General features: G+C 69.0%; 50 protein-coding genes and 1 pseudogene (2 of these 51 cut by a window edge). 24 read left to right on the forward strand and 27 right to left on the reverse strand.

The genetic code is table 11. From position 1 onward, the window contains the following. The 3 genes in view from NHL60_RS14345 to NHL60_RS14355 are tightly spaced (at most 21 nt apart) and all read left to right on the forward strand, a layout consistent with a single transcriptional unit that may run on beyond the window. Nucleotides 1–1128 carry the 3' portion of an ABC transporter substrate-binding protein gene (locus NHL60_RS14345; RefSeq protein WP_253444780.1) on the forward strand. The gene continues 144 nt to the left of window position 1, outside the view, so only the last 1128 of its 1272 coding nucleotides appear in the window; the start codon falls outside the window, past its left edge; it ends in the stop codon at nucleotides 1126–1128. A gap of 21 nt (nucleotides 1129–1149) precedes the next feature. Next, the gene (locus NHL60_RS14350; RefSeq protein WP_253444783.1) at nucleotides 1150–2844 is read left to right on the forward strand and encodes an ABC transporter permease; all 1695 of its coding nucleotides are present in this window, start codon (nucleotides 1150–1152) and stop codon (nucleotides 2842–2844) included. Then, entirely contained in the window at nucleotides 2841–3473 is a 633-nt protein-coding gene (locus tag NHL60_RS14355; RefSeq protein WP_253444786.1) for an ATP-binding cassette domain-containing protein, read from the forward strand. The genes NHL60_RS14350 and NHL60_RS14355 overlap by 4 nt, the downstream gene beginning before the upstream one ends. Here NHL60_RS14355 and NHL60_RS14360 read toward each other — a convergent pair. Together NHL60_RS14360 and NHL60_RS14365 are read right to left on the reverse strand one after the other, a co-directional pair. Beyond that, nucleotides 3460–4302, reverse strand: a complete 843-nt coding sequence (locus tag NHL60_RS14360) for a sterol desaturase family protein (protein ID WP_253444790.1) — start codon at nucleotides 4300–4302, stop codon at nucleotides 3460–3462. The two genes, NHL60_RS14355 and NHL60_RS14360, sit on opposite strands and share 14 nt — an antisense overlap. A gap of 4 nt (nucleotides 4303–4306) precedes the next feature. Continuing rightward, nucleotides 4307–6478 carry an FAD-dependent oxidoreductase gene (locus tag NHL60_RS14365; RefSeq protein ID WP_253444793.1) on the reverse strand — a complete coding sequence of 724 codons (2172 nt, stop codon included), beginning with the start codon at nucleotides 6476–6478 and terminating at the stop codon, nucleotides 4307–4309. Between the two features lie 119 nt (nucleotides 6479–6597). Between NHL60_RS14365 and NHL60_RS14370 the strand changes: the two genes are divergently transcribed. The 4 genes from NHL60_RS14370 to NHL60_RS14385 are packed head-to-tail and all read left to right on the forward strand — an operon-like array spanning nucleotide 6598 to nucleotide 8771. Beyond that, entirely contained in the window at nucleotides 6598–7287 is a 690-nt protein-coding gene (locus tag NHL60_RS14370) for a TIGR04283 family arsenosugar biosynthesis glycosyltransferase (protein WP_253444796.1), read from the forward strand. Beyond that, nucleotides 7277–7933 (forward strand): TIGR04282 family arsenosugar biosynthesis glycosyltransferase, encoded by a 657-nt coding sequence (locus NHL60_RS14375; RefSeq protein WP_253444799.1) that lies wholly within the window; start codon nucleotides 7277–7279, stop codon nucleotides 7931–7933. The genes NHL60_RS14370 and NHL60_RS14375 overlap by 11 nt, the downstream gene beginning before the upstream one ends. Then, on the forward strand, nucleotides 7930–8544 hold the full coding sequence (locus tag NHL60_RS14380; RefSeq protein ID WP_253444804.1) for a sigma-70 family RNA polymerase sigma factor: 615 nt from the start codon (nucleotides 7930–7932) through the stop codon (nucleotides 8542–8544). The genes NHL60_RS14375 and NHL60_RS14380 overlap by 4 nt, the downstream gene beginning before the upstream one ends. Then, entirely contained in the window at nucleotides 8541–8771 is a 231-nt protein-coding gene (locus tag NHL60_RS14385) for a zf-HC2 domain-containing protein (RefSeq protein ID WP_253444806.1), read from the forward strand. The genes NHL60_RS14380 and NHL60_RS14385 overlap by 4 nt, the downstream gene beginning before the upstream one ends. 85 nt (nucleotides 8772–8856) lie before the next feature. On the opposite strand, the gene NHL60_RS14390 is transcribed toward NHL60_RS14385, so the two are convergent. The 5 genes from NHL60_RS14390 to doeA form a co-directional block, all read right to left on the reverse strand. After that, entirely contained in the window at nucleotides 8857–10275 is a 1419-nt protein-coding gene (locus tag NHL60_RS14390) for an aminotransferase (protein WP_253444808.1), read from the reverse strand. 198 nt (nucleotides 10276–10473) lie between these two features. Beyond that, the gene (locus tag NHL60_RS14395; RefSeq protein WP_253444811.1) at nucleotides 10474–11973 is read right to left on the reverse strand and encodes an NAD-dependent succinate-semialdehyde dehydrogenase; all 1500 of its coding nucleotides are present in this window, start codon (nucleotides 11971–11973) and stop codon (nucleotides 10474–10476) included. A gap of 230 nt (nucleotides 11974–12203) precedes the next feature. Then, on the reverse strand, nucleotides 12204–12680 hold the full coding sequence (locus tag NHL60_RS14400) for an Lrp/AsnC family transcriptional regulator (protein WP_253444813.1): 477 nt from the start codon (nucleotides 12678–12680) through the stop codon (nucleotides 12204–12206). Between the two features lie 15 nt (nucleotides 12681–12695). After that, nucleotides 12696–13709, reverse strand: coding sequence for a N(2)-acetyl-L-2,4-diaminobutanoate deacetylase DoeB (gene doeB, locus NHL60_RS14405; protein ID WP_253444816.1), 1014 nt, complete (start codon nucleotides 13707–13709; stop codon nucleotides 12696–12698). A gap of 30 nt (nucleotides 13710–13739) precedes the next feature. Continuing rightward, nucleotides 13740–14939 carry an ectoine hydrolase DoeA gene (doeA, locus tag NHL60_RS14410; RefSeq protein WP_253444819.1) on the reverse strand — a complete coding sequence of 400 codons (1200 nt, stop codon included), beginning with the start codon at nucleotides 14937–14939 and terminating at the stop codon, nucleotides 13740–13742. A 270-nt stretch (nucleotides 14940–15209) separates the two neighbouring features. Between doeA and NHL60_RS14415 the strand changes: the two genes are divergently transcribed. From NHL60_RS14415 to NHL60_RS14425, 3 genes are read left to right on the forward strand one after another with little or no spacing between them, the layout of a single operon-like run. After that, nucleotides 15210–16154, forward strand: a complete 945-nt coding sequence (locus NHL60_RS14415; RefSeq protein WP_253444822.1) for a glyoxylate/hydroxypyruvate reductase A — start codon at nucleotides 15210–15212, stop codon at nucleotides 16152–16154. Nucleotides 16155–16177: 23 nt separating this feature from the next. Beyond that, nucleotides 16178–16756 carry an isochorismatase family protein gene (locus tag NHL60_RS14420; RefSeq protein WP_253444825.1) on the forward strand — a complete coding sequence of 193 codons (579 nt, stop codon included), beginning with the start codon at nucleotides 16178–16180 and terminating at the stop codon, nucleotides 16754–16756. After that, nucleotides 16753–18102: a nicotinate phosphoribosyltransferase gene (locus tag NHL60_RS14425; protein ID WP_253444828.1), complete on the forward strand. Its 1350-nt coding sequence runs from the start codon at nucleotides 16753–16755 to the stop codon at nucleotides 18100–18102. Before NHL60_RS14420 ends, NHL60_RS14425 begins: the two co-directional genes overlap by 4 nt. Here the strand turns inward: NHL60_RS14425 and NHL60_RS14430 are convergent. Beyond that, entirely contained in the window at nucleotides 18090–18824 is a 735-nt protein-coding gene (locus NHL60_RS14430; protein WP_253444831.1) for an SDR family oxidoreductase, read from the reverse strand. The genes NHL60_RS14425 and NHL60_RS14430 overlap by 13 nt on opposite strands. A gap of 141 nt (nucleotides 18825–18965) precedes the next feature. Between NHL60_RS14430 and NHL60_RS14435 the strand changes: the two genes are divergently transcribed. From NHL60_RS14435 to NHL60_RS19610, 9 genes are all read left to right on the forward strand, one after another. After that, nucleotides 18966–19676 (forward strand): hypothetical protein, encoded by a 711-nt coding sequence (locus NHL60_RS14435; RefSeq protein ID WP_253444834.1) that lies wholly within the window; start codon nucleotides 18966–18968, stop codon nucleotides 19674–19676. A 114-nt stretch (nucleotides 19677–19790) separates the two neighbouring features. Then, on the forward strand, nucleotides 19791–20711 hold the full coding sequence (locus tag NHL60_RS14440) for a lysine exporter LysO family protein (protein WP_253444837.1): 921 nt from the start codon (nucleotides 19791–19793) through the stop codon (nucleotides 20709–20711). Between the two features lie 102 nt (nucleotides 20712–20813). After that, on the forward strand, nucleotides 20814–22082 hold the full coding sequence (locus NHL60_RS14445; protein ID WP_253444840.1) for an efflux RND transporter periplasmic adaptor subunit: 1269 nt from the start codon (nucleotides 20814–20816) through the stop codon (nucleotides 22080–22082). After that, the gene (locus tag NHL60_RS14450) at nucleotides 22079–25177 is read left to right on the forward strand and encodes an efflux RND transporter permease subunit (RefSeq protein WP_253444843.1); all 3099 of its coding nucleotides are present in this window, start codon (nucleotides 22079–22081) and stop codon (nucleotides 25175–25177) included. Before NHL60_RS14445 ends, NHL60_RS14450 begins: the two co-directional genes overlap by 4 nt. Further along, nucleotides 25174–26610 carry an ATP-binding protein gene (locus NHL60_RS14455; RefSeq protein WP_253444846.1) on the forward strand — a complete coding sequence of 479 codons (1437 nt, stop codon included), beginning with the start codon at nucleotides 25174–25176 and terminating at the stop codon, nucleotides 26608–26610. Before NHL60_RS14450 ends, NHL60_RS14455 begins: the two co-directional genes overlap by 4 nt. Further along, entirely contained in the window at nucleotides 26607–27326 is a 720-nt protein-coding gene (locus NHL60_RS14460; RefSeq protein WP_253444849.1) for a response regulator, read from the forward strand. Before NHL60_RS14455 ends, NHL60_RS14460 begins: the two co-directional genes overlap by 4 nt. Nucleotides 27327–27427: 101 nt before the next feature. Further along, a complete protein-coding gene (locus NHL60_RS14465; RefSeq protein ID WP_253444853.1) occupies nucleotides 27428–28126 on the forward strand; it encodes a hypothetical protein in 699 nt (232 codons plus the stop codon). A 201-nt stretch (nucleotides 28127–28327) separates the two neighbouring features. Beyond that, the gene (gene dauA / locus NHL60_RS14470) at nucleotides 28328–30082 is read left to right on the forward strand and encodes a C4-dicarboxylic acid transporter DauA (protein ID WP_253444856.1); all 1755 of its coding nucleotides are present in this window, start codon (nucleotides 28328–28330) and stop codon (nucleotides 30080–30082) included. Continuing rightward, nucleotides 30075–30206: a hypothetical protein gene (locus NHL60_RS19610; protein WP_301271067.1), complete on the forward strand. Its 132-nt coding sequence runs from the start codon at nucleotides 30075–30077 to the stop codon at nucleotides 30204–30206. Before dauA ends, NHL60_RS19610 begins: the two co-directional genes overlap by 8 nt. 2 nt (nucleotides 30207–30208) lie before the next feature. On the opposite strand, the gene adhP is transcribed toward NHL60_RS19610, so the two are convergent. The 6 genes from adhP to NHL60_RS14500 form a co-directional block, all read right to left on the reverse strand. After that, the gene (adhP, locus tag NHL60_RS14475) at nucleotides 30209–31237 is read right to left on the reverse strand and encodes an alcohol dehydrogenase AdhP (protein WP_253444860.1); all 1029 of its coding nucleotides are present in this window, start codon (nucleotides 31235–31237) and stop codon (nucleotides 30209–30211) included. Nucleotides 31238–31366: 129 nt separating this feature from the next. Beyond that, nucleotides 31367–32887, reverse strand: a complete 1521-nt coding sequence (locus tag NHL60_RS14480; RefSeq protein WP_253444863.1) for an aldehyde dehydrogenase family protein — start codon at nucleotides 32885–32887, stop codon at nucleotides 31367–31369. A 51-nt stretch (nucleotides 32888–32938) separates the two neighbouring features. Beyond that, the gene (locus NHL60_RS14485) at nucleotides 32939–35131 is read right to left on the reverse strand and encodes an ATP-binding protein (protein WP_253444866.1); all 2193 of its coding nucleotides are present in this window, start codon (nucleotides 35129–35131) and stop codon (nucleotides 32939–32941) included. Nucleotides 35132–35154: 23 nt separating this feature from the next. Next, nucleotides 35155–35664: a molybdopterin-dependent oxidoreductase gene (locus tag NHL60_RS14490; RefSeq protein ID WP_253444868.1), complete on the reverse strand. Its 510-nt coding sequence runs from the start codon at nucleotides 35662–35664 to the stop codon at nucleotides 35155–35157. A 59-nt stretch (nucleotides 35665–35723) separates the two neighbouring features. Further along, the gene (locus tag NHL60_RS14495) at nucleotides 35724–36242 is read right to left on the reverse strand and encodes a hypothetical protein (RefSeq protein WP_253444870.1); all 519 of its coding nucleotides are present in this window, start codon (nucleotides 36240–36242) and stop codon (nucleotides 35724–35726) included. A 106-nt stretch (nucleotides 36243–36348) separates the two neighbouring features. Continuing rightward, a complete protein-coding gene (locus tag NHL60_RS14500) occupies nucleotides 36349–37176 on the reverse strand; it encodes a DUF2189 domain-containing protein (protein WP_253444873.1) in 828 nt (275 codons plus the stop codon). A 294-nt stretch (nucleotides 37177–37470) separates the two neighbouring features. Between NHL60_RS14500 and NHL60_RS14505 the strand changes: the two genes are divergently transcribed. The 4 genes from NHL60_RS14505 to soxZ all read left to right on the forward strand — a co-directional run bounded on the left by NHL60_RS14505 (nucleotide 37471) and on the right by soxZ (nucleotide 41083). Beyond that, a complete protein-coding gene (locus tag NHL60_RS14505) occupies nucleotides 37471–37803 on the forward strand; it encodes a cytochrome c, class I (RefSeq protein WP_253444876.1) in 333 nt (110 codons plus the stop codon). 10 nt (nucleotides 37804–37813) lie between these two features. After that, complete coding sequence (locus tag NHL60_RS14510) at nucleotides 37814–39130, forward strand: FCSD flavin-binding domain-containing protein (RefSeq protein WP_253444878.1); 1317 nt, start codon at nucleotides 37814–37816, stop codon at nucleotides 39128–39130. A gap of 76 nt (nucleotides 39131–39206) precedes the next feature. Beyond that, nucleotides 39207–40241 (forward strand): YeeE/YedE family protein, encoded by a 1035-nt coding sequence (locus NHL60_RS14515; RefSeq protein ID WP_253444881.1) that lies wholly within the window; start codon nucleotides 39207–39209, stop codon nucleotides 40239–40241. Between the two features lie 23 nt (nucleotides 40242–40264). Further along, nucleotides 40265–41083: a thiosulfate oxidation carrier complex protein SoxZ gene (soxZ, locus tag NHL60_RS14520; RefSeq protein WP_253444884.1), complete on the forward strand. Its 819-nt coding sequence runs from the start codon at nucleotides 40265–40267 to the stop codon at nucleotides 41081–41083. A 93-nt stretch (nucleotides 41084–41176) separates the two neighbouring features. Here soxZ and NHL60_RS14525 read toward each other — a convergent pair whose 3' ends face one another. From NHL60_RS14525 to NHL60_RS14535, 3 genes are all read right to left on the reverse strand, one after another. Beyond that, nucleotides 41177–41605, reverse strand: coding sequence for a universal stress protein (locus NHL60_RS14525; RefSeq protein WP_253444887.1), 429 nt, complete (start codon nucleotides 41603–41605; stop codon nucleotides 41177–41179). Nucleotides 41606–41619: 14 nt separating this feature from the next. After that, on the reverse strand, nucleotides 41620–44214 hold the full coding sequence (locus NHL60_RS14530; protein WP_253444890.1) for a TRAP transporter permease: 2595 nt from the start codon (nucleotides 44212–44214) through the stop codon (nucleotides 41620–41622). A gap of 142 nt (nucleotides 44215–44356) precedes the next feature. Beyond that, entirely contained in the window at nucleotides 44357–45337 is a 981-nt protein-coding gene (locus NHL60_RS14535; RefSeq protein ID WP_253444893.1) for a TAXI family TRAP transporter solute-binding subunit, read from the reverse strand. Nucleotides 45338–45524: 187 nt separating this feature from the next. On the opposite strand from NHL60_RS14535, the gene NHL60_RS14540 reads away from it, so the two are divergent. Beyond that, a complete protein-coding gene (locus NHL60_RS14540; protein WP_218314611.1) occupies nucleotides 45525–46964 on the forward strand; it encodes an IS66 family transposase in 1440 nt (479 codons plus the stop codon). Nucleotides 46965–47083: 119 nt separating this feature from the next. Here NHL60_RS14540 and NHL60_RS14545 read toward each other — a convergent pair whose 3' ends face one another. The 10 genes and pseudogenes from NHL60_RS14545 to modA all read right to left on the reverse strand — a co-directional run. After that, nucleotides 47084–48304: a transposase gene (locus NHL60_RS14545; RefSeq protein ID WP_253444896.1), complete on the reverse strand. Its 1221-nt coding sequence runs from the start codon at nucleotides 48302–48304 to the stop codon at nucleotides 47084–47086. A gap of 228 nt (nucleotides 48305–48532) precedes the next feature. Beyond that, nucleotides 48533–49921, reverse strand: a complete 1389-nt coding sequence (locus NHL60_RS14550) for a KamA family radical SAM protein (RefSeq protein ID WP_253444899.1) — start codon at nucleotides 49919–49921, stop codon at nucleotides 48533–48535. 172 nt (nucleotides 49922–50093) lie between these two features. Next, the gene (locus tag NHL60_RS14555) at nucleotides 50094–50330 is read right to left on the reverse strand and encodes a DUF2798 domain-containing protein (RefSeq protein WP_253444902.1); all 237 of its coding nucleotides are present in this window, start codon (nucleotides 50328–50330) and stop codon (nucleotides 50094–50096) included. 153 nt (nucleotides 50331–50483) lie between these two features. Beyond that, nucleotides 50484–51790 (reverse strand): annotated as a pseudogene (locus NHL60_RS14560) (TRAP transporter large permease). Next, nucleotides 51780–52259 (reverse strand): TRAP transporter small permease, encoded by a 480-nt coding sequence (locus NHL60_RS14565; protein ID WP_253444906.1) that lies wholly within the window; start codon nucleotides 52257–52259, stop codon nucleotides 51780–51782. The pseudogene NHL60_RS14560 and the gene NHL60_RS14565 overlap by 11 nt, the downstream one beginning before the upstream one ends. Nucleotides 52260–52323: 64 nt before the next feature. Beyond that, entirely contained in the window at nucleotides 52324–53334 is a 1011-nt protein-coding gene (locus NHL60_RS14570) for a DctP family TRAP transporter solute-binding subunit (protein WP_253444909.1), read from the reverse strand. Nucleotides 53335–53469: 135 nt separating this feature from the next. Then, nucleotides 53470–54009 (reverse strand): DUF192 domain-containing protein, encoded by a 540-nt coding sequence (locus NHL60_RS14575; protein ID WP_253444912.1) that lies wholly within the window; start codon nucleotides 54007–54009, stop codon nucleotides 53470–53472. Then, nucleotides 54006–55145 carry an ABC transporter ATP-binding protein gene (locus tag NHL60_RS19615; protein ID WP_301271068.1) on the reverse strand — a complete coding sequence of 380 codons (1140 nt, stop codon included), beginning with the start codon at nucleotides 55143–55145 and terminating at the stop codon, nucleotides 54006–54008. The genes NHL60_RS14575 and NHL60_RS19615 overlap by 4 nt, the downstream gene beginning before the upstream one ends. Next, a complete protein-coding gene (gene modB, locus NHL60_RS14590) occupies nucleotides 55138–55806 on the reverse strand; it encodes a molybdate ABC transporter permease subunit (RefSeq protein ID WP_169959117.1) in 669 nt (222 codons plus the stop codon). The genes NHL60_RS19615 and modB overlap by 8 nt, the downstream gene beginning before the upstream one ends. Beyond that, nucleotides 55806–55892: the 3' end of a molybdate ABC transporter substrate-binding protein gene (gene modA / locus NHL60_RS14595; protein ID WP_253444915.1), read on the reverse strand. It continues 741 nt past the right edge of the window; the window shows 87 of its 828 coding nt (coding positions 742–828); the start codon falls outside the window, past its right edge — the gene reads right to left on this strand; its stop codon occupies nucleotides 55806–55808. Before modA ends, modB begins: the two co-directional genes overlap by 1 nt.

Here is a 55892-nt window from a genome sequence, read left to right on the forward strand (position 1 = left end):
GACAGCCGCACCAACCGCTATATCGAGTGGGTCGCGCGGCGGGTGGCCGAGGAGCACGATCTCAGCCTGGTGCACGTCAAGCTCGACGACACCAGTGCGGCGGTCTCCCGGGTGCTGGCCGAGAAATCCGCCGGCAACCTCGACGACGGCAGCATCGACCTCATCTGGATCAACGGCGAGAACTTCGCCGCCATGAAGGAGGCCGACCTGCTCCATGGCCCCTTCGCCGAGCGGCTGCCGAACTTCGCCCTGACCCACCCCGGGCACAACCCCGAGGTGGTGACCGATTTCACCCTGCCCACCGAGGGCTACGAATCGCCCTGGGGCAAGGCCCAGATCACGTTCTACTACGATAGTGAAGACATGGGGGACAGTGAAGACATGGGGGACAGCGAAGACATCGGGGACAGTGAAAAGATGGGGGATACCGGCCCGCCGCGCAGCATCGAGGCGCTAGCGGCCTGGGCCGAGGCCAACCCCGGGCGTTTCGCCTATCCGCGCATCCCCGACTTCACCGGCAGCACCTTCCTCAAGCAGGCGCTGATCGCCCTGGTCGAGGACACCGCCCCCCTCTACGCCCCGGCGGAGGAGAGCGACTTCGCCGCGGTCACCGCGCCGCTCTGGGAGTACCTGGATGCCCTGCATCCCCACCTGTGGCGCAGCGGCCGTCAGTTTCCCGCCACCGGGCCGGAGCTGCGCCGGCTGATCGGCGACGGCGAGCTGAGCCTGGCCTTCACCTTCTACCCCTCGGAGCCCGCCGCCGCGGTGGCCGACTTCGAGCTGCCGGAGAGCGTGCGCAGCTATGTGCTGGACGATGGCACCCTGGGCAACGTGCACTTCGTGGCCATCCCCTTCAACTCGCCGCGCCGGGCCGGCGCCATGGCGGTAGCCGACTTCCTGCTCTCTCCGGAGGCTCAGGCCCACAAGCAGGACCTGGCGGTGTGGGGCGACCGCACCGTGCTCGACGTCGCCCGCCTGCCCGAGGCGGACCGGGCGCGCTTCGCCATCGACGAGGAGAACCCCGCCATGCTGCCCGCCGACGCCCTGGAAAAGACGCTTGCCGAGCCCCACCCGAGCTGGATGACGGCGCTGCAGGAGGCCTGGCGCGAGCGCTATGTGCGGCGCTGATCGTCGCCCCTTCGCGAGATGATGCTGCGTTTCGCCCCGGCGCTGATCGTCACCCTGCTGGTGGGGCCGATACTGGCCGGGCTTACCATGGCCGCCCTGCCCGCCTTCGGCTACCTGCCGGCGCTGGGCGGCCACGCCTTCAGCCTGGCCCCCTGGCGGGAGCTCTTCGCCCAGCCGGGCCTGGCGCGCTCGGTGGCGGTCAGCCTGGCCAGCGGCCTGGTGACGACGGCCATTTCGCTTACGGTGGTGCTGCTGTTCCTGGCCGCGGCCTCCGGCAGCCGGCTGGACCACTGGATCCGCCGCCTGGTCTCGCCGCTGCTGTCGTTGCCTCACGCGGCGGCGGCCTTCGGCCTGGCCTTCCTGATCGCCCCCTCGGGGCTGCTGGCGCGACTGGCCTCACCCGGGCTGACCGGCTGGGAGCGGCCACCGGACCTGCTGATCGTCCAGGATCCCTGGGGGCTCTCGCTGATGGCGGGCCTCATCCTCAAGGAGATTCCCTTCCTGCTGCTGATGAGCCTGGCCGCCCTGCCCCAGCTGGCCCCAGCGTGGCGCCTGGCCATGGCGCGCTCGCTGGGCTATCGGCCAACAATCGCCTGGCTGAAGGTGGTGGCCCCCTCGCTCTATCCCCTGATCCGGCTGCCGGTCTATGCGGTGATCGCCTACGCCACCTCGGTGGTGGACATGGCCTTGATCCTCGGCCCCACCCTGCCGCCGACGCTGGCCGTCTCGATCCTCACCTGGTTCCAGGACCCGGACCTGTCGCGGCGCTTCATGGCCTCGGCCGGGGCGCTGCTGCAGCTGGGCGTCACCGCCGCGGCCCTGGCGATCTGGTGGGGGCTGGAGCGCCTGGTCGCTCGACTGGGGCGAAGCTGGATCGAGGGGGGCCAGCGGCACCGCGGCGAGTGGCCGCTGCGCGCCCTGGGCAAGGGGCTGATCCTGACGACCACTCTCACGGCCTGCGCAGGGATCGCCACCCTGGCGCTGCACTCTGTGTCCGGTTTCTGGCGCTTCCCCGAGGCCCTGCCGCAGGCCTTCACCCTGCTGCACTGGCAGCGCGCCCTGCCATCGCTGGCCGGGCCGGTCGCCTCGACCCTGGTGATCGCCGGCGTAGCGACGCTGCTCGCCCTGGCCCTGACCCTGGCCGCTCTGGAAAACGAGCAGCGCACCGGCTGCCATCCGGCCCAGGGCCGTCTTGCCTCGGCCTTCACTCTGCTCTATCTGCCGCTGATCGTGCCGCAGATCGCCTTCCTGTTCGGGCTGGTGGTGGTGGTGGAAACCCTGGGCACCCGTCCGCAGCATGCCCTGGTGATCTTCGGCCACCTGCTGTTCGTGCTGCCCTATGTCTTCCTGTCCCTCTCGGAGGCCTATCGGCGCTTCGACCCGCGCTGGTCACAGGTGGCCCTGAGCCTGGGCAACACGCCCAACGGCGCCTTCTGGCGAGTACGCCTGCCGATGCTGCTGGCGCCGCTGCTCACCGCCATGGCGGTGGGCCTCGCGGTCAGCATCGGCCAGTACCTGCCCACTCAGCTGCTCGGCGCCGGCCGGGTTCCCACCGTGACCACCGAGGCCGTCTCCCTGGCCGCCGGTGGCGACCGACGCCTGATCGGCGTCTGGGCGCTGGTCCAGGCCAGCCTGCCGCTGCTGGGCTTTCTTGTCGCCGTGGGCCTGCCGCGTCTGCTCTGGTCCCACCGTCGCGGCATGCGAGGCTCACCATGAACGATCGCCATCACCTGGTGCTGAAGGACGTCCAACTCGCCCTGGACGGGGCGAGCCTGCTGACACTCGATGCCGAGGTCGGCCCCGGTGAGATCCTCTCGGTGATGGGCCCCTCCGGGTCGGGCAAGTCGACCCTGCTGGCCTTCGTGGCAGGCTTCCTGGCGCCGGCGTTCACGGCCTCGGGCCGGGTACTGCTGGATGGCCGCGATATCACGGGGCTGCCGGCGGAGCGGCGCGGCATCGGCCTGCTCTTCCAGGACCCGCTGCTCTTCCCGCACCTCTCGGTGGCCGGCAACCTGCGCTTCGGCCTGCCGCGAGCGGCGCGCGACCGTGCCGCCAGGGTCGAGGCCGCGCTGGACGCGGTGGGCCTGGCCGGCTTCGGCGAGCGCGACCCGACCACCCTCTCCGGCGGCCAGCAGTCGCGGGTGGCGCTGATGCGGCTGCTGCTCTCGGCGCCCCGAGCGGTGCTGCTCGACGAGCCCTTCTCGAAGCTCGACACGGCACTGCGCCAGGAGATGCGCCAGCTGGTGTTTGGCAGGCTGCGGGAGGCGGGGCTGCCGAGCCTGCTGGTCACCCATGATCACGCCGATGCCGAGGCCGCCGGCGGGCGGATCCTTACCCTCGCCTGACGCCCTGGCCATCGGGCTCGGAGGGCTCGGGGTTGCGCCACGGCTGCAGCAGCATGCGGTCGAGCCTCAGCTCGCCGGGGTCGCGAAACGCCTCGAGGCCGATGGTCATGCCCAGATGCCCCTGCTCGGGCTGGGCCCGGTAGGTGCCGAACAGGCGGTCCCACCAGGGCAGGTTGAAGCCGAAGTTGCTGTCGGTCTCGTGGCGCAGCCAGGAATGGTGGACCCGATGCATGTCGGGGGTCACCACCACCAGGCGCAGCCAGCGGTCGAGCCGCGCCGGCAGGCGTACGTTGCCGTGGTTGAACATCGAGGTGGCGTTGAGGATCACCTCGAAGAGCAGCACCGCCAGGGCGGGCGCCCCCAGCGCCACCACGGCGGTGACCTTGACCGCCATGGAGAGCAGGATCTCCACGGGGTGGAAGCGCAGGCCCGAGGTGACGTCGAGCTCGAGGTCGGCGTGGTGCATGCGATGCAGGCGCCACAGCAGGGGCACCGAGTGGAAGAAGCGATGCTGGAAGTAGATCAGGGCATCGAGGGCCACCACGCAGAGCGGCACCGCCAGCCACAGCGGCACCTCGAGCCAGTGCATGAGCCCCCACCCTTGCGTCTCCGCCGTCAGCGCCACCCCCACCGCCGCCAGCGGGAACACCAGACGCACCGCCAGGGTGTCGATCACCACGATCAGCAGGTTGCCGGGCCAGCGCTGGCGCCGGCTGATCCGCTGCGGGCGCCTGGCCGCCAGAAGCTCCCAGCCCGCCATCAGCAGTAGCACCCCGGCGAAGGCCGCGAAGCGAATCCCGGGTTCATTGAGCATCAGGAAGTCATGCATGGCCTCATCCTTTCTCGCTACTCTCGCCACCGCGCCGCCAGGCGAAGTAGCGCGCCAGCCAGCCCAGCAGGCGCTCGGGCTTGTGGGCATTCTTCCACACCCCGGCGGTGGCCTTCACCGCCTCGCTGCGGGTGGGATAGGGATGAATGGTGGACAGCAGACGGTTCAGTCCGATCCCCCGGGTCATCGCCAGGGTGAAGGTGGCGAGCATCTCGCCCGCCCCCTCGCCGACGATGGTGGCGCCGAGGATGTGGTCGCTCCCCGGCGGGGTGAGCACCTTGACGAACCCCTGGGCCTCGCCTTCGGCCAGGGCGCGGTCGAGCTCCGCCAGGTCGTAGCGCGTGACCTCGCAGGCCACGCCCCGCTCCCGGGCCTCGCGCTCGTTGAGCCCCACCCGTGCCACCTCCGGGGTGGTGAAGGTCACCGCCGGCAGCGCCCGGTAGCTGACTCGAAAGCGCCGAAACTCGCCGAACAGGGCGTTGACCGTGGCATGCCAGGCCTGGTGGGCACCGGCGTGGGTCAGCTGATAGGGCCCCGCCACGTCGCCGCAGGCCCAGACGTTGGGCAGCACGCTGCGCAGCGTCTCGTCCACGTCCAGAGTGCCGTTGGCGCGGGTCTCGACGCCCAGCGCCTCGAGGCCCATGCCGGTGACGTTGGCCTCGCGCCCCACGGCCACCAGCAGATGGGTAAAGGGCAGTCGTTCACGCTGCCCTTCGCTGTTCGCCACCTCGAGTGCCGGGCCCGTCGCGTCGGTCACCACTTCGAGCGCCCGATGGCCCAGCAGGACCCTGACGCCATCTTCGTCCATGGCGGCCAGCAGTCCATCGCCGACCTCGGCATCCTCCCGGGGCAGCAGCTGGCCTGACGACTCCACCAGGGTCACCCGGCTGCCCAGCAGGGCGAAGCTCTGGCCCAGCTCGCAGCCGATCGGGCCGCCGCCGAGCACCACCAGGTGCTCGGGCAGCGCCTCGAGCCGCCACAGCGTGTCCGAGGTCAGCACCTCGATGGCGTCGATGCCCGGCAGCTCGGGCACCCGGGGCCGCGCCCCGCTGGCGATGATCACATGGCGCGTGGTCAGGGTGCGAGGCCCTTCCTGCGTCGCCACGCTCACCTCCCAGGGGCTCGTCAGCCTCGCCTCCCCCTCGAGCACCTCCACCCCGAGGCCGGTGTAGCGCTCGACGCTGTCGTGGGGGGCGATGGCCTCGATGGCGCCCTGCACATGGCCCATCACGGCGGCGAAGTCCACGCAGGGCTCGCCGACCTTAACGCCATACCGGCCCGCCCGCCGCACCTCCCGGGCCGAGCGCGCGGCGCGGATCAGCGCCTTGGAGGGGACGCAGCCGGTGTTGAGGCAGTCGCCACCCATCTTCTCGCGCTCCACCAGGGTCACCCGGGCGCGCACGGCCGCGGCGATATAGCTCGCCACCAGCCCCGCGGCACCGGCACCGATCACCACGATATCGCGGTCGAAGCGTGCCGGCCGGGCGTAGCGCCTGGCCAGGGCGCGGCGCTTGACCAGCGCCACCAGCCACTTCGCCAGCCAGGGGAAGAGGCCGATCAGCGCAAAGGAGGCCAGCAGCGAGGGCGAGAGGATATCGCCCAGGGCCTGCAGCTCCCCGAGCTCGCGGCCGGCGTTCACGAACACCGCCGTGCCCGGCAGCATGCCCACCTGGCTGACCCAGTAGAAGGTGGTCAGCCGCATCCGCGTCAGGCCCATCACCAGGTTGATCACGAAGAAGGGGAAGAGCGGAATCAGGCGCAGCGTGAAGAGGTAGAGCGCCCCCTCCCGGCGAATGCCGGCATTGACGCGCTCGAGCACCCCGGCATAGCGGCGCTCCAGGGGGGCGCGCAGCAGGGTGCGCGCGATCAGCGCCGCCAGGGTGGCCCCCAGGGCGCTGGCGAAGGAGACGATCACAAGCCCCCCACCCAGCCCGAACAGGGCGCCGCTCAGCACCGTCATCAGGGTCGCGCCCGGCAGGGAGAGCGCGGCCATCGCCACATAGAGCAGGAAGAAGCCGCCGATCACGGTGACCGGCTCCCGCGCCAGCCAGGCCTGGAAGCGGGTCTGCTCGGCCTGCAGGGCCTCGAGGGTCAGGTAGTCGCCGGCCCCGGAGAGGAAGAAGGCCGCCACGGCGGCAGCCACCAGCAGCAACAGCAACAGGCGTCGTGATCTCATCTGGACTCCTCGGTGATCCGAAAGGGTATGCTAGCCCCTTGGGTCGCCAGGGTCCCGGCTTCCTTACAGGAAAGCCAGTCCCAGCGAGTCGCCCGAACTGCTGCCCGAGAGAGTGCCCGATGCCCGCCCACACGCTCAGCCTCATCATCCCGGTGCTCGACGAGGCCACCACCATCGGGGCCACGCTCGCATCGCTTGAGCCGCTGCGCGCCAGAGGCGTGGAGGTGATCGTGGTGGACGGCGGCAGTCGCGATGGGACCGCCGCCCTGGCCGCCCCGCTCTGCAGCCGGGTGGTCGAGGCCTCCCGCGGCCGCGGCCGGCAGATGAACGCCGGCGCGGCCGTGGCCGGCGGCGAGTCGCTGCTCTTCCTGCACGCCGACACCCGCCTGCCCGCAGAGGCCGATCGGATGATCGAGGCGGCGCTGGCCGGCGGCCACCGCTGGGGGCGCTTCGCCATCCGCCTCGAGGGGCGTCACCCCCTGCTGCCGGTCATCGCCACCGCCATGAACCTGCGCTCGCGGCTGACCGGCATCGCCACCGGCGACCAGGCGCTGTTCATGACCCGCGAGGCCTTCGAAACGGTCGGCGGCTTCCCCGACCAGCCGCTGATGGAGGACATCGCGATGTCGCGCCGACTGAAGCGCCTCTCGCCCCCCGCCTGCCTGCGCGAGAAGGTGACGAGCAGCGGGCGGCGCTGGGAGCAGAACGGGGCCTGGGCGACGATCCAGCTGATGTGGAGGCTGCGCTTTCGCTACTGGCGCGGCGCATCGCCGGAAAAGCTGGCAAGGGAGTATCGCCATGTGCGCTGAACGGCGACCCGGTGACGTGGGGCTGGCGATACTCGCCAAGGCGCCGATCCCGGGGCGCGCCAAGACCCGCCTGATCCCGGCGCTGGGCCCCGAGAGGGCCGCCCGGCTCCACGAGCGGCTGCTGCGCCATACCCTGGCGACGGCCCTGGCCGCCACCCCGGCACACCGCATCACCCTGTGGACGGCGCTGGATCACGCCCATCCGCTCTTTATCGAGCTGGCCGAGCGCCACGGCATCGCCCTGCGCCCTCAGCCCGATGGCGACCTGGGGGAGCGGATGCATCTCGCCCTGTCACAGGCCGGCGGCCCGGCCATGGTCATCGGCAGCGACTGTCCGGTGCTCACCCCCGACCTGCTGCGCCGCTGTGCCCGCGCACTGGAAGACCACGACGTCGTCTGCCTGCCCGCCGAGGATGGCGGCTACGCGCTGCTCGGCGCGCGTCATTCCGACCCGCGTCTGTTTGAGAATATCGCCTGGGGCACTGGGCGCGTGATGGCCGAGACCCGCGAACGCATCGCGGCGCTGGGCTGGCGGCGGGCCTGCCCCGCCACCGTCTGGGACGTCGACCGCCCAGAGGACTTGGCCAGGCTCTCGGCGGCCTGTCCCGCGCTGGCAAAATATGAATCAGGAGCCGGCATTCGATGACCGACGAAAGACACTCTGAACAGGATAGCGGCGCGGCTGCCCAGCCGGCCCGCATGGAGCGGCTGACAGCGGTCAGGCCCAGGCTGCTCTCCTTCGCACGACTGCACCTGAGAGACAACGCCCTGGCCGAGGATGCGGTGCAGGAAGCGATGATGACCGCCATCGAGAAGGATGCCAGCTTCGCTGGGCGCTCGGGCTATGAGACGTGGGTATTCGGCATCCTCAAGTACAAGATCCTCGATGTGATGCGTTATCAGAAGCGCCTGGGGCGACTGCAGCCCCTGGATGACGAAAGCGACGACGATGCCATCGACCGGCAATTCCAACACAACGGGCGTTGGCATCAGGACGCCCGTCCGGCCAGCTGGGGCGAGCCCGACCGGCTCTTCGAGAGCGAGCGTTTCTGGCAGGTCTTCGACGCCTGCATGATCGCGCTGCCGGACAGCGCGGCCAGGGTATTCTCCCTGCGCGAGCTGATGGGGCTCTCCACCGAGGAGATCTGCCGGGAGCTCGAGATCAGGGAAAACAACTGCTGGGTCATTCTGCACCGCGCGCGACTCAGGCTGCGCGCCTGCCTGGAGCAGGGCTGGCTTAAGGAGGAATCACCATGATGATGTGCAAAGGTGCGACCCGCCTGATGTCCCTCAAGCAGGATCGCCGGCTGACATTTCAGGAGCGCATCTCGCTGCGCCTCCACCTCTCGATGTGCGGGGCCTGCCGGCAGTGCGACCGTCAGTTCGCCCTGCTGCACCGAGCGGGCGAACGCTTCGAGAGCCGCCTGTCCGACGCCTCCAGGGATGACGCCTCCCGCCAGGCCGGGCCGGAACGTTCGGAGTAGGCCTCAGCCTTACACCACCCGCCATTTGAAAAAAGAGCGCCGCGGGGTCTCCCCCGCGGCGCTCTCGTTCAACTGGCGTTTTCTATCAGGCGCGGACGGCCTGGACGGCGCCCTCGCGCACCAGCTCGTCGGTGACCCTGTCCACCGCCCGGCGGGCGCGGGTGACGATCTCGTCCACCTCGTCGCGGGTGGTGACCAGCGGCGGCGCGAAGCCCAGGATATCGCCCTGGGGCATGGCGCGGGCGATCAGGTTCTCCTCCAGGGCCGCGACGGCAATGCGCGGGCCCACCTTGAGGGCCGGATCGAAGTGCCTGCGCTGCTCGGGGTCCACGGAGAACTCCAGTGCCGCCAGCATGCCCACGCCGCGCACGTTGCCGACGATGGGGTGGTCGCCGAAGTCGGTGGCCATGGCCTGCTGCAGGTAGGCGCCAGTATCACGGGCGTTCCCGGTCAGGTCCTCGCGCTCGATGATCGCCAGGTTGGCCAGGGCGGCGGCACAGCCCAGGGCGTGGCCGGAGTAGGTCCAGCCGTGGCCGATGGGGCCGTACTGGCCGGTGCCCTGCTCCAGCACCGCCCAGACGCGGTCGCCGACGATGACGCCGGAGAGCGGCTGGTAGGCACTGGTCAGGCCCTTGGCGACGGTGATCAGGTCGGGCTTGATGCCGTAGAAGTGGCTGCCGAAGTCGGCGCCGATGCGCCCGAAGCCGCACACCACCTCGTCAGCGATCAGCAGCACGTCGTACTTGGCCAGCACCGCCTGGATCGCCTCCCAGTAGCCTTCGGGCGGCGGCACGATGCCGCCGGTGCCGAGCACCGGCTCGCCGATGAAGGCGGCCACGGTCTCCGGCCCCTCGGCCAGGATCATCGCCTCGAGCTTCTGGGCACAGTGCTGCGAGAACTCGCGCTCGGTCATCCCCTGCTGCTCGGCGGCGCGGTGGTAGTAGTAGGGCGCCTCGGTGTGCAGGATGCCCTCGAAGGGCAGGTCGAACTGGTCATGGAACGCCTTGAGGCCGGTCAGCGAGCCGGTGGCCAGGCCCGAGCCGTGGTAGCCGCGCATGCGCGAGATCACCTTCTTCTTCAGCGGGCGACCCAGCACGTTGTTGTAGTAGCGAACGATCTTGAGCTGGGTCTCGTTGGCATCGGAGCCGCCCAGGCCGTAATAGACCTTGGACATGCCGGGGCCGGCGAGCTCGATGATCTTCTCGGAGAGGGCGATCTGCGGCTCGTTGGAGTGGCCCACGTAGGTGTGGTAGTAGGAGAGCTCCAGGGCCTGCTGGTAGATCGCCTCGGCCACCTCGGTACGGCCGTAGCCGATGTTGACGCAGTAGAGGCCGGCGAAGGCATCGATGAACTCGCGGCCGTCCTTGTCGCGGATATGGATACCCTTGCCGCCGGTGATCACGCGGCCCGGCGCGTCGCCCTGGGCGAAGTCGCGCAGGTGGGTGGAGGCGTGGAAGGTCACCTTGCGGTCGCGGTCGATCAGGTCCTGGTGCTGCTGGCTCATGTCTTTCCTCTGCTCATATCAGGCTCCCCGGCGTCCCGCCGGGGAGGAAGTAAAATTAATTAACCAAAACCGTTAAGCGCGAGAGCTCTGCGAGCGAAGGCCAGACAAGGCGGATCTTGACGAGAACGCGGAGTTTACGTTCTGTAAATGAGCATGTTCGAGTCAAGATCCAACACAGTATGACCGAGCGCAGCAAGCTCAACTACCAGAGACGGAGCCCAGGGCGCCGAGGCAGTAGTACTTGGTCTCGAGATACTCGTCGATGCCGGTGATGCCGCCCTCGCGGCCCAGCCCGGACTGCTTGACGCCGCCGAAGGGCACGGGGGGGCCGGTCATCTTCACCGAGTTGACCGACACCATGCCGAACTCCAGCGCCCGCAGCAGCTTCCAGATGCGGCGGATATCGTGGGTGTAGACGTAGGCGGCGAGACCGTACTGGGTGTCGTTGGCCAGGGCAATCGCCTCGTCATCATCGGCATAGGCCATGACGCCGGCGATGGGGGCAAAGCTCTCCTCCTGCCACAGGCGCATGTCGCGAGTCAGCCCGGTGAGCAGCACCGGCATGAAGAAGTTCTCGCCGGGGGCCTCGCTCTGATCGCCGGCCACCAGGGTGGCGCCCTTGGCGATGGCGTCGTCGACGATGCCGGCGGCCTTCTCCACCGCCTGGCGATGGATCAGCGGACCCTGGTCGATCTCGCTCTCCAGGCCGTTGCCCACGGTGAGGGCGGCCATGCGCTCGGCGAAGTGGGCCACGAAGTCGTCATGGATCGACTCGTGGACCAGGATGCGGTCGGCGGCCAGGCAGTCCTGCCCCGCGGTCTGGAACTTGGCGGCCACGGCGGCGAAGGCGGCCTCCTTCGGGTCCATGTCGGGGCCGACGATAAAGGGAGCATCGCCGCCCAGCTCCAGGGAGACCCGCTTGACGGTGCTGGCGCACTGCTCCAGCAGCAGGCGGCCGACCCGGGTGGAACCGGTGAAGGAGAGCGCCCGCACCCGCGGCTCGGCGCAGAGAAGCTGCGACACCTCGGCGGGCTCGCCCAGCACCACGTTGAAGATGCCCGCGGGAATGCCGGCACGCTCGGCCAGCTCCGCCAGGGCCAGCGCCGAGAACGGCGTCTCGCCGGCGGGCTTGACGATCACCGGGCAGCCGGCGGCGAGGGCCGCGGCGGCCTTGCGGGTGATCATCGCCAGCGGGAAGTTCCAGGGGGTGATCAGGGCGGCGATGCCCACCGGCTCCTTGAGCGTGCCCAGGGCGGCGTTGGGGATATGGCTCGGGATGGTCTCGCCGAAGGTGCGCTTGCCCTCCTCGGCGAACCAGCGCACGAAGCTGGCGCCGTACTCCACCTCGCCCCGGGCATCGGGCAGCGGCTTGCCCTGCTCCATGGTCATGATGATGGACAGGTCCTCGCGGTTGGCCTGGATCAGGTCGTACCAGGCCAGCAGGCGCTCGCAGCGCTCGTCGGCGCGAAGCGCCCGCCAGTGCACGAAGGCCGCCTCGGCGGCGTCCACCGCAGCAAGGATCTGGTTGGCCTCGAGCCAGGGAATGTAGCCCAGGGCCTCGCCGGTGGCCGGATCGAAGACGGCCTCCTCGCGACCGCCCTCGCCGTGGGTCCACTGGCCGTTGACATAGGCGTGCTGACGAAACAGACGCGGATCGTCGAGCATGGTGGACAGGGTTCTGGACAGCTTCATGTTCATGGGGCACCTCCCTGACGCGCCGACCGGATTGGCCTTGTGGTTGACGTTGCCCAGCGGCCGGCGTGAAGAAACGGACGAGCCGCCTGGCGCTGGGCCCCAGGGCGGCTCGATGGGTTCATGGTAGGGGAGGTGGGCGGTCAGGACTTTTCGTTGCCCGCCGGGGAAGATGCGCTTTTTTTTGTCCTGCCGGGCGGCACGGCAGAATTTTCTGCAGCGCTCTCGGGGCGCCTCTACTCGGCGAAATCGTCGCGGGAGAATCCCTGCTCGGGCCACTTGACCGTCTTGGTGACGATATAGGTGAAGTAGCGCTCGATGCCGGCCTCACCGGTGAGCCAGTCATCGATCAGGCGCTGGTAGGCGTCGATGGAGTCGGCCTCCACCTTGACCAGGTAGTCGACGCCGCCGCCCACCGCCACGCATTCGGACACCTCGGGGGTGGCGTGCACCAGGGCCTCGAAGCGAGCGAAGCTCTCGGCGTTGTGCTGCTTCAGCTCAATCTGCACCCACACCGGGGTGCGCCTGACCAGCACCTCGGTGTTGATGCGGGCGCTGTAGCCCTCGATGATGCCGGCCTTCTCCAACCGGCGCACTCGCTCCCAGCAGGGGCTGACCGAGAGGTTGATCGCCTCGGCCAGCTTGGACTTGGTGATGCGGCCATCCCGGGAGAGGATCTCGAGAATCTTCAGGTCGTAGCGGTCCAGTTTCATTGCGGTTGCGGACCCTCAGCCCAGGGAGTCGACGACATCGGCGATCACCGCGATGGTGTCGCCCATGTTGACCAGCGCCGGGTGGCGGCGTGCCGCCAGCACCCCGCTGCGGCTGGCACGATACTCCACCGGCGCGCTGCCGCTGCGGGTCATGTCATAGACCCGGGCCACCACCTCGCCCTTCTCGACCCGCTCGCCCAGGGCAAAGCAGAGCTCCAGCACGCCGGCGTGCTCGCTCTGCACATAGCAGCTGGCATCGGGCATGTCGAGGTAGACCTGAGGCTCGGCGGGCATCTCCACCTCGCCGGCCAGCAGGCCGTAGTGGATCAGGAAGTTGTGCACGCCGCGCTCGGTGATCGCCATGCTCTCGGGAGTGGAGGTGCCGCCGCCGCCGAGCTCGGTGGCCACGAAGATCTTGCCCTGGCTCTCCACGGCGGTGTCGAAGAGGGCCGCGGCATCGAGCTCGAACATCATCATGGCGTAGGGGGCGCCGAAGGCCTTGGCGCCCTCCAGCGCCTGGCGCTGCTGCTCGGGGTCGTCGAGCACGTGGGAGGCGCCGAAGGGGATGATGTCCAGGGTGCGCCCGCCGGAGTGCAGGTCGAGCACCACGTCGCACATGGGCACCATCACCCGTGTGAAGTAGTCGGCGATCTTCTCGGTCACGCTGCCGTCGGGGTCGCCGGGGAAGCTGCGGTTGAGGTTGCCGCCGTCGAGCCCGGAGGTGCGCTTGCCGGCCATCACCGCCGGAGTGTTCATGCAGGGCACGATGATCACCCGGCCAGTGACCTCCTTGGCCTTGAGCTGGCTCGAGAGCTTGAGCAGGGAGGTGATCCCCTCGTACTCGTCGCCGTGGTTGCCGCCGGTAAGCAGCGCCGTGGGGCCCTCGCCGTTCTTGATCACGGTGACCGGGATCATCACCGCCCCCCAGGCGGAGTCGTCCACCGAGATGGGCAGCTTGAGGAAGCCGTGCTGGACGCCGTCGGCGTCGAAGTCGACGGTGGCGCTGATGGGGCTGGGGCGCTTGGTCATCGTTGAAACTCCTTGTTCTGTCATAGCGGCTCAGCGCACGAAGAGCTGGCGCGGGAAGTCGGCCAGGGTCTCGCAGCCGGTCTCGGTGATCAGGATGCTCTCGGTGATCTCCAGCCCCCACTCGTCTTCCCAGAGACCCGGCATGAAGTGAAAGGTCATGCCCGGCTGCAGGATGGTCTCGTCGGAGGGGCGCAGGCTCATGGTGCGCTCACCCCAGTCCGGCGGGTAGCTGATGCCGATGGGGTAGCCGCAGCGGGCGCCGCCGCGGTCGAAGCCGTACTTGTCCATGGCCGCGCCCAGGGCCATGGCGATGTCCGCGGTGCGGTTGCCGGGCTTGGCCACCGCCAGGCCGTTCTCGATCCCCTCGAGCAGCGCCGACTCGGCGCGCACGAACTCCGCCGGGGGCTTGCCCAGAAACACGGTGCGCGACATGGGGGCGTGGTAGCGCTTGTAGACCCCGGCGATCTCGAAGAAGGTGCCCTCCCCCTCGCGAAAGGGGGTGTCGTCCCAGGTCAGGTGGGGGGCGGCGGCGTCCTTGCCGGTGGGCAGCATGGGCACGATGGCCGGATAGTCGCCGCCGAAGACCTTGCCATTGCTATCCGTCCAACCCTCGATGCCCACCCGATAGATCTCGGAGACCAGCTTGCTCTTGGGCAGGCCGGGCTCGATCACCTCCAGGATCCGCGAGTGCATGCCCTCGACGATCTTCCCCGCCACGCGCATATAGGCGATCTCCTGGGGAGACTTGATGGCGCGGCACCAGTTGACCAGGGAGTTGGCATCCATGAAGCGAGCGTGGGGCAGCTCCCGCAGCAGGCTCTGGTAGGCCTTGGCGGAGAAGTAGTAGTTGTCCATCTCCATGCCGATCACCCCCTGGTGCCAGCCGCGATCGGGCATGATCGACTGGGCCAGATAGTCCATGGGGTGCATGTCGGGGTTCTGGACGTAGTAGTCCGGGTAGTAGGTGACATTGTCCGGATCGATCCAGCAGGTGCGCAGCGCCCCGTTGGCATCCATGCGCCGGCCGTACCAGACCGGCTCGCCCTCGAGACCGAGCAGCACGCACTGGTGCACGTAGAACGACCAGCCGTCATAGCCGGTCAGCCAGGCCATGTTGGAGGGATCGCTGATGATCAGCACATCGATGCCCCGGCTGGCCATCTCGGCGCGCACCTTCCAGAGCCGGCTGGCGTACTCCTCGCGGGAAAAGGGCAGATTTACCTGGGTCATTAGGCCACTCGACATCACAACATCAATAAAATCGGCCCTCTCGATAGGGAGAAGGCCGGCCAGGGTGACGGTCACCGACGGATGCCTGAACGGGCCGGAGGGCCGGTCAGCGGTACCAGGCAGCGGGGAGGGTCCCCATGGGCGCAGGTTACTTCCAACCCACGGTAGTCGGTCAAGCATTTACTGCACGGGCCCGCCGGCGGCTCTCAACGCTTGTCCATTGCGCCTTCGGCTTCCATGATAGGAGTCAGTGGAAAACAAGGAGTCGCCATGAAGGTACTGGTGCATATCGACGACGCCGAGCAGTGGCGCGACGCCCTGGCCGAGCGGCTGCCGGAGGCCGAGGTGATCACCAGCTCGGCACCCGCCGCGCAGCGTCGCGAAGCCGACTATCTGGCGGTCTGGAAGCCGCCCGAGGGGCTCCTGCGTGAGCCAGCGGCGCTCAAGGGCATCGTCAATCTGGGGGCCGGCGTGGACGCCCTGCTCAACAACCCCGGCCTGCCCGAGGGGGTGCCCATCGTCAAGCTGCGTGACGCCGGCATGGCCGAGCTGATCGGCGACTATGTGCGCTACGGCATCCTGCACTTCCAGCGCGATTTCGACCGCTACCGGCGTCAGCAGCACGCCCGGGAGTGGCGCGAGCACGCGCTGGTGGAGAAGAGCAACTGGCCGGTGGGGGTGCTGGGGCTGGGCGCCATCGGGGCGAAGGTGGCGGCCATGGTGGCCGCCGACGGCTTCCCGGTCCACGGCTGGAGCCGCTCGCCGAAGTCCCTGGCCGGCATCACCTGCCACCACGGTGACGCCGGCCTCGACGACCTGCTCGAGCGCGTGAAGAGCCTGGTGCTGCTGCTGCCCGACACCCCCGCGACCCGCCAGATCATCGACGCCCGGGCACTCGCCCGGCTGCCCGAGGGTGCCAGCCTGATCAACCCCGGCCGCGGTACCCTGATCGACGAGGCCGCCCTGCTCACCGCCCTGGGCCCGGGCGACGATCCCGCAAGCGTGGGGCGGCTGCGCGGCGCCATTCTCGACGCCTTCCCCGAGGAGCCCCTGCCCGAGGCGAGCCCGCTCTGGGCCCACCCGCGGGTCTGGATCACCCCGCACATGGCCGGCCCCACTCCCCTGGGCGAGGCGCTGGATCAGGTCGCCGCGGCGCTGCGCGCCTTCGAGGCCGGCGAGGCGCAGGAGACCGTCGACCCCGACGCCGGCTACTGACGCCGCGACAAGGAGGGAACGAGATGCGCATGAAGGTGGACTACGGCCCCGCCGACGCCCTGATCGTCGTGGACCTGCAGAACGACTTCTGCGAGGGCGGCGCCCTGGCGGTGGCCGGCGGAGCGGCGCTGGTGCCGGGCATCAACGCCGAGATCGATGCGGCCCGCCGGGCCGGCGCCCTGGTGGTCGCCTCCCGGGACTGGCACCCGGTGGACCACGCGAGCTTCGCCCATCGCGGCGGCCCCTGGCCGGTGCACTGCGTGCAGGACACGCCCGGCGCCGCCTTCCATCCCGGGCTCGCCCTTCCCGAGGAGGCCATCCGCGTCAGCAAGGCCAGCGCCTTCGACGCCGACGCCTACTCCGCCTTCGACGCCACCGACCTGGCCGGCTACCTGCGCGAGCGGGGCATTCGGCGTGTGATCGTCTGCGGCCTGGCCCTGGATGTCTGCGTCAAGGCCACCGCCCTGGAGGCGGTCCGGGAGGGCTTCACTACCCTGCTGCTGGCGCCCCTCTGTGCCGCGGTGGACCCGAGCGCCAGCGATGCGGTGCGGCGGGAGCTCGAGGCCGCCGGCGTGACGGTGACAACCGAGGTGGCGCCATGACGCCAGCGCCCTTCGCGGTGGCCGACGCGGACCTGGCCCTGCTCACCGACCTCTACCAGCTCACCATGCTGCAGGCCTACTGGTCCGAGGGCATGCAGAAGCGGGCCACCTTCAGCCTCTTCTTCCGACGCCTGCCGCCCGGCCGGCGCTTCATGCTCGCCTGCGGGCAGCAGCACGCCGCCGAGCTCGCCACCCGGCTGCGCTTCGATGCGCACCACCTGGAACGGCTGGCCGGCACCGGCCTGTTCGACGACGCCTTTCTCCACTGGCTGGGCGCCTGGCGCTTTCGCGGCGACATCTGGACCCTGCCGGAGGGCACGCCGGTGTTCGCCAACCAGCCCTTCATGGAGGTGGAGGCCCCCATCGCCGAGGCGCAGCTGCTGGAGAGCCTGGTGATGAACCTGGTGCAGCTGGAGACGGTGCTGGCCTCCAAGGCGGTACGGGTGGTGATGGCCGCCCGGGGCCGGCCGGTGGTGGACTTCGGCATGCGCCGCATGCACGGCATCGACGCCGCGGTGCGCGGGGTGCGCGCCTACCGAACCGCCGGCCTCGAGGGCACCAGCAACGTGCTGGGCGGCCTGCGTCACGGCCTGCCCCTGCGCGGTACCATGGCCCACAGCTACATCCTGGCCCACGACGACGAGCGCGAGGCCTTTCGCGCCTTCGCCCGCCGCTATCCGGGTACCACCCTGCTGGTGGACACCCACGACACCCTGGCCGGCGTACGCAAGGTGATCGAGCTGATGGCGGAGGCGCCCGAGACAGGCGTCGGCGCCATCCGCCTCGACTCCGGCGACCTAGGCCAGCTGGCCAGGGAGGCCCGGGCGCTGCTCGATGCCGCCGGACACCCCGAGGTGAAGATCGTCGCCAGCAGCGGCCTGGACGAGTGGCAGATCGCTGCACTGCTGGAGGAGAGGGCCCCCATCGATGTCTTCGGCGTGGGCACCGAGATGGGCGCCTCCTCGGACGCACCGGTGATCGACCTCTCCTACAAGCTGGTGGAGTACGCCGGCACGCCGCGCCTCAAGCACTCACCGGGCAAGGTCAACCCGCCCGGGCGCAAGCAGCTCTACCGCCGGTACGACGAGGCGGGCCGCTATGCCGGCGATACCCTCGCCCTGCCCGGCGAGCCGCTGCTGCGCCCCCTGGTGCGTGGCGGCGAGGTCACCCGAGAGGAGATGGCGCTGGCCGCCGGCGCCCGGGAGCGGGTACAGGAGGCGCTCGCCCGCCTGCCCGCCGCCCTGCGCGAGCTTGACCCGGGAGACGCCGGCTATCCGGTTGCGCTGAGCCCGGGGCTCGACGCTCTGGGGCGCCGGCTGCAGGCGCCGCCCGATCAGAGCGGCTGACGGGTGGGGCGAATGGTCAGCTCGTTGACATCCACATCGCCGGGCTGCTCGATGGCAAAGACGATGGCCCGGGCGATGGCATCGGGTTCGATGGCCAGCTTATAGAGCTCACCGACCCCCTCCGCGGTACGCGGGTCGCTGATCGACTCGGTCAATTCGCTGGTTACCGCTCCCGGAGAGATATTGGTGGAGCGAATATCCCGCGACTCCTGGCGCAGCCCCTCGGAGATCGCACGCACCGCGAACTTGGTGGCGCTGTAGACCGCCGCCGCCGGCGACACCACCTGCCCCGCCACCGAAGAGATGTTGATGACATGACCGGAGCGCTGGTCGCGCATGGTGGGCAGCACCGCGGCAATGCCGTAGAGCACGCCCTTGATATTGACGTCGATCATGCGCTCCCACTCGTCCACCTTGAGGCGGTTGAGCGGCGAGATCGGCATCACGCCGGCGTTGTTGACCAGCACGTCGATGCGCCCGAAGGCGTCGCGGGCGGCCTCGGCCAGGGCATCCACCTGTTCCCGACAGGCCACATCTGTCACTCGGTAGATCGCCTCGCCGCCGTCGGCGTTGATCGCTTCCACCAACGCTTTCAGACGCTCCTCGCGGCGTGCTCCCAGCACCAGCCGCGCCCCCTTGAGGGCCAGCATTCTTGCGGCTGCCTCGCCCAGACCGCTGCTGGCGCCGGTAATGATCACCACCTTACCGTTGACCTCTGACATCGCATCCCCTCCCTTTGTGAAATTAGCTCGAGGCGACCAAGATGGGAGCGAGGAGACAAATATGCAACCTTCGGGCAGGCCGGAACCCCCACCGAACGGAAGAGTCAACTGCCCTGCCGCGCACCGAAACGGATCCTCTCCATGACGCCAAGACGCCTTCTGCTTCCCCTGCTGCTCTGCCTGCTACTGGTGGCGATGCCCCAAGCGCCGGCCGCCGGAGCGCCGCTAGTGCCGCCGCCCTCCGAGCGCGCAACCGCCCCGGTGCAGGCCAACCCCCAGCCCTTCGCGGCACGCTATCGGCTGGAGGTGAGCGGCTGGCCCAGCACCAGCATCGACCATCGGCTGTTTCAGGACGGCGCCTCCTGGTTCAGCGAGATGCGTGCGGCGATCGCCGTGGCCCGGGGCGAGGAACGCAGCCGCTTCCTGGTAGAGGAAAAGGGCGTGCGCTCCCTGCAGTACACCAGCGGCTACTCACTGCTGGGCTTCGGCGGCGACTACCGGCTCGCCCCGGACGACCTGGCCAGTCTCCCCGACCGCCAGGCGGCGCTCTTCGAACTCTCTCGCCGCGCCGTGAACGGCAGCTGCAGCGGCGAATGCGAGCTTCGCTATCAGGATCATCGCGGCCGCGAGGAGCAGATGAACTACCGGGTGGTGGGCGCCGAGACCCTCTCGCTGCCTTCCGGCCGCTTCGAGGCGGTCGCGGTAAAGGTCAACGAGCCGGGCAAGCCGGAGCGCCACCTGCTCTTTCACTTCCACCCGGAGCTCCCCGGGCTGCTGCTGGCCGCGGAGTTCCACCGAGACGGCGAGCGCAGAAGCCGGCTCTCTCTCACCCACCTCACCCTCGACGACTGAAGCCGACTCGAGCCACCCCTTACCCACCCTCCTTCCACGACTAGCCGGCAGGAGCCTGCTAGAGTAGCGGGTTTTCCGTCGCCGCAGGCGACGCTGCCAGGGAAGGACGCCGACATGCTGAGCGGACTGGTCATCGTGCTGCTGCCGCTGCTGCTGGGCTATCTGGTGCCGGTGCGCCACGCCGGCCTGATGGCGCTGATCAACCGCGGGGTCAACGCCTCCGTCTATGTGATCCTGCTGCTGATGGGGGTGAGCCTGGCCGGCCTCGATAACCTCGGCAGCCAGCTCTCGCGGATGGGGGGACAGGCGCTGGTGCTGTTCGCCGTGATCGGCGCCTGCAACCTGGCGGGGCTCTGGTGGCTATCGCGCCGGCTGGGCCTCACCGCCGACCCCAGCCGGGTGGTGCCCGGCGCCCCCACCAGCAAGCTGGCCGCCATGGCGGGCTCACTGGCCCTCGTCGGCGTGGTGGTCCTGGGCGTGGCCCTGGGGCTCCTGGGCCGGGGCCTCGACGGCCTCCACGACGGCGCCGAGGCCCTCGCCGAGTGGGTGCTCTATGCCCTGCTGGCGCTGATCGGCTGTCAGCTGCGCAACTCCGGCATGGCGCTGCGCCAGATCCTGCTCAACCGCCACGGCCTGGCCATCGCCCTGATGCTGGCGGCCACCTCGCTGGTCGGCGGGCTGATCGCCGCCCCGCTGCTCGACCTGCGCGCCAGCGAGGGGCTGGCCATGGCCGCCGGGTTCGGCTGGTACTCGCTCTCCGCCATCCTGGTGGGCGACGCCCTGGGACCGGCGCTGGGCGGCGTGGCCTTCTTCAACGACCTGGCCCGTGAACTCCTCGCCTTCGTGCTGATCCCCCTGGTGATCCGGCGCCACGCCGCCCTGGCCATCGGCTACGGCGGGGCCACCTCCATGGACTTCACCCTGCCGGTGATCCAGCAGCACGGCGGCGTGACCTGCGTGCCGGTGGCGGTGGTCTCGGGCTTCATTCTGTCGCTGCTCTCGCCGCCCCTGACGCTCTTCTTCCTGTCGCTTTGAGCCCCCGAGCCGACGGCTTGCATGCCGCTTGCACAATTCGTGACCATTGGCTGCATGGCAAGCTGCCATGCTGCCCGTTCCGCTGCCCTGCCCGAGACGCCCATGAGCCGCCCCCTCGCGCCACGCCCACTCGCCCCGCCACGCCCTCGCCCCTCGCGCCAGCGCGGGCGACTGTCCCTGGGCCCCCTGCTGGCACTGCTGGTGCTTGCCGGCGGCCTCACCGTCGCCTGGTGGCTGATGAGCCAGCCGCCCAGGGTGGAGCGCCGTGCCCCGCCACCCCCCGTGCCCCCCCTGGTGGAGGCCGTCACCGTGATGCCCCGGGCCGTGGCACCTGACCTGCACGGCTTCGGTCGCGCCGTGGCAGAGCGCGAGGCGCACCTGGCGAGCCGGGTCGCCGGGCGCCTGGAGTCCTTCGCTCCCGGCGTGCTGCCTGGCCGCCTGGTGGAGGCTGGAGCCCCCCTCGCCCAGCTGGACGATGCCGACCTCCGCCTGGCCCTGCGCGAGGCCGAGGCGGCGCTGGCCCAGGCCGAGGCGGCACTCGCCATGGAGCAGGGCGAACAGCAGCGGGCCCGGGCCGAGTACCAGAGCTTCGGCCGCGAGCTGCCCGCGGAGCGGCGCGCCCTGGTGCTGCGCGAGCCTCAGCTGAGAAGCGCCCAGGCCGAGGTGGAGCGAGCCCGGGCGGCTCGCGACCGCACCCGCCTGGACCTCGAGCGCACCACCCTCGTCGCCCCCTGGAGCGGCATGGTGCAGGCCCGCCTGCTGGGCGAGGGCAGCGAAGTGAGCAGCGGCACCGAGCTCATCCACCTGGTGGACGTGTCGCGCTTCTGGGTCCAGGCCTCGCTGCCGGGGGAGGCCCTGGCCTGGCTCACCCCCGCCGGCGCCGACGCTCCGGGCAGCGCGGTGACGCTGACCAGTCGGGGCTGGCCCACCGGCGGCCAGCGTGAGGGCGAGCTGCTCTCGGTGCTGCCGACCCTGGAAGAGAGCGGCCTGCAGGCCCAGGTGCTGATCGCAGTGGAGGACCCCCTGGCGCTTGACGCCGAGCACCGGGGCGAGCCGTCGCTGCGCCTGGGCGACGTGGTGCGCCTGGACTTCCAGGCCATCCAGCGCGACGACCTGATCGCGCTTCCCGCCGCGGCCCTGCGCCCCGGCGATGAAGTCTGGGTGCTGGACGAGGAGGAGCGCCTGCGCCGTCGCACCGTCAGCGTGCTGCACCGCGACGACCGCCAGGTGCTGGTGGCCGAGGGCCTCGAGGCGGGCGAGCGGGTGATCCTCTCGCCGCTGGGCCAGCCCCGGGAGGGCATGGCGCTGCGCACCGCTCCCACCCCGGACGAACGCCCGGCCGGCGCCGCACCGGCGGAGGCCCGCCCATGATGCGCCGCGGTCCCATCGCCTGGATGGTGCACCACGGGGTGGCGCCCAACCTGCTGATGCTGCTGCTGATCCTCGGCGGGCTGATGGCCTCCACCACCATCAAGAAGGAGGTCTTCCCGGACTTCGAGCTGGAGATCATCACCGTCGCCATCGGCTACCCCGGCGCCACCCCCGAGGAGGTGGAGCGCAGCCTGCTGCTGCCCCTGGAGGCGGCGCTGGCAGGCGTGGACGGCATCGACGAGCTGACCGCCACCGCCAGCGAGGGGGCCGGACGCGTCTCCGCCAGCCTGGTGGATGGCGTGGAGGTGATGCGGGTCTACCAGGAGATCCAGCAGGCGGTGGGCGCCATCACCAGCCTGCCCGCCGCCGCCGACCCGCCCCGCTTCGGCCTGGCCGGCCGCTCGCGCAGCGTGATGAGCCTTCAGCTCCACGGCTGGGTGGATGACCAGCTGCTCCATGATCTGGCCGAGGAGATGCGCGCCGAGCTGCAGGCGTCCCCGGGCGTCTCCCGGGTGGAGCTCTCCGGCAACCGCGACCGGGAGATCCAGGTGCTGCTGGACGAGGAGGCGATGCAGCGCCACGGGCTCGACCACCGCCAGCTGGCCAACCGCATCGGTGACGAGGCCCTGGACCTGGCCGGTGGCCGCCTGACCACCGGCGAGGGGGAGTGGCTGATCCGCTATCAGGGGCGCCGCGACGAGGCCAGGGAGTTCGCCGACCTGCCGATTCTCGGCACCCCGGACGGCGGCCAGCTGCGGCTGGGCGATATCGCCCGGGTGGAGCGCGGCTTTGCCGAGACCGATCGCGAGGTGCTCTTCAACGGCGCACCGAGCATGACCCTGGAGGTCTACCAGATCGGCAACCAGACCCCCATCGGCATCTCCGACGCCGTCCACGCCCAGCTCGAACGGCTCCAGGCGGGCCTGCCCGAGGGGCTGGCCCTGTCGGTCTCCCGGGACAGCTCCGAGGCCTATCGGGACCGCCTCGACCTGCTGCTGAAGAACGCCTTCCTGGGCCTGGCCCTGGTGCTGGTGCTGATGGGGCTCTTCCTGGAGGCGCGACTCGCCTTCTGGGTCACCCTGGGCATCCCCACCGCCTTCCTCGGCGCCCTGCTCTTCCTGCCTTGGTTCGGGGTGTCGCTGAACATGATGTCGATGTTCGCCTTCATCATCGCCCTGGGCATCGTGGTGGACGACGCCATCATGGTGGGCGAGAACATCCACAGCTACCGGGAGCAGGGCCACTCCCTGCGCGAGGCGGCGGTGCGCGGCGCCCGGGAGATGGCGGTACCGATCACCTTCGCCATCCTCTCCAATATCGTGGCCTTCCTGCCGCTGCTCTTCCTGCCCGGCTTCCTGGGCATGATCTTCGCCGTGGTGCCGCTGGTGGTGATCACGGTGTTCCTGGCCTCCTGGCTGGAAGCGCTCTTCATCCTGCCCGCCCACCTGGCCCACCGCGCCGGGGGCCGCGAGGCCCCGGCCTGGCGCCGCCCCCTGGATCGCCTGCGCCAGGCCCTGCAGGCCTGGCTGGCTCGGGTCACCCGGGAACGCTTCGCCCCCTTCCTGGAGCGCTGCCTGGACCAGCGGCTGCTGACCGTGAGCCTCGCCGTGGCGGTGCTGGCGGTGGCGCTCGCCTATGCCATGAGCGGGCGCCTGGGCTTCTCGCTGATGCCCCGGGTGGAGTCGGACATGGTGCAGGCCACGGTGACCCTGCCGGTGGGCAGCCCCATCGCCGACGACCGCGCCATCCGCGACCGCCTGCTGGCCGCCGCCGAGGCCCTGGCCGAGCGCGACGACGGGCCCGCCTTCACCAGCAGTCGCGCCCAGATCGACGGCGACCGGCTCAGCGTGCGCCTGACCCTGGATCGCGCGAGCCTGGACGCCTGGCCCCCCTCCCGGGTGGCCCGGGAGTGGCGGGCGCTCACCGGCGAGTTCAGCGGCGTCCAGGCGGTACGCTTCGAGTCCGATGTGGGAGGCCCCGGCGCCGGGGCCGGGCTGACCCTGCGCCTCTCCCACCCCGACAGTCGCGCCCTGGAGGGGGCCGCCAACCGGCTCGCCGAGGCCCTGGGGGAGTTCGAGGGGGTCACCGACATCGACAGCGGCCTGGCCGACGGCAAGCCCCAGCTGGAAATTCGCCTCTCGCCGGAGGGGCGCGCCCTGGGCCTGACCGGTGCCGACCTGGCCGGTCAGCTGCGCGCCCCCCTGCAGGGGATCACGGCGCTGGAGCAGTTCGTGGGCCGCCACGAGATCAGCGTCGAGGTGCGCCTGCCCGCCGAGGCGCGCCGGAGCCTCGCCGACCTGGAGCGACTGCCGATCCGCACGCCCGAGGGTCGACAGGTGCCGCTGGCCCGGGTCGCCGATCTCAGCCTGGGGCGCGCCGCCACCACCCTGCAGCGCATCGACGGACGGCGCATCATCAGCGTCACCGCCGACGCCGCCGGCGAGGGGCGCATCAATCAGGTGATGGGGACCCTGGAGGCCGACGTCTTTCCCGCCCTGCGGGCCGGCTGGCCGGGGCTCGAGATCACCCCCGGCGGGCGCCAGCAGGAGACCGCCGACAACGTCTCGGCGCTCACCAAGGCCTCCTGGCTGACCCTGATCGCCCTCTATGCCCTGCTCGCCATCCCCTTCCGCAGCTACCTGCAGCCGCTGCTGGTGCTGGCCGCCATCCCCTTCGGGGTGATCGGCGCGGTGGCCGGCCATATGATCATGGGCTTCGGCCTCTCGGTGGTCAGCCTGATGGGCATGCTGGCGCTCTCCGGAGTGGTGATCAACGACGCCCTGGTGCTGATCGACTACGCCAACCGCCGGCGCCGGGAGGGCATGGGCGCCCGGGAGGCGATCGTCGCCGCCGCCACCCGCCGCCTGCGCCCGATCATGATGACCACCCTGACCACCTTCCTGGGCCTGGCACCGATGATCTTCGAAACCTCCCGCCAGGCCCGCTTCATCATCCCCATGGCGATCTCGCTGGGCTTCGGCATGCTCTTCGCCACCTTCATCCTGCTGCTGCTGGTGCCCTGCCTCTACCTGATGCTGGAGCGGCTGCGCGAGCGCCTGAGTCCCCATGCACGCCCCGAGGAGGCCTCCTCATGAGCCTGAACCTGCCCCGCCCCGCCGTCTCCCGGCTGGGCATCAAGCTGTTCGTGGTGATCCTCGGGGTCAACGTGGCGATCTCGGCCCTGGTGTTCCTGGGCGTCTCGCGCAGCCTCGACCGCGGCTTTCTCGAGTACCTGGACACCACCCAGGCGGCCCGGGCCGAGACCCTGGCCGAGGGGCTCGGCGAGGAGTGGGCGAATCGCGGCGACTGGCAGTGGCTGCGCGTCTCCCCTTCCGCCTGGCAGCGCCTGGTGCGCCAGCAGCTCTGGCCCGGGGCCGGCCCTCCACCCCACGGCATCGAGCGCCGCCTCGGCGACCCCAAGGATTTCGTGCTCCACGATGCCGAGGGCCTGCCGGTGATCGGCCTGCCCCCGGATGACGACGAGGAGGCCGCCACCCTGCGCTGGCTGCCGATCCTCCACGAAGGCGAGCGGGTCGGCACCCTGGGCTACCGCCCTCCGGAGCAGCTGATGGCGCGCATGGACCATATCTTCCTCTCCCGCCAGCAGCGCAACCTGGCGATCATCGTCGCGTCGCTGGGAGTCGCCTCGCTGCTGCTGGCCGGCGGGCTCTCCTGGTGGCTGGGGCGGCGCACCCGCAGCATGGCGCTGGCCACCCGGCGCCTCACCGAGGGCGACTACAGCATTCGCCTGCCGGAACGCGGCCAGGACGAGCTGTCGCGGCTTTCCCGGGACTTCAACGTGCTGGCCGCCACCCTGGAGGCGAGCCGCGAGGCGCGCAGCCGCTGGGTCTCGGATATCGCCCACGAACTACGCACCCCGCTGGCGGTGCTGCGCGGCGAGATCGAGGCGATGCAGGACGGCATCCGCCGCCTGGACCTGGAGAACCTGCACTCTCTCTCCCAGGAGGTGGACCAGCTCGAGCGGCTGGTGGCCGACCTGCGCCTGCTCTCCCAGAGCGATGCCGGCGCCCTGGAGGTGCAGCTCGCCCCCATGGACCTGGCGGAGAGCCTGCTCTCGCGACTGGAGGAGGCCGGCGGCTGGCTGGCCGACAGCGGCATCACCCTGGAGACCGAGGTCCGGAAGGGCGCCCGGATCCGCGGCGACGCCCAGCGCCTGCGCCAGCTGTGGAACAACCTGCTCGACAACACCTGCGCCTATACCCGGGCGCCAGGACGCCTGCGGGTCACCCTCGACGCCGGCCCCCAGGGTATTCGGGTCCGCTGGGAAGACAGCGCCCCCGGCGTGCCCGAGGGCGAGCTCGACCGGCTCACTGAGCGGCTCTACCGGGTAGAGGGCTCGCGCAACCGTGCCAGCGGCGGCAGCGGCCTGGGGCTCTCCATCGCCGCGGCCCTGGTCAAGGCCCACGGCGGGGAGATGCACGCCACGCCCTCGCCGCTGGGTGGGTTATGCTGGACGCTCACCTTTCCACCGCTCGATGACGACCGCCTCAGGGAGGAGACCCCATGACAGCCCAGGAACACGCGGAGCCGCAGATCCTGATCGTCGAGGACGAACCCAAGATCGCCCGGCTGGTGGCCGACTACCTGGAGAGCAGCGGCTTTGCCACCCGCCACCTGGACCACGGCGACGCCGTGCTGCCCTGGCTTGCCGAGGTGCAGCAGGCCAGCCAGGGGCCGGCCCTGGTGCTGCTCGACCTGATGCTGCCCGGTACCGACGGGCTGACCCTGTGCCGGGAGATCCGCCAGCGCTGGCCGGCGCTGGCGGTGATCATGCTCACCGCCCGGGTCGAGGAGGTGGACCGCCTACTGGGCCTGGAGCTGGGCGCCGACGACTATATCTGCAAGCCCTTCAGCCCTCGGGAGGTGGTGGCGCGGGTCAAGGCGGTGCTGCGCCGCAGTCAGGCCGCCGATCAGCCGGCCAGCGGCGAGGCGAGCGACCTGGTCCTCGATGAGGAGGGCTGGCGGGCGCTGGCCGACGGCCAGGACCTGGGGCTCACCGCCGTGGAGTTCCAGCTGCTCAAGGTGATGATGCACGCCCCGGGGCGGATCTTCTCCCGGGATCAGCTGATGGATCACATGTATCGTGACCACCGCATCGTCTCCGAGCGCACCGTGGACAGCCACGTCAAGAAGCTGCGCCGCAAGATCAGCGATGTCTGGCCGGAACGCGAGGTGATTCGCTCGGTCTACGGGGTGGGCTACAAGTACCAGCCCGAGGCCTAGCCGCAACGCCTCGTGCACCACCTTTGCACCTTCACTGCACGCGGCTTGCACCTCGCGGCGCGACACTGACAGCACCCACCCAAGGCCAGAAGGAAACACCCATGAAGATCACCCTGACTCGCAAGCTGCTGGCGCCGGCCCTGCTCGCCGTGGCCATCGCCCCCATGGCCCTCTCCGCCACCGCCGCCCCCGGCAAGAGCGAAGGCGACTGGGCCGAGAAGCGTCAGCAGTGGCACCAGGCCCATGCCGAGCGCAAGGCCGAGCAGCGCCAGGCGCTCTTCGAGCGCGCCGGCATCGACGAGGCGACCCGCGAGGCCCTGGACGAGGCCCGCAGCGAGCACCGCGACGCGATGCGCCAGCTCCATGAGCAGCACCGCGAGCGCCTGGCCGAGATTCTCGACGACGACCAGCGTGCCGCCCTGGAGGAGGCCCGCCGCGAGCAGCGCGAGGAGCGCCGCAGCGAGATGATGGAGCAGCGCCGTACCTCCATGCAGGAGCGCCTGGAGGCGCTGGTGGACGACTGGGGGCTCTCCGACGAGGAGCGCGAGGCCCTGCGCGAGACCCGCGAGGCGATCTACAGCGATATGGCGGAACTCCGCGGCCGCGACTTCGATTCCCGCAGCGAGCGTCGCGACGCCATGCTGGAGATGCGCGACCGCCACCAGGCCGCCCTGGCCGAGATTCTCAGCGACGAGCAGCTCGAGGAGCTGCGCGAGACCATGATGCAGCGCGGCGAGCGCGGCTATGGCAAGGGGCATGGCAAGGCCTACCGCGGCCATGGCGAGATGCGCGGCAACTGAGCCTGGCGGGACCTTCCTCGACCGTCCACCTCGCACCACTACCGCGAACCACAGCGGGCCCGACTTCCATGTTCGGGCCCGCTTGCGTGCCAGCGGCCTCGGCCATTCCCTGCAGCCCTGCGACAATGGCAGGGCTTGCGGCAGTGCAACAGGAAGGCGTAACGTTAAGCTCCAAGCTCTTTAGCAAGCGAAGGAGTTGTCATGTCCCGCCGCTTCCCTCAGGCCGGCTATCGCCTTCCCGTTCCCGGCAGCGCCCTGCTGGCCGCCTGGCGAGCGGGCTACGGCCTGGCCGAGCTGCGCCGCGACCTGATGGCCGGCCTGACCATCGGCATCGTGGCCGTGCCGCTCTCCATGGCGCTGGCCATCGCCACCGGGGTGCCGCCCCAGCACGGGCTCTACACCGCCATCGTGGCCGGCGCCATCATCGCCCTGACCGGCGGCTCCCGCTTCAACATCTCCGGCCCCACCGCGGCCTTCGTGGTGATCCTCTTCCCCATCGTGGCGAGCCACGGCGTCGGCGGGCTGCTGATCGCCACCCTGATGGCGGGGCTGATCCTTACGGCCCTGGGGCTGGCCCGGCTGGGCAGCCTGATCCAGTTCGTGCCCTACCCGGTGGTGCTCGGCTTCACCGCCGGCATCGCCGTGGTGATCGCCCTGCTGCAGCTTCCCGACTTCCTGGGGCTGGCCGGGGTCGCGCTCGGCGACAGCACCCCGCACAACCTGGCCGCCATCGTTCGCGCCCTGCCGACCCTGGCCCCGGCCGAGCTCGGCATCGGCCTGGTGACCCTGGCCACCCTGATCCTTTGGCCGCGGCTCAAGGTGCCGGTGCCGGCGCCCCTGGTGGGGCTGGTCGTCGGCACCCTAGCGGCGCTGGCGGTGAGCGCCGCCGGGGTCGAGATCGCCACCATCGCCTCGCGCTTCAGCTGGGAGTTCCAGGGCCAGAGCGGCAGCGGCATCCCGCCCTTCGCGCCGAGTCTGGTGGTGCCCTGGCGGCTGCCGGGGCCCGACGGCACGCCGCTCGCGGTGGACTTCGCGCTGATCCGTGAGCTGCTCGCCCCCGCCCTGGCCATCGCCATGCTGGCCGCCATCGAGTCGCTGCTCTGTGCGGTGGTGGCCGATGGCCTGACCCGCACCCGCCACGACCCCAACGCCGAGCTGATCGGCCAGGGACTCGGCAACGTGGTGGTGCCCTTCTTCGGCGGCATCACCGCCACCGCGGCCCTGGCGCGCACCGCCACCAACATCCGCAGCGGCGCGGTCTCGCCGGTGGCCGCGGTGGTCCACGCCCTGGTGGTGCTGCTGGCGGTGGTGCTGCTGGCCGGCGTGCTGGGCCATGTGCCCATGGCGGCGCTGGCCGCGCTGCTCTTCATCATCGCCTGGAACATGAGCGAGGCCCGCCACTTCGTGCACACCCTGAAAAGCGCACCGGGCAGCGACGTGGCGGTGCTGGTGATCTGCTTCGCCCTGACCGTGGTCTTCGACATGGTACTGGCGGTGGCCGTGGGCATGGCCCTGGCCGCGGCGCTGTTCATCCGCCGCATGGCCAGCCTCACCGAGGCGCGGCGGCTGCGCGCCGGCGAGCCTGAGGCCCCGCCGGCCCTGCCCCGAGGGGTCGCGCTCTACGACATCAACGGCCCGCTCTTCTTCGGCGCCGCCGAGAAGGCGATCTCGTCCCTGCGGGTGGTGGACCCGGACGTGCGGGTCATGATGATCGACATGCGCGACGTGCCGAGCCTGGACGCCACCGCCATCGTGGCCCTCCAGGCGCTGGTGGAGGAGCTGCGCACCGAGCGGGTCGGGGTGATCTTCGTCGGCCTGCCGTCACGCATGGTGCTCAAGCTCAAGCGCGCCGGGCTTCGCCGCGAGCCGGGTCGGCTGGCCATGGTCGCCGGCCAGGCCCACGCCGCCCGCCTGGCCGAACGCTGGCTGGCCTTGGAGGCGCGACACCATGGGTAAGTCCCTATCCCCGCTGCAGGTCACTCGCTGGCTCAACGTCGACACCCGTCAGGATCTGCAGGAGACCGATGCCAAGACAGCCAAAAGGGGCGGCGAAGCGCCCCTGGGACCGCTGGGCCGGTGACATCAGTCGGCCATATCGAGCACGATGCGCCCTTCGATCTTGCCATCGATCATGCGCTGGAAGACATCGTTGATGTTCTCCAGCCTGTCGGTGGCGACGGTGGCCTTTACCTTGCCCTCGCCGGCAAAGTCCAGCGCCTCCTGCAGATCCTGACGGGTGCCGACGATGGAGCCCCGCACGGTGATGCCGTTGAGCACGGTATCGAAGATCGGCAGCGGGAAGTCGCCCGGCGGCAGGCCGTTGAGCACCAGGGTGCCGCCGCGACGCAGCATGCGCTGGCCCTGATCGAAGGCTTTGGGCGATACCGCCGTGACCAGCGCCCCATGAGCGCCGCCGATCTCGCGCTTCAGGTAGTCGACCGGATCGGTCTTCATGGCATTGACAGTGACCGTCGCCCCAAGCCTTTCGGCCAACGCCAGCTTGCCGTCATCGATGTCCACCGCCGCCACGTTGAGCCCCATGGCACGAGCGTACTGCACGGCCATGTGGCCAAGCCCGCCGATGCCCGAAACCACCACCCACTGCCCTGGGCGAGTGTCGGTCATCTTGAGCCCCTTGTAGACGGTCACGCCGGCACACAGCACCGGAGCGATCTCTAGAAAGTCGACATTATCGGGCAGGAGGCCGACGAATCCCGCATCGGCCAATGTGTAATCGGCGAAGCCTCCGTTCACCGAGTAGCCGGTATTTTGCTGCGACTCGCACAGCGTCTCCCAGCCGCCCAGGCAGTGCTCACAGTGGCCACAGGCCGAATAGAGCCAGGGAACGCCAACACGATCGCCCTCCTTGACGTGTTTCACGCCCTCGCCGATGGCGACAATATGCCCGACGCCCTCGTGGCCGGGAATGAACGGCGGATTGGGCTTCACCGGCCAGTCACCGTGAGCGGCATGCAGATCGGTATGGCAGACGCCCGAAGCGGCCACCTTGACCAGGATCTCGCCCTTCTGGGGCCGAGGCGTCTCTACCTCCTCGATAGCCAAGGGCTCACCGAACTTGCGTACTACAGCGGCCTTCATCGTCTTGTCCATTATCTTACTCCTGCTGTTGCTCGAGTGGAGAGCCCCTGTCGGGCTCGGGGCATCGCCCGGGGAACGAGGTGGTGGCCCACCCTCTGCTGGGAAAGGAGCGCCGCCCGGCGAATCCGGACGGCGCAAGGATCAGAAGAAGCCCAGCGGGTTGGTGTCATAGCTGACCAGCAGGTTCTTGGTCTGCTGGTAGTGCTCGAGCGCCACCTTGTGGGTCTCGCGGCCGACGCCGGACTTCTTGTAGCCGCCGAAGGCGGCGTGGGCCGGGTACTGGTGGTAGCAGTTGGTCCACACCCGGCCGGCCTGGATGCCGCGCCCCATGCGGAAGGCGACGTTGATGTCGCGGCTCCACACCCCGGCGCCGAGGCCGAACTCGGTGTCGTTGGCGATGGCCAGCGCCTCGGCCTCATCCTTGAAGGTGGTCACCGCCACCACCGGACCGAAGATCTCCTCCTGGAAGACGCGCATTTTGTTGTTGCCCTTGAGCAGGGTCGGCTGGATGTAGAAGCCCTTGTCGATGCTCGGGTCCAGGCTCTCCTTGTCGCCACCGGTGAGGAACTCGGCGCCCTCCTCCCGGGCGATGTCCATGTAGGACATGATCTTGTCGAACTGCTCCTGGGAGGCCTGGGCGCCCACCTGGACGTCGGTGTCCAGCGGGTTGCCGCGCTTGATCCTGCCGACCTTCTCCATGACCCTGGCCATGAAGGGCTCGTACATGGACTCCTGGACCAGCGCCCGGGAGGGGCAGGTGCACACCTCGCCCTGGTTGAAGAAGGCCAGCACCAGGCCCTCCGCCGCCTTGTCGATGAACTCCGGCTCGGCGTTCATGATGTCGGCGAAGTAGATGTTGGGGGACTTGCCGCCCAGCTCCACCGTGGAGGGGATGATGTTCTCGGCGGCGCACTTGAGGATATGCGAGCCCACCGGGGTGGAGCCGGTGAAGGCGATCTTGGCGATGCGCTTGCTGGTGGCGAGCGCCTGGCCCGCCTCGGCGCCGTAGCCGTTGACGATGTTGACCACCCCCGGCGGCAGCAGGTCGCCGACCAGCTTCATCAGCTCCAGGATCGAGGCCGGGGTCTGCTCGGCGGGCTTGAGCACCACGCAGTTGCCCGCCGCCAGGGCCGGGGCCAGCTTCCACACCGCCATCAGCAGCGGGAAGTTCCAGGGGATGATCTGCCCCACCACGCCGAGCGGCTCGTGGAAGTGATAGGCCACGGTATTGGCGTCGATATCGGCGGCGGTGCCCTCCTGGGCGCGGATGCAGCCGGCGAAGTAGCGGAAGTGGTCGACCGCCAGCGGCAGGTCGGCGTTCAGCGTCTCGCGCACCGCCTTGCCGTTGTCCCAGGTCTCGGCCACGGCCAGCATCTCGAGGTTCTGCTCGATGCGGTCGGCGATCCTGAGCAGGATGTTGCTGCGCTCGGCGGCGGAGGTCCTGCCCCAGGCCGGGGCGGCGGCGTGGGCCGCGTCCAGCGCCTTGTCGATATCCTCGGCGGTGGAGCGGGGAATCTGGCAGAACACCTCGCCGTTGACCGGGCTGACGTTGTCGAAGTAGCCGCCCTTGACCGGCGGGACGAATTCGCCGCCGATGTAGTTGCCGTAGCGCTGCTCGAAGGTGATGACGGAACCGGACTGGCCGGGGTTGGCGTAGATCATGACGTGACTCCAGAGCTGTTGTGGTTATGTCGGGTCACTTCACAGTCTTGGTCAGGATCCAGTTCCGCGCCAGGAGGATGTCCGCCAGCCTTCCAACGCTGCCAGGGTGGCGGCCAGGCAGGGGCCAAGCTCACCGAGCAGCCCCCTGGCGGCCACCAGGTTCCCCTCCTGGGCCAGGCGTTCGAGCCGTGCCGCCAGCCCCGCCACCTTGATCGCCCCCAGGCTCGAGGACTCCCCCTTGAGCTGGTGGGCCGCATGACGGGCCTGCTCGGCATCGCCCCCCTCACCCAGCGCCCCCTTGAGTACCGCCACACGGGCCTCGGCCTGCTGTGCATAGAGGGCAACCAGCGACTCGAGGCCTTCCTGGCCGAGGGACTCACGCAGCCCCTGCAGAGTCAGCGGGTCAATCAGGATATCTCGCTCGATGAGCCCGGGCGTACTCACCCTGTGGACCTCGCTCTCCTGCTCGCCCAGGTGGCGCAGCAGTACCTCGAGCAGCCGCTCCTGGCGCAGCGGCTTGGTGAGATAGCCATTCATGCCGGCGGCCAGGCAGCGGGCCTGCTCGCCTCCGGGGCCTCCCGCCGTCATCGCCACGATGGGAACGCCGGCCGTCCAGCCCGGGCGAGCGCGCAGGCGGCGCGTTACCTCCAGGCCATCCATGTCGGGCATCTGCACATCCATGAAGACCAGGTCGAAGCGCTCCACCGCCGCCATCTGCAGCGCACTGCCTCCGGAGCCGGCAATGGTGACCGAGCACCCGAGACGCTCCAGCATGGCTCGCGCCACCTGCTGGTTGACGGGGTTGTCCTCGACCACCAGCAGGCGCGTACTCGCGAGGTCGACCCGCCGGGGAGAGCGAGCGACGGCGAAGGGCATGGGCTCCGGTTCCGCGACGGGCTCCAGGGGCAGCAGGAACCAGAAGCGGCTGCCCAGGCCAGGCTCGCTGGCCACTTCGATGGTGCCGCCCATGGCGCCTACCAGCCGGCGACAGATCGCAAGCCCGAGCCCCGTCCCGCCGAAGCGTCGCGCGGTGGAAGCGTCGCCCTGCCGGAAGGGCTCGAAGATCCTCGACAGCTGCTCCGGCGCAATGCCGGGGCCGGTATCCACCACCTCGAAGCGGATCAGCCCGGGGCGCTCCTGACGCACCTCGAGGCGAATCTCCCCCTTGGCGGTGAATTTTACCGCGTTGGAAACCAGGTTGAGCAGCACCTGGCGCAGGCGTCCCGAGTCGGCCAGCACCCGGGGTGGCAACCCCGCGTCCAGCCGGGTATGCAGCGCCACCCCACGGGCTTCGGCCCTAGGGGCCAGCAGGGCCACGACCCCATCCACCACCTCGCCGAGCGCCAGGGGCCGCTGCTCGAGCTCCAACCGGCCGGCTTCGATCTTGGAGAAGTCCAGCAGGTCGTTGATCAGCTCCAGCAGCAGGCCGGCGCTGTCGTGGATGGTCGCCGCATACTGCCGCGCCGCGCCGTCGAGCCGCTGCTCCATGAGCAGGTCGCTCATGCCGATCACGCCGTTGAGCGGGGTGCGAATCTCGTGGCTGACGGTAGCCAGGAACTCCGACTTGGCCTGGCTGGCCGACTCCGCCTGGCGAGCGGTGGCCTCCAGCTCGCGACTCAGCGTCTCCAGTTCACGGCGCGCTGCGGCATTGTCGCGGGCCTCGCGAAAGAGGATCAGCGACACCAGGGTGGCCGAGAGGCTCATGGCCAGGATCAGCACCAGCAGCAGGACGTAGAGACGCTGGAGCTGGCTGCGCTCACGGGTCGTCGTCTCGGCCAGATGGCCATTGATGGCGATCACCAGTCGCTCGGTGCGATTGGCCAGGGTCTCGAGCTGCCCGTCCAGGGCATGGCGCTGCGGCGGCGCCAGCGACTCCAGGGCCCTGATCTCGTCGTCCAGGGCCTCGATGCGTCCGTCGATCTCGCCCAGCAGCCGCTGGGCGGCAGGAATGGCGCCGAGCAGGTCGGTGATATCGCCGCCGCCACGCAGCAGGTTGAGCCGGCTGTAGAAAAGCTCGAAACGCAGCGACAGGCCAGCCTGATCGGCATCCGGCTGGGCCAGGTAGTTGCGCAGCTGGACCACGTCACGATCGAGCTTGTAGGCGTGCCAGGAAGCGTCCCCCCCGACGCTCTGAGCCAGACTGTCTTGCCGCCAGGAGACCAGCCCCACCACCACCAGCGCTGCCGCCAGCAGCAGCAGCGCGCTGAGGGCGCCAAGCTTGACACGCAGGGGTAGGCGCAGCATCGCGGGCCTCGACAGGGCGCCCCTCAGGGGGCGTGAATATGCACGACATGCCAGACCGAACGGAAGCGCACGGTCTCGTTGAGCAGTTCGGGGTGGTCATCGAAGGGGTAGAGCACGAAAAGCGGGCCGAATTCGCGGATCTGCATCGGGGAGCCGTTGCGGCGCATGGCCAGGATCACGTCATACTCCTCGAGCTCGGCCAGCGGAATCTCCGCTTCATAGTCGTTGAGGGCCCGCACCCAGACCTGTTCACTGCGCACCCCCGCTGCCGCCAGCACCTCGCGCAGCAAGGGCCCCTCATAGCGCCCGTCATCAGCATGCCAGGGGGTACGGGTGCGCACCTCGGTGGGGGCAATGGCCTCAAGCATCTCCCGGTCGAACCGGGCCTCATCCCCCACGTTGGGCCTGGCGATATCCCCGCTGATGGTCAGCAGAACCTCGCCGGTCGGGGTCGGCAGCTCATCCGAGGCGGCCGGCGACAGCCAGAGGAGTGAAAGAAGGGCAATCAGCAGTGGCAGGATGCGTCGACTCATGGGCAATCCCGTAGCGAGGTTCGAGATGGCACCAAGACTACCCGAAACGGGGGCAAAGGTCAGTTAGCCATCTGGTCAACCGCTCCCTCGGGGGCATGCCTCTCCGGGGGCGGATGACGGGAGGTTTCCAGCCCCTCCAGCAGCCGCTGCAGAAACCCGGCACGCTCCTCCAGCACGGCATTGCGGTGCAGCTGCCGGGACAGTGGGATCAGCGCCGGGTCACCCAGCTGCGCCATGACCAGCTGATCATGGTAGGCCTCCACCAGTGCCAGATCGGCATCCCGGGTCGACTGCCATGCCGCCGTGGAGGCCTCCAGCGCCAGTCGCGCCTCACGCCCCAGCACCTTGTCGAGCCGCGCATCGAGGCGCTCGACCTCCAGCGCCCACTGCGACTCGGTCTCCCGGGCACAGGCCAGTGAAGGTTCCGGCTCCCACTGGGCATCCGCCATGCAGGCCTCGAGGGCCAGGGCGATGGCCTGGGCACCACCGGAAGGCGACAGCTGGAGCGTCTGGGCATGGAGCCCTGCCAGGGGCAGCAGCAGAAACGGCAGACAGGCAATCGGGCGCAGAATCGACATGGCATGACCTTGCGAGCAGACGCCGACAGGAGCCGGACATAGAGAAGGGGGCGCGAACGCCCCCAGCATAGCGGCCATGCCCCGACAGTGCGAGGCGGTGCCTAGGTCAGCCGTGAAGCTCACCCTTCTCGTCCAGCGACTCGATCCGCACCAGGTCTTCATAGGCGTGCCAGCTGGCGTGCCCCAGCACCGGCAGGATCAGCATCAGGCCGATATAGAAGGTCATCATGCCCACCAGCACACAGCCGGTGAGGATCGCGGCCCACAGCAGCATGGGCCGGAAGTTTCTGGCCACGGAGCGCACGCTGGCCTCGATCCCCTCCATGAAGGTGAGGTCCTGGTCCATCAGGGTAGGAATGGCCACCGCGCTGATGGCGAAGGCGCCAAAGGCCAGGATGCCGCCCAGCACGGTGCCCACCGCGATCATGCCAAGGCCCTCGGGGGTGGTCAGCAGGGCCGAGTAGAGGGTCGCCGGGCTCGGCACCTCGAAGCCAAAGAAGAGCGCGAACAGCAGGGTCGCCAGGCGAATCCAGGCGAGGAAGAAGATCATCATCATCACCCCCATCATCGCCAGCTGGCCGGCATGGGGACGCCAGGCGCCAAAGGCATCGCCCAGATGGGGCGCTCGTCCCGCCTCCAGGGCACGACTCACCCCGTAGGAGCCCACCGCCACCAGGGGACCGACAAACATGAAGCCGGCAACCATGGGCAGCAGCCAGTGCCAGAGCCCGAGGGTGATGGCACCGGCGGTGATGGCGATGCTCAGGCCGACCCAGAACATGCCATAGGCGAGGCTCACCGCCGTGGCCTGGCGGAAATCCTCGATACCGGCTGCCAGCCAGGCCCTGGGCCGATCCATCCCCACCGGGTTGATGGTGATCTTTACCCTGGTCGCTGCAGCCTCGCGATGCGCTCTTGTTGTTGCTGCGTTCATGGAGTCACCCCTGTGTTACCTGGAGATACCCACCTCGGTGGGCCCGGACACCGGCACCGGCCTGCGACCTAATGCCGCCTTAATCGCTTAACACAGGTTTAATGTAGTTGACCCGGATCAATCCTGCCGCCTTGACAGTGGCCCGACGCTCCAGGCGTCGATGCCACTATCTATATAAGTCAATCGCGAAAGGTTCTTTGTCAGCCTAGATCCGGCTGCCCTAGCATGGAGGCCTGACAACAATCCGAACCCGTGCAAGCGGCCCTGCCCGGGGCCCGCGTGAGGAACCTGATGATGACCCTGCCACGACCCGCGGCGGCTTCCCTGCTGGGGGGCCTGCTGCTTGGTGGCCTGGCGCTTACCGCCCAGGCCGAGGACACCTTTTCCCCCGACCAGCTGGCGGTGATGGCAGGCGGCTGTGCCAGCTGCCACGGCACCGACGGCCGCCTCTCCGGCCCGGTGCCCGCCATTGCCGGCCGCCCCCGGGCGGTGCTGGAGTCGCGCCTGCTCGCCTTCAAGGGCGATACGGTCGAGGACACCACGGTCATGAATCGCATCGCGCGAGGCTTCAGCGACGAGGAGCTCTCGGCGCTGGCCGACCACTTCGCCAATATCGACGCGCCGTGAGGGAGAGACCATGAGCCACAACATCCATCGCCGCGGCGTCTCCCGGCGCCGTTTCCTGCAGGGCATCGGCGCCGCCTCGGCCCTGCCCCTGCTGGGCGGTATTGCCCCCTTCGCCATCGCCAATGGCTCCGCCGGCCGCGTGGTGGTGATCGGCGGCGGCTTCGGCGGCGCCACCGCCGCCAAATACCTCAAGCGGGCCAACCCGGCCATCGAGGTGACCCTGGTGGAGCCCGCCGAGGTCTTCTACACCTGCCCCTTCAGCAATCTCTTCCTGGGCGGCCTGCGCGACCTGCGCTCCATCGCCCACGGCTATGACGAGCTGCGCGATCGCTACGGCGTACGGGTGGTGCACTCCCTGGCAGAGGACGTCGACCCCGACGGACACCGGGTGCGCCTCGCCAACGGCGAGACCCTGGTCTACGATCGCCTGGTGCTCTCACCGGGCATCGACTTCCGCTGGAACGCCCTGGAGGGCTACGACGAGGCCGCCGCCGAGCTCGCTCCCCACGCCTGGAAGGCCGGCGCCCAGACCGAACGGCTCAAGGGCCAGCTCGAGGCCATGGAGGATGGCGGCACCTTCGTGATGGTGGCCCCGGAGAACCCCTTCCGCTGCCCGCCGGGGCCCTACGAGCGCGCCAGCATGGTGGCCCACTACTTCAGCCAGCATAAGCCCAACTCGAAGGTGCTGATCCTCGACGCCAAGGACAACTTCTCCAAGCAGGGGCTCTTCACCGCCGGCTGGGAGCGCCTCTACGGCGACCGCATCGAGTGGGTCGGCCTCTCCGGCGACGGCCGGGTCACCCGGGTCGATGCCGAGAACCTCGAGGTGGAGACCGAGTTCGGCACCCGCCATCGGGCCGACGTGCTCAACGTCATTCCGCCCCAGAAGGCGGGCTTCATCGCCGAGCGCGCCGGCGTCACCGACGACTCCGGCTGGGTACCGGTCAAGGCCGAGACCTTCGAGTCGCGGCAGGTGCGCGACATCCATGTGATCGGCGACGCCACGGTGGCCGCGCCGATGCCCAAGTCGGGCTTCTGCGCCAACAACCAGGCCAAGGTGGTGGCCGCCGCCATCGCCGCGGAGCTCTCGGGCCGCAGCGCGCCGGAGCCCTACTGGACCAACACCTGCTACAGCCTGATCGGCCCCGAGTACGGCATCTCGGTGGCCGGGGTCTATCGGGTCCAGGAGGGGGTGATCGCCGAGGTAGAAGGATCCGGCGGGCTGAGTCCGGCCGATGCCCCGGACCATGTCCGGGCCCTCGAGGCCGAATACGCCGTGGGCTGGTACAACGCCATCTGCCAGGACACCTGGGGCACCAGCGTCTGACACGAAGCGGCAGTGGTTGGATGCGCGGGGCCACCTTCGGGTGGCCCGGTGTCGTTGAAGGAGCGAGGAGTTTTCCATGAGCCATACCGAGCTGGTGGCCTGGTCGGGCCTGGTGATCGGCCTGGCATTCGGTGCCACCGCCCAGGCGAGCGGCTTCTGCCTGCTGCGCGGCCTCAACCACAGCTGGACGACCGGGGATAGCCGCAAGCTGCGCGCCTTCGCCCTGGCCATGGCCGTGGCGCTGCTGGGCAGCCAGGCGCTGGCAGCGCTTGGCGTGCTCTCCCTGGGCGGCGCCCTCTACCTGCCGCCCAGCGCCTCCTGGCTGGCGGTGCCCCTGGGCGGTGCGCTGTTCGGCTACGGCATGGTGCTGGCCAACGGCTGCGGCGCCCGCTCGCTGGTGCTGCTCGGCAGCGGCAACCTGAGGAGCTTCGTGGTGCTGGTCTGCCTGGGCCTTTCGGCCGCCATGACCCTCTCCGGCCTGCTCGCTCCGCTGCGGGTCTGGCTCGAGGGTGCCACCACCCTCGCCCTCCCCGCCCGGGATCTGCCCGGGCTGCTCGGCGTTCCCGCCTGGCTGCCGGCCCTGGTGCTCGGCGGCGCACTCATCGCCTGGGCGCTTGCCAGCCGCGACTTTCGCGCTTCGCCGCGAGACTGGCTCGGCGGGCTGGTCATCGGCGCCCTGGTACCGGCCGGCTGGCTTGCCACCGGCGTGCTGGGCTTCGATGACTTCGAGCCCGTGCGCCTGGCCACCCTCACCTTCATCGCCCCCATCGCCGACGCCCTGCAGTACGCCATGCTCGCTACCGGCACCCGGCTCGGCTTCGGCGTCAGCGTGGTGGCCGGGGTGCTGGCCGGCGCCCTGGTGATGGCGCTCGTCCGTCGCGACTTTGCCTGGCAGGGGTTCTCCGGGCCCGGCCATATGGGCCGCAGCATGGCGGGCGGTGCCCTGATGGGCATCGGCGGCGTGCTGGCCCTGGGCTGCTCCATCGGCCAGGGGCTCTCGGGCTTCTCGACCCTGGCGCTGCCCACCTTCGCCGCCCTGGCTGGCATCGCCGCCGGCGCCTGGCTGGGGATCAAGGGGCCTCTCACGCTGTCCAACTCCACGTCTACCTGATCCACCCTCGAGGAAGCTCCTTCATGCCTCATCCCCTCCTGCTTCGCGCTCTCTCCCGGCGCCGCCTGCTGATCGGTGCCGGCCTGATGGCACTCTCGCCCCTGGGCCTCTCCTCGGCCGCCCTGGCCGATGGTCCCTGGCAGCGCCTCGATGCCGCCGGTGACCTGCTCCGCGGCACCACGCCGGCCACCGAGGGCCTGGCCCTGGAGCTGCCCCATGTCTCCGAGGATGGATCCGCGGTTCCGCTCAGCGTGCGCTTCGACGCCTCGCTGGCGGAGGGTGACCACCTCGCCGAGATCCACCTCTTTGCCACGGGCAACCCCTACCCGGAGATCGCCAGCTTCCACCTGAGCCCGGAGGCCGGGCTGCCGGAGATCTCCACCCGGGTGCGCCTCAACGAGAGCCAGCAGGTGATCGCCATCGCACGCAGCCACCGGGGGGAGACCTTCGCCACCGCCCGGGACGTGCGCATCACCGTCAGCGGCTGCCTGATGCGCGGTGACGACCAGGGTCCCGAGCCCCTGGCCAACCCGCGGGTCAGCCTGCCGGAGCGGGCCGCCGCCGGCGAACCCGTGGAGGTACGCACCCTGATCAGCCACCCCATGGAGACTGGCCTGCGCGAGGGCGCCGGCGGAGAGACGCTGCCGCGTCATATCATCGAACGCTTCACCGTGACTCTCAACGGCGAGGCCGCCTTCACTGCCGACCTGCACCAGTCGGTCTCGGCCAACCCCTACCTGCGCTTTCACCTCTCCCCCACCGAGGATGCCGAGGTGGTATTCGAGTGGCAGGACGACAGCGGCGAGAGCGCCCGCCACGAGGCGAGCATCAGCGTCAGCTGATTTCCGACGACTCCCCCAACGCAAGTGCCCCGGCCAGACGGCCGGGGCACTTGCATGGCGTGCGGGCACCGATGGCGCCCGCCAGGTGAGTGCCTAACGCACGATCATCACCGACATCTTGGAGTGATGCACCACGTGCTCGGCGTTGGGGCCGAGCACATAGTCGGCGAACTTGCGCTTGTTGTGGGAGGCCATCACGATCAGGTCGACCTCGAGCTTCTTGGCCGCCTTGATGATCGCCTCCCAGGGAGAGCCATCGACGATCACCGTCTGGGTCTGGATGTCCTCGGGCACGTGCTCCTGGATGAACTGATGCTGCGCTTCGGTGATGGCCTCATGGGCCTTCTTGGCGAAGTCACGCGGAAAATAGGAGCCCACCAGGGGCATCCGATAGTCCGGCAGCACGGTCAGCACATGCAGCGAGGCCCCGAAGGTCCGGCACAGGGTCACCGCCGTGGGCAACGCCTTCTTCCAGGAGAGCTCCTCGTTGAGGTCCACCGGCAGCAGGATCTTGTTGTACATGGTCTTTACCTCCCTCAGGCAGTGGCAGCGGTAGCACCGGGGTCACGCCGGCGCCGCTGCAGCAGCACGACAAGGCCGAACACCAGGAAGCCCGGTATCCACATCCACTCCTTGGCCCAGCGGTCGGTGGGCGCCAGCACCTCGAGGATCTCCTGATCGAAGTCGAAGCCGAGATCCTGCGCCAGGCCGCCGAACTGCACGAAGTCTACCAGGGTCTGGTCGCCGTCCACCCAGAGCTCCATGCCGAGGCGCTCCATGCGCTCCTCCGGCGTATCTCCCCGCGGTACCGGCACCAGGATATAGGTGGTCATGGGGTCGCCGAAGGCGTCCTCGCCGGCGATCTGCACCCGCAGGTTGCTGCCATCCTCCACCTCGCCCAGGGCCTGGGCGAACTGGCTGGGAGGCACCGCCTCGTAGGGATCATGGATCTTGTCCATCCAGAAGCCGGGGCGGAACAGGGTGAAGGCCACCAGCAGCAGCAGCAGCGACTCGTACCAGCGGTTGCGCACGATCATGAAGCCCTGGGTGCCCGCGGCGAAGATCAGCATGGCGATGGTCGCGATGATGAAGATCACGATGCCCTGCAGCCACCCCACGTCGATCAGCAGCAGGTCGGTGTTGAAGATGAAGAGGAAGGGCAGCGCCGCGGTGCGCAGGCTGTAGTAGAAGGCCTGGAAACCGGTGCGCAGCGGGTCGCCCCCGGAGACCGCCGCCGCCGCAAAGGAGGCCAGGCCCACCGGCGGCGTCACGTCGGCCATGATGCCGAAGTAGAAGACGAAGAGGTGCACCGCGATCAGCGGCACGATCAGGCCGTTCTGCTGGCCCAGCATCACGATCACCGGGGCCATCAGCGCCGAGACCACGATGTAGTTGGCGGTGGTGGGCAGGCCCATGCCGAGGATCAGGCTGAGCAGCGCGGTGAGCAGCAGGATCAGCATCAGGTTGCCCATGGAGAGAATCTCCACCACGTCGGCCAGCACCAGGCCGACGCCGGTCTGGGAGACCGCCCCGACGATGATGCCCGCCGCCGCCGTGGCGATGCCGATGCCGATCATGTTGCGGGCGCCGGCCACCAGGCCGTCCCAGAGGTCCTTGAAGCCCTCCTTGATGTCTGCCACGACCTTGCTGCGGCCGCGGAAGATGGCGATCAGCGGCCGCTGGGTGATCATGATGAAGATCATGAAGACCGTGGCCCAGAAGGCGGAGAGGCCCGGCGAGAGACGCTCCACCATCAGGCACCACACCAGCACGATCACCGGCAAGATGTAGTGCAGGCCCACCATCACCGTGGGGCGGGTCTGGGGCAGCTTGACCACTCGGGAACTGGGGTCATCGAGCTCGAGCTCGGGATACTTGGCACCCACCTTGAGCAGGCCGACGTAGACCACGGTCAGGGCCACGGCCACCACCCAGGGGGTCGCATCGCCCAGCACCGGCTTGAGCCAGCCGAGCCCGTAGTAGACGGCAAAGGAGAGCGCCATCAGCAGGATCAGGCCGGTCAGGAAGCCGATCACCTTGTTGAGGAAGGGGCGCGCCGGGTTGCTGGTCGGCAGGCCGGTCATGTTGGCCTTGAGGGCCTCCAGGTGCACGATGTAGATCAGCGCGATATAGGAGATCAACGCCGGCAGGAAGGCGTGCTTGATCACCTCCACGTAGGGAATGCCGACATACTCCACCATCAGGAAGGCCGCGGCCCCCATCACCGGCGGCATGATCTGGCCATTCACCGAGGAGGAGACCTCCACGGCGCCGGCCTTCTCCGCCGAGAAGCCGACCCGCTTCATCATCGGGATGGTAAAGGTGCCGGTGGTGACGGTATTGGCGATCGACGAACCGGAGATCAGGCCGGTCATCCCGGAGGCCACCACCGCCGCCTTGGCAGGGCCGCCCTTGTAGTGGCCGAGCAGGGAGAAGGCCACCTTGATGAAGTAGTTGCCGGCCCCGGCCTTGTCGAGCAGGGCGCCGAAGAGCACGAAGAGGAACACGAAGCTGGTCGAGACCCCGAGCGCGATGCCGAACACCCCCTGGGCGGTCAGCCACTGGTGGTTAACCAGCCCGTTGAGGCTGACCCCGCGGTGGGCCAGGATCCCCGGCATGTAGGGACCGAACAGCGAATAGAGAATGAAGATCGAGGCGACGATGGCAAGCGGCGGGCCCAGCGCCCGGCGCGTGGCCTCCAGCAGCATCACGATCCCGATGACCCCGACGATCACGTCCTGGGTCAGGGGCGCGCCGGGGCGCGTCGAGAGCTGCTCGTAGAAGAGGAACATGTAGGCGCCGCAGAAGGCGGCCACCGCCGCGAAGAGCCAGTCCTGGAGCGGAATGCGGTCCCGCGGCGAGCGCTTGAGCGCCGGATAGGCCATGAAGGCCAGGAAGAGGGCGAATGCCAGGTGGATGGAGCGCGCCTCGGTGGCATTGAAGACCCCGAAGCGGAAGATGTAGGGAAGCGGTGAGGCGATCCACAGCTGGAACAGCGACCAGGCGGCCGCTATCCCCACCAGCAGCTTGCCGGGCGCTCCCAGCGGCTTGCGTGCTCCCGAGTCGCTGGAGGCGACCATATCCTCCAGGTCGACATCGGCAGCACGGGCATTTGTCTTCTCGTCAGTCATGTGCTGGTCCTGCCCACAGTCTAGTAATGAATCGATCCCTGCCCCGCAGCCGCCGGCCCCAGGGGGGCCTCAACGAGATGCGCGGACGCCCCGAGGGGGTCCGCGCATCGATCACCACGGGTGATTCAACAGCTCGGCGAAATCACTCGATCCAGCCGCGCTCGCGGTAGTAGCGTGCCGCACCGTCATGCAGCGGAGCGGTCAGGCCGTCGGAGATCATCTGCTCCTCTTCGAGGTTCTCGAAGGCCGGGTGGAGACGCTTGAAACGATCGAAGTTCTCGAACACCGCCTTGACGGTCTCGTAGACGACATCCTCGTCCACCGCGGTAGAGCTGACGAAGGTCGCTGCCACGCCGAAGGTCTCGACGTCCTCGTCATTGCCGCGGTAGAGGCCGCCCGGGATCACCGACCGGGTGTAGAAGGGGTTGGCCTCGATGATCTCGTCGATCTCCGGACCGGTCACCGGCACCAGGCGCGCATCGATGGTGGTGGTGGCTTCCTGGATGGAGCCGTTGGGGTGGCCCACCACGTAGACCATGGCATCGATGTTGTTGTCGGAGAGGGCCGCGGCCTGCTCGGCGGCGTCCAGCTGGGAGGCCAGGGAGAAGACGCTGGTATCCCAGCCCATGGCGTCCATCACCACGTTCATGGTGTTGCGCTGGCCGGAGCCCGGGTTGCCGATATTGACGCGCTTGCCGGGGAAGTCGGAGATATGCTCGATGCCGGAGTCGGCGCGGGCCACCACGGTCAGCGGCTCGCCGTGCATGGTGAAGACGGCACGCATCTCCTCCCAGGCACCACCCTCGGCGAAGTTGTCCTCGCCGTGATAGGCACGGTACTGGACGTCGGACTGCACCACGCCCATGTCCAGCTCGCCGCTCTTCATGCCGTTGACGTTGGCCACGGAGCCACCGGTGGAGGGGGCGTTGCAGCGGATGTTGTGCTCGTCGCTGCCGCGGTTGACCATGCGGCACACCGACTGACCAACCACGTAGTAGACGCCGGTCTGACCGCCGGTCCCGATGGTGATGAATCGATCCTGGGCCACGGCCGGGGCCGAGAACATCGCGGCGCCGAGCAGGGCGCCGGAGAAGGCAGCAGCCGAGAAAGCATGGCGTTTCATGAAGACACCTCTTATTGCATTCATTGTAGGCAAACATCAGGCAGAGACGGCATGCATCCGTCGATCCACCACTCCATACTACTTTAGCGGAAAAGTAACTATTCAGGTGGTTGCGGATAGCCTGTCGCCAACCACCTGATTTTTCTGGCATAGTGTGCCTAATCCTTCGGCATATCTATGCGGTGACATGACCATCAGCGATATCAACGTCGACGAGGCTCTGGAGCGGGTCCGACAGCAGCTCAAGGAAGACCAGACGGTCTCTCCGTCGCTGCGTGCGGCCATCGATGTGCTGATGTTGCTGGTCAAGCTCATGGCCGATCGCCTGGCCACCAGTAGCCGCAACAGCAGCAAGCCACCGTCCCAGGATCCCAATCGCCAGCGCCGCTCGCGCGCCAAAGGCGAGCGGCGCCCCGGCGGACAGCCAGGGCATGAGGGTAAGACGTTGGCGCCGGTGACGGACCCCGACGAGGTGGTCAAGCTCCGTGTCGATCGTCGGCAACTCCCCAAGGGGCGTTCTTACCGCCCGGTCGGCGTCGAAACGCGCCAAGTGCAGGACATCGTAATCCAGGCCGTGGTCACCGAATATCAGGCTGAGGTCCTCGAAGATGATCAGGGGCAACGCTACGTGGCGCCATTCCCCGAGGGCGTGACTCGCCCCATCCAGTATGGCCCTCGCCTCAAGGCGCATGTCGTCTATCTCTCCCAGTATCAGCTGTTGCCCTATGCGCGTATCCGCGAGTTGCTCACCTCGCAGTGCGGCCTGTCGCTGAGCACCGGCACCCTGTTCGCCTTCAACCAGGAGGCCTACCAGCGGGCCGAGGCGTTCGCCGAGTGGGTGATCCCGGCGCTACGTGAAGCAGCCACCGTCCATGCCGATGAAACCGGAATGCAGGTCGGTGGCAAACGCTACTGGCTACACAGCGCCTCCAACGAGGCCCTGACCTGGTTGGCCCCGCACCCCAAGCGCGGCCAGGAAGCGATGGACGCCATCGGCGTATTGCCCTTCGTGCGTGGCGTGCTGGTGCATGATCACTGGAAGCCCTACTACCGCTATCCGGATTGCCGGCACGCGCTCTGTAATGCGCACCACCTTCGGGAGCTGACAGCGGCCTGGGAGAACGATGGCCAGGCATGGGCCAAGGCCTTGCATGACCTGTTGTTGGAGATGCATCGCGCCGTGGAGGTGGCCGACGGCTGCCTCTCGGCCGATGAGACCCGAGCCTGGCGGCAGCGCTATCGAGATTGCCTGGCGAAAGGGGACGCCGAGTGCCCCCCGCCGGTGAAACCGCCACCTGGAACGCGAGGCCGGGCCAAGCGCACCAAGTCGCGCAACCTCCTGGAACGCCTCCAGGCGTACGAGGACGACGTGTTGCGCTTCCTCGACGACCCTGCCGCTCCCTTCACCAACAACCAGGGGGAACGCGATCTGCGAATGACCAAGGTCCAGCAGAAAATCTCGGGCTGCTTCCGCTCCTGGGAGGGGGCGGAGATCTTCTGCCGGATGCGCAGCTTCCTCTCGACCGCCGTCAAGCAAGGGGTGGCGGCGCATACCGCACTGGAGCAACTGTTTGCGGGTGATGTGCCATCCTTCATGCAGCCTACAGCCACGGATCAGGCGGCGTGAGCTAAACAGTTACGCGGAAAAAAACCCTAGCGGGTAACGACCTCGTTGACGTCCTCCCCTCCCTCAGCTGCTTAGGCAGCTGCCGCCAACGGCGGAAAGGAAGAGGATTCCTACGGCGCTCAGGCGCGGCGTTGAGCCACTCCTGAGTCGCTTCGGTGGGTTCCTGCTGCTGGCGGCCTGACTGCACCACTCACTTCACAGGCTAACCGGGCGTGCCCCGCCCTTAATACATTGATGGCGCCGACATGATCGGCATTGGCCTCGAAGCCACATTCGACACAGGCAAAGTGGGCCTGGCTGCGCCGGTTCCCCGCAGCCACATGCCCGCACTCGGGGCAGGTGCGGCTGGTGTTGTGCGGTGGCACAACCACCAGATGCGCCCCGCGCCAGGCCAACTTGTAGTCGAGCTGACGCCGGAACTCGTACCAGCCCTGGTCGAGGATCGAGCGGTTGAGGCCAGATTTCTGCCGGACATGGCGGCCTGGCTGCTCGGCACTGCCTCTGGCCGAGCGCGACATGTTGCCTACCTGCAGGTCTTCCAGCACCACGAGCGCGTGGTTTTGGCTGATCGTGGTGGAAGCCTTGTGCAGGTAGTCGCGCCGGGCATTGGCGATGTGAGCCTGGCGTTTCTGGACCCGGGCCTTGGCCTTCTTCCAGTTGTTGCTGAACTTGACCTTGCGACTCATGGCTTGCTGCGCCTTGCGCAGCGCCGCCTGGTGCGTTCTGACACTGTTGAGGGGTGCCAGGTAGCTGCCATCGGAGAGCGTGGCGAACCGCGCCACCCCCAGGTCGATGCCCACCGCGCCGCCGGTTGGCGCTGGCACGGCGACCTCGCGCTCGGTCTGAATCGAGACGAACCATCGCCCCGACGACTGGCTGACGGTGACGTTCTTCACCACCCCCAGTACCTCGCGGCTCTTGCGAAAACGCAGCCAGCCGAGCTTGGGCAGGAAGATGCGGCTGTTTCCTTGATCGAGCTTGATCTGTTTCGGATCGGGATAGCGGAAGCTGTCGCGCTGCCCTTTCTTCTTGAAGCGCGGGAAGTCTGCACGCTTGGCGAAGAAGTTAGCGTAGGCGCGCTCCAGATCCTTCAGCGACTGCTGGAGCGGGTGGATCGGGCCATCCCGGAGCCAAGGTGTCTCGGCGCTATTGCGCCAGCCGGTGAGTTGCTTGCACAAAGCCGCGTAGCCCAACTTCTTCTCACCGGCTTCATACTGCTCCTTTTGCAACGCCAGCCCCCGGTTGAAAACGAACCGCGCCATGCCGGCAAACTGGCGCATTTTCCGCACCTGCTCGCCGTTGGGCATCAGCTCATATTTGAAGGCTTGGAGGCGTTGCATAGTGACCCGCCGCTATATTTATATCCAGTAGTATAGGGCGCCTGCGGCGCCCGCGCTATCCTTCCCCGCCCTGAACGGCGGGGCTTGTCGCGCCTTTTGGTCAACGCGGGGGGCATTGTACCCCTCAGTCTAGGAGTCCCCAACGTTTATGAGGCGTTTGCTCTCTCACGCGCAGAAACAGGAAACCGCGCCGAAGCGCGGTTTTCGATATGCAGGGGAGGGACCGGCTCAGGACGCCTTCATGATCAGCGCCTGCTTCTCGTCCTTCATGGCGGCGAACTCGGCCTCGAAGAAGAACTCGCTCTCCCCCAGCGCCGGTTCCAGGTGGTTGAGCCAGGTGGCGGCCTCGTCGTATTTCGCGAAGAAGGGCCGCTGCACCCAGTCGCTGTCGCGGCCCTGGATGAAGCGCAGCACGAAGACCTTCTCACCCTGGATCTCCGTCACCCCCTGGATCTCCACCTTGCCCGGATCGGCCGACATCGACGGCCCACGAGCCGTGCGCGCCAGGCCCGGCACCTGCTTCATCGCCTCGCGGTAGATCTCCCAGGCGCGCACCAGCGGCACCTCGAAGTAGTGGCGGGCGCCGGTGTCGCGCTCCACGAACATGTAGTAGGGAATCATCCCCAGGCGCACCTGCTGGGTCCACATCTTCGCCCACTGGTCGGCGTCGTCGTTGATGTGCTTGAGCAGCGGCGCCTGGGTGCGGATCTCGGCCCCGGTGGCACGGATACGGCGGATCGCCTCGCGGCAGATGGGGGTGTCCATCTCCTTCCAGTGGTTGAAGTGCGCCATGAAGGCAACGTGCTTGCCGGCCGCGGTCAGCTCGCGGAAGAGATCGAGGATATCCTCGGCGTCCGGGTCGGTGACAAAGCGGTAGGGCCAGAAGGTCAGGCTCTTGGTGCCGATGCGGATGTCCTGAACGTGATCCAGCTCCGGCGCCATCAGCCCCTCCAGGTACATGCGCAGGTGCTTGGCCTTCATCACCATGGGATCGCCGCCGGTCATCAGCAGATCGGTGACTTCGGTGTGCTCGGCCAGATAGCGGTGCAGGGAATCCGCTTCGCTGGAGGCGAACTTGAGGTCCTTGTCGCCCACGAACTGCGCCCAGCGGAAGCAGAAGGTGCAGTAGCTGTGACACACCTGCCCCTGGCTCGGGAAGAAGAGCACCGTCTCGCGGTACTTGTGCTGCATGCCGGGCAGCGGCTCACCGTCGAGCATCGGCAGGTTGAGATCCATCTGCCCCGCCGGGTGCGGGTTGAGCTCGCTGCGAACCCGTTCGATCACCGGCTTCATCTCGGCGGCATCGGCGTCGCGGCGCACTAGCTCGGCCACCTCGTCGAAGTGCTCGGGGCGCAGCATGCCGCGCTGGGGAAAGGTGAGCTGGAAGATCGGGTCGGCGGGAATATTGTTCCAGTCGATCAGCTCATCGATCACGTACTCGTTGACGCGAAACGGCAGCACCTGGCTGACGACCCGCATATCGAAGCGCAGGTCCTCAGGCAGATTCTGAATCGCCTCGATCTTGTCGAGCTGGCGGTGGGTGTAGACCTTGAACTGCCGGGCCTCGAAGGCCTCGGCGGCGGGGCTGCCGAGTTCGATATTGATACGCTGGTTCATCATGCCTCCTCGTCGTTGTCCGGAGCCTTCCCTGGGGGGAAGGGCCACCGTCTTCTCGTTGGGGGAGGCCATTGGTACAGAGATGGCGGCAAAAGTGCAAATCCCTGCGCCGATTTGCAACGAATGTCTCGGAAAGACGCAAAAAGCGCAACGCTCGTTCAGGCCAGCGACATCACTTGGCCGGCTTGCGGATCAGTTTGGCGGCCAGGCGCTGCAGACGCGGTGCGCCCAGCAGGATCAGCGCGAAGGCGATCGGCCAGGCGATATAGAAGGCTCGCCACCAGCGCCCCGCGAAGCCCTCACCGAGCCCGGTATTGACCCAGGTGATCACGAAGGTCATCAGCGTCACCATGTAGACCGACATCAGCACGGAGAAGACCAGCGGCGCGAGGCGGGGGGGAAAGAGCATGGCGGCACCTGATGGAGAAAGGGAATATGGTTAGGACGCTATCATATACCATCTCTCCCCCGCCGTCAGGCGGCCGAACGTCGCACGCCCAGAGCCCGGCCCGCGGCAGCCACAGGGCGATCTCCGGGCAGCATGAAGAGCGCGACCAGCGCCCTACCCCACGTTGTAGCCCAGGGTCCGTGGCAGCCACAGGGCGATCTCCGGGAACACGGCGACGAGCGCCAGGGCGCAGGCCATGGCGGCAACGAAGAGCAGCGCCCAGCCCACGGTCTGCTCCAGGCGGATCTTGGCCACTTCAGTGGTCACCATCAGGTTCACCGCCACCGGCGGGGTGAACTGGCCGATGGCGATGTTCATGGCCAGCAGGATGCCGAACCACACCGGGTTCCACTCGAAGTGCTGCATCACCGGGATCAGGATCGGCATCAGGATCAGGTAGATGGAGATGGCGTCGAGCAGCATGCCGGCGAGCAGCACCGCCAGCATGATCAGGATCAGCAGCAGCACCCCGTTGTCGGTCAGGGCGATGATCCACTGGGCCATGTCGCGGAAGGTGCCGAGCATGGTACCGGCCCAGGCGAAGATGCCGGCCAGCGCGATGATCAGCATCACCACGCCGGAGATCACCGCCGCCTCGCCGAACAGCTTCCAGAGATCGCGCACGCCGATCTCGCGGGTCACGAAGAGCCCGATCGCCACCCCGTAGGCCACCGCCACCACCGCCGCCTCGGTGGGGGTGAAGAGCCCGGAGCGCAGCCCGCCGAGGATCAGCACCGGAGCGAAGAGCGCCGGCAGCGCCTGCTTGAAGGTCTCCCCCACCTTGAGGCGCTCGGCGCCCTCCACCGGGGTGCCGCCTTCCAGCCATAGCGCTTCGAGACCAGCAGCGCCGGCACCAGCAGCGCCAGGCCGGCCAGGATCCCGGGGAAGAGCCCAGCGGCGAAGAGCGCACGCAGGTCGACCCCCGGCACCACGATGGAGTAGAGGATCAGCGCCACCGAGGGCGGAATCAGGATCGCCGTGGAGGCCGAGGCGGCGATCAGCGTCGCCGAGAAGGGCTTGGGGTAGCCCGCCTTGGTCATGCTCGGCAGCATCACCATGGCCACCGCCGCGGCGTCCGCCGGCCCCGAGCCGCTCATGCCGCCCATGATCATGCAGACCAGCACCGCCACCAGGGCCAGGCCCCCGTGGCGCGGGCCGATCAGCGCCTGGGCGAAGCGCACCAGGCGAAGCGCCACCCCCGAACGCTCGAAGATCAGGCCGGTGAGGATGAACAGCGGAATGGCGATCAGCGGGTACTTGGCGATGCTGTTGTAGGTGTTGGTGCCGAGCGTCGCCAGCATGGCCGGCGGCAGGCCGGCCAGGATGCCCACGGCGCCGGCCAACCCCAGGGAGAAGGCCACCGGCACCCCGGCGATCAAGAGGCCCGCGAAGGCCAGCAGCATCCAGAGATCAGGGCTCATCACTGAGCCTCCCGCGCAGGCGGTCCCAGGTCTGCTGGGTCTGGCGGATCATCATCGCCGCCGAGAGCAGCGGCAGCCAGACGATGTACCACCACTGGGGCAGCCCCAGCCCCGGCGAAAGCGACTCCCACTGGTACTCCTGCCAGGCGAGCTTGCCGCCGAACCAGGTGATCAGGCCGAGCACCGCCATGCCGCAGCCCCACTGGAAGAGGATCAGCATCCGGCGCGGCGCGGCGGGCAGCGCCCGCTCCAGCAGACCCACCCGGATATGGCCGTTGCGGCGCAGGGCCACGGCGGCGCCGGCGAAGGTGAGCACCACCAGCAGGAACACCGAGAACTCCTCGGTAAAGGCCAGCGAGCCCCCGGTGATATAGCGGGTGACCACGTTGCCGAGGCTGATCACCGCGATGATGATCAGCGCCAGGGAGGCGAGCCAGCGCTCCGGCCGGGCATCGGGAGAGGGTGTCATGTCTACCTCGTGAAATGACGTCGCCCCCGGTAGCGGGGGCGACGGAGGGGGTAAGCGCCGCGATTCAGCGCGCCTCGACGGCCTCGCGGGCCGCTTCCACCAGGGCCTCGCCGATGCGCGGCACCCACTTGTCGTGGACCTCGGCGGTAGCCTCGACGAAGGCCTGGTACTGCTCGTCGGTCAGCTCGGTGACGGTGACGCCGCGCTCCTGGATATCGGCCAGGCGCTCGCTCTCTTCTTCGCGGGTCATGGCGATCTCCCACTCGCCGGCCTCGACGGCCGCCTCGCGCAGGATCTCGCGGTCACCCTCGTCCAGGGACTCCCACACCTGGCGGTTCACGGCGAAGATCAGCGGGTCGTTCATGTAGTTCCACAGGGTCAGGTGCTGCTGGCCCACCTGGTCGATGCGCGCCACGTCGAACACCGAAAGCGGGTTCTCCTGGCCGTCCACGGCGCCGGTGGTCAGCGCCGGCTGGGCGTCGGTCCAGCTCATCTGGGTGGGGTCGGCGCCCAGGGCGTTGAAGGTGTCCTGGAAGAGCGGCGAGCCCACCACGCGGACCTTCAGGCCATCGAGGTCGCCGGGCTCGCTGATCGGGCCGCGGGAGTTGGAGAGCTGGCGAAAGCCGTTCTCGCCCCAGGCCAGCGGGATGACGTCGCGGGACTCGATCGCCTCGAAGACCATATCGCCGGCCGCGCCGCCGGTCACCGCATCCACCGCCGCCTCGTCGGGCAGGAAGAAGGGCAGCGAGAAGAGGTTGAGCTCCGGCACCTGAGGCGACCAGTTGATGGTGGAGCCCACGGCGGCGTCGATCAGCCCGGAGCGCATGGCGGAGAACTCGCGGGTCTGGTCACCGGCCACCAGCTGGGAGTTGGGGTAGACCCGCATGGTGATGCGGCCTTCGGTGCGCTCTTCCACGAGCTCGGCCCAGCGCTCGGCGGCCTGCCCCCAGGGGAAGGCGTCGGAGAGCACGGTAGAGATGGAGAGCTCGCGGGCCTGGGCGGAGAGCGAGGCGCTGAGCAGGGCGGCACCCGCCAGGGCGGCGGCCAGCTTGGCAAGCGGTCGATGGAGTGTCATGGCGTGTCCTTGCTGCGGTGGCCCAAGGGGCTCGGGCCACAGTTGTCATTATGGAGCGGGCGGCCAGGCGCGGCGGCGCGGCCGTCAAGGCAGATATTCTACGAATACCAGCGTTGAATGACAGCCGGCCGCACACTACTCGACCGGGCCCTTTCCTTCTTCGGCAGCAGATGACAGGCAGTGGCCGACGCTGCCGGGCCAGCTGACGCAGTCGCCCTCCTCGATACCCCAGGCCTCGAAGAGGCCGGCATTGACCTCCAGCGCCGCCCGGTAGGGCACGCCGGGGTAGGTCACCGGGCACTCCGAAGGGTTGGCCGAGCCGCAGGGCCACATGGTGAAGATGGCAGCAATGCGCTCATCCTCGCCGATAAAGGCGATATCCAGCGGAATCAGGGTGCGGTACATCCAGAAGCCGCTGCGGGGCGACTGGGTGTCCCGGTAGAGAAACAGCATGCCGGCGTCCTCGTCGAGGTGATCGCGCTCCATCAGGCCGCGGCTGCGCTCGGGGCCGGTTCGCGCCACCTCGACCCGCAGCTCCCGCACCTCATCGGCGGCGTGCACCTGGAGGGGCACCGCCGCCAGCCCCGACACCCCATGGGGCTCGGCCACCGCCCCGGGCAGCAGCGCCATCGCCAGGGCCAGCCCTGTGATTCCCCGCATCACGCGTCTTTTCATGTCGTCTCCCTAACGGCCTCGTGCGACTCCGCCGCCATCAGGTGAATGCCCGCCGCCAGCAGCGATACCTGAACAGGCTCCCCCCTGGCCAGGCCGTTGCGCCGGGCAGCATGGGTGGCGATATCGAAGCTGAGGGTCTGCCCAGTATGGTCGAAGGCGAGCGATACCGCGGTGATGCCCCCAAGCACCACCAGGGACTCGACCCGGGCGCGCACCGGGTTCTCCCGCTCCCCCTGGGAGGGGCGACCGCGCCGGTGCAGCACCACGTCGGAGGGGGGCAGATACCAGGTGACGCGCTCGCCGACGGGCAGCGATTCGAGCCCTGCCGCCACCTCCAGCCGCCAGGGTCCCCAGGCCAGGCGTCGTTCACCGCCCTCCTCCACCACCTCGCCGCTGAAGAGGTTGTGGCGATCCAGCACCCGGGCCACCTCCGCCGATGCCGGGCGGCGAAACAGCGCCTCCGGCGGGCCCGCCTGCAGGCTGCGTCCGCCGTGCAGCACGCAGAGCCGGTCGGCCAGGGCCGCCGCCTCATCCAGGTCATGGGTCACCAGCACGATGGGGATGCGAATCTGCTCGCGCAGCATGGCCAGCTCCCGCTGCAGGCGGCGGCGCGTCACCTGATCCACCGCCGAGAAGGGCTCGTCCAGCAGCAACACCCGGGGGTTTCGGGCCAGGGCCCGGGCCAGGGCCACCCGCTGCCGCTGGCCACCGGAGAGCTGTCCCGGGTAGCGCGCCTCCAGCCCCGTCAGGTGCACCCGCGACAGCCAGCCGCCGGCCCGTCGACGGCGCTCACGGGGCGGCAGGTGGTCCAGGGCCACCATGACGTTGCCCAGGGCGGTGAGGTGGGGAAAGAGCGCATAGTCCTGGAACACCAGCCCCACCCGGCGCCCCTGGGGCGGCAGGGAGAGGCGCCGGCCCGAATCGAACCAGGCCTCGCCGCCACAGGCAATGCGCCCCTGGGCAGGGCGATAGAGCCCGGCGATGGCGCGCAGCAGGGTGGTCTTGCCGCTGCCGGAAGGGCCCACCAGGGCGAGCAGTTCGCCGGCCTCGCAGTGGAACTCCGCTGACAGAGGGATGGGGCCGGGCTGGTGCAGACTCACCGAGAGCGAGGCAGGGGATCCAGGACGCTCAGGCACGTCGCCACCTCCGCCGGCCCGCCAGGCCGTAGACCACGCCGATGGTCAGGAAGGAGACCAGCAGCAGCATGGCCGACATGATCCCCGCCCCCGCCTCGTCGAAGGCCTGCACCCGGTCGTAGATGGCGATGGCCAGGGTACGGGTCTCGCCGTCGATGGCACCGCCCACCATCAGGATCACCCCGAACTCGCCGAGGGTGTGGGCGAAGGTGAGGGCCAGGGCGGAGATGATGCCTGGCCACACCAGGGGCAGCTCGATACGCAGGAAGGTCTGCCAGGGAGAGAGCCCGCTGCACCAGGCCGCCTCGCGCAGGTTCGCCGGCACCGTCTCGAAGGCGCGCTGGATCGGCTGCACCGCGAAGGGCAGGTTGGCCACCAGGGAGGCGATCAGGATGCCGGTGAAGGTGAAATTGAGCCCCGAGCCGAACACCCTGGCCCAGAGCCCGCCGAAGGGCGCCTCGACCCCGAAGGCCTGCATCAGGTAGAAACCCAGCACCGTGGGCGGCATCACCAGCGGCAGGGCGACCAGGGCCTCGCAGAGGGGCTTGCCGCGAAAGCGGGTGGTGGCCAGGGTCCGCCCCATCCAGAGCCCCACCGGCAGCAGCAGCAGGCAGGTGAAAGCGGCCAGGCGCAGCGAGACCGAGAGAGCCGTCCAGTCCATCAGGGCGTGGCGTCTCCCTCGTCGGCGGGCGTGGCTTCAGGATCGGGCAGGCGGAAGCCATAGTCGGCCAGGATCGTCCGGGCTTC

The sequence above is a fragment of the Halomonas sp. Y3 genome (genome assembly GCF_024137965.1).
GTDB classification, from domain to species: domain Bacteria; phylum Pseudomonadota; class Gammaproteobacteria; order Pseudomonadales; family Halomonadaceae; genus Halomonas; species Halomonas mongoliensis.

Coding starts and splice junctions, on each gene's coding strand:
- NHL60_RS14435 (WP_253444834.1), top strand. CDS start 18,966: ATGACGCCAAGACGCCTTCTGCTTCCCCTGCTGCTCTGCCTGCTACTG.
- NHL60_RS14570 (WP_253444909.1), bottom strand. CDS start 53,334: ATGACACTCCATCGACCGCTTGCCAAGCTGGCCGCCGCCCTGGCGGGT.
- NHL60_RS14515 (WP_253444881.1), top strand. CDS start 39,207: ATGAGCCATACCGAGCTGGTGGCCTGGTCGGGCCTGGTGATCGGCCTG.
- NHL60_RS14575 (WP_253444912.1), bottom strand. CDS start 54,009: ATGAAAAGACGCGTGATGCGGGGAATCACAGGGCTGGCCCTGGCGATG.
- NHL60_RS14370 (WP_253444796.1), top strand. CDS start 6,598: ATGCCCGCCCACACGCTCAGCCTCATCATCCCGGTGCTCGACGAGGCC.
- dauA (WP_253444856.1), top strand. CDS start 28,328: ATGTCCCGCCGCTTCCCTCAGGCCGGCTATCGCCTTCCCGTTCCCGGC.
- NHL60_RS14480 (WP_253444863.1), bottom strand. CDS start 32,887: ATGATCTACGCCAACCCCGGCCAGTCCGGTTCCGTCATCACCTTCGAG.
- NHL60_RS14355 (WP_253444786.1), top strand. CDS start 2,841: ATGAACGATCGCCATCACCTGGTGCTGAAGGACGTCCAACTCGCCCTG.
- NHL60_RS14400 (WP_253444813.1), bottom strand. CDS start 12,680: ATGAAACTGGACCGCTACGACCTGAAGATTCTCGAGATCCTCTCCCGG.
- NHL60_RS14485 (WP_253444866.1), bottom strand. CDS start 35,131: ATGCTGCGCCTACCCCTGCGTGTCAAGCTTGGCGCCCTCAGCGCGCTG.
- NHL60_RS14450 (WP_253444843.1), top strand. CDS start 22,079: ATGATGCGCCGCGGTCCCATCGCCTGGATGGTGCACCACGGGGTGGCG.
- modB (WP_169959117.1), bottom strand. CDS start 55,806: ATGGACTGGACGGCTCTCTCGGTCTCGCTGCGCCTGGCCGCTTTCACC.
- NHL60_RS14385 (WP_253444806.1), top strand. CDS start 8,541: ATGATGATGTGCAAAGGTGCGACCCGCCTGATGTCCCTCAAGCAGGAT.
- NHL60_RS14555 (WP_253444902.1), bottom strand. CDS start 50,330: ATGCTCTTTCCCCCCCGCCTCGCGCCGCTGGTCTTCTCCGTGCTGATG.
- NHL60_RS14460 (WP_253444849.1), top strand. CDS start 26,607: ATGACAGCCCAGGAACACGCGGAGCCGCAGATCCTGATCGTCGAGGAC.
- NHL60_RS14425 (WP_253444828.1), top strand. CDS start 16,753: ATGACGCCAGCGCCCTTCGCGGTGGCCGACGCGGACCTGGCCCTGCTC.
- NHL60_RS14420 (WP_253444825.1), top strand. CDS start 16,178: ATGCGCATGAAGGTGGACTACGGCCCCGCCGACGCCCTGATCGTCGTG.
- NHL60_RS14545 (WP_253444896.1), bottom strand. CDS start 48,304: ATGCAACGCCTCCAAGCCTTCAAATATGAGCTGATGCCCAACGGCGAG.
- NHL60_RS14550 (WP_253444899.1), bottom strand. CDS start 49,921: ATGAACCAGCGTATCAATATCGAACTCGGCAGCCCCGCCGCCGAGGCC.
- NHL60_RS14375 (WP_253444799.1), top strand. CDS start 7,277: ATGTGCGCTGAACGGCGACCCGGTGACGTGGGGCTGGCGATACTCGCC.
- NHL60_RS14525 (WP_253444887.1), bottom strand. CDS start 41,605: ATGTACAACAAGATCCTGCTGCCGGTGGACCTCAACGAGGAGCTCTCC.
- NHL60_RS14530 (WP_253444890.1), bottom strand. CDS start 44,214: ATGACTGACGAGAAGACAAATGCCCGTGCTGCCGATGTCGACCTGGAG.
- NHL60_RS14495 (WP_253444870.1), bottom strand. CDS start 36,242: ATGTCGATTCTGCGCCCGATTGCCTGTCTGCCGTTTCTGCTGCTGCCC.
- adhP (WP_253444860.1), bottom strand. CDS start 31,237: ATGGACAAGACGATGAAGGCCGCTGTAGTACGCAAGTTCGGTGAGCCC.
- NHL60_RS14500 (WP_253444873.1), bottom strand. CDS start 37,176: ATGAACGCAGCAACAACAAGAGCGCATCGCGAGGCTGCAGCGACCAGG.
- NHL60_RS14440 (WP_253444837.1), top strand. CDS start 19,791: ATGCTGAGCGGACTGGTCATCGTGCTGCTGCCGCTGCTGCTGGGCTAT.
- doeB (WP_253444816.1), bottom strand. CDS start 13,709: ATGACCAAGCGCCCCAGCCCCATCAGCGCCACCGTCGACTTCGACGCC.
- NHL60_RS14350 (WP_253444783.1), top strand. CDS start 1,150: ATGCTGCGTTTCGCCCCGGCGCTGATCGTCACCCTGCTGGTGGGGCCG.
- NHL60_RS14360 (WP_253444790.1), bottom strand. CDS start 4,302: ATGCATGACTTCCTGATGCTCAATGAACCCGGGATTCGCTTCGCGGCC.
- NHL60_RS14490 (WP_253444868.1), bottom strand. CDS start 35,664: ATGAGTCGACGCATCCTGCCACTGCTGATTGCCCTTCTTTCACTCCTC.
- doeA (WP_253444819.1), bottom strand. CDS start 14,939: ATGACCCAGGTAAATCTGCCCTTTTCCCGCGAGGAGTACGCCAGCCGG.
- NHL60_RS14465 (WP_253444853.1), top strand. CDS start 27,428: ATGAAGATCACCCTGACTCGCAAGCTGCTGGCGCCGGCCCTGCTCGCC.
- NHL60_RS14565 (WP_253444906.1), bottom strand. CDS start 52,259: ATGACACCCTCTCCCGATGCCCGGCCGGAGCGCTGGCTCGCCTCCCTG.
- NHL60_RS14455 (WP_253444846.1), top strand. CDS start 25,174: ATGAGCCTGAACCTGCCCCGCCCCGCCGTCTCCCGGCTGGGCATCAAG.
- NHL60_RS14510 (WP_253444878.1), top strand. CDS start 37,814: ATGAGCCACAACATCCATCGCCGCGGCGTCTCCCGGCGCCGTTTCCTG.
- NHL60_RS14380 (WP_253444804.1), top strand. CDS start 7,930: ATGACCGACGAAAGACACTCTGAACAGGATAGCGGCGCGGCTGCCCAG.
- NHL60_RS14365 (WP_253444793.1), bottom strand. CDS start 6,478: ATGAGATCACGACGCCTGTTGCTGTTGCTGCTGGTGGCTGCCGCCGTG.
- NHL60_RS14445 (WP_253444840.1), top strand. CDS start 20,814: ATGAGCCGCCCCCTCGCGCCACGCCCACTCGCCCCGCCACGCCCTCGC.
- NHL60_RS14390 (WP_253444808.1), bottom strand. CDS start 10,275: ATGAGCCAGCAGCACCAGGACCTGATCGACCGCGACCGCAAGGTGACC.
- NHL60_RS14430 (WP_253444831.1), bottom strand. CDS start 18,824: ATGTCAGAGGTCAACGGTAAGGTGGTGATCATTACCGGCGCCAGCAGC.
- NHL60_RS14415 (WP_253444822.1), top strand. CDS start 15,210: ATGAAGGTACTGGTGCATATCGACGACGCCGAGCAGTGGCGCGACGCC.
- NHL60_RS14535 (WP_253444893.1), bottom strand. CDS start 45,337: ATGAAACGCCATGCTTTCTCGGCTGCTGCCTTCTCCGGCGCCCTGCTC.
- soxZ (WP_253444884.1), top strand. CDS start 40,265: ATGCCTCATCCCCTCCTGCTTCGCGCTCTCTCCCGGCGCCGCCTGCTG.
- NHL60_RS14540 (WP_218314611.1), top strand. CDS start 45,525: ATGACCATCAGCGATATCAACGTCGACGAGGCTCTGGAGCGGGTCCGA.
- NHL60_RS14505 (WP_253444876.1), top strand. CDS start 37,471: ATGACCCTGCCACGACCCGCGGCGGCTTCCCTGCTGGGGGGCCTGCTG.
- NHL60_RS14395 (WP_253444811.1), bottom strand. CDS start 11,973: ATGAACATGAAGCTGTCCAGAACCCTGTCCACCATGCTCGACGATCCG.
- NHL60_RS19610 (WP_301271067.1), top strand. CDS start 30,075: ATGGGTAAGTCCCTATCCCCGCTGCAGGTCACTCGCTGGCTCAACGTC.